The following is a 57,671-nucleotide window of genomic DNA, read 5'->3' as shown; positions in this document are numbered from 1 at the left end:
ATCAGTGAGACCAAATTCCGCAGCCGCGCTTAGAGCGTTGACGGTGTCATTGCCAGCGTTAGCCAGTGCGACAACATTGGCACCAGACGCTTGAGCTTGTAACACATAGGAAGAGAAATCAGTGGTACCTAATGGTGCTCTGACTGTGCCTACAGTTTCTCCACCATTAGCTTCGATGATTTTCATTGAAGCTGCTTCAAGTGCATGACCAAAAGCATAATCCGCAGTAATAAAGAACCACTTATTTTTACCTTCGCTCACCATAGGTTTTACGGTGCCGTTAGCTAATGCCACTACGTTGTAAGTCCAGTGAGCGATGTAAGGAGAGCAGGCACTAGTGGTAAAAGCGTTAGAGCCCGAGCCTGTAATCAGAGTGATGTTTTTACTGCTGTTGGTCACCTGAGTCACAGCGCCTGTTACGGCAGAAGAAACTAAGCCGCCAATAACGTCTACGTCCTCGTTCTCAACCCACTTACGTGCTACTGAAGAAGCAATGTCTGGCTTGAGTTGAGAGTCGGCCGAAACCAGTTCGATGTCCTTTCCAAGTACCTGACCGCCAAAGTCTTCGATGGCCATGCGAGTAGCGACGACACACCCCGGACCACATAAATCTGCATAGGTGCCGCCCATATCAGCTAAAACACCAATTTTCACTTTGCCATCGGTGGTGGCTAATGCTGTGCTTGCGACTGTGGTTGCCATTGTTGCAACAACGACACCTGTAATAAGGGTGGATAGGGTTTTTTTCTGAAATTGCATATTGATACTCCAAGCGTATGATTATTTTTATTGTGCTTTTGGTGTTATCTGGGATTACACCCCAAGATAGGTATTCAGTAGTTCGCTTTTTGCGCTTAATTCGCTGGCTAAGATTTCTTCTACAATGTGACCGTGCTCCATAATGTAGTGGCGGTCAGCGATGGGAGCGGCAAAACGAAAATTTTGCTCAACAAGTAAAATAGTGAGGCCACGGTTTTTTAGTAGCATCAGCACCTCAGCCAGTTTTTGTACAATGACTGGGGCTAACCCTTCTGTTATTTCATCTAACAAAAGAATGTTTGCACCACTGCGTAGAATGCGTGCGAGGGCGAGCATTTGCTGTTCACCGCCAGACAGACGTGTACCTTGGCTGGTTCGACGTTCATAAAGGTTAGGGAATAGCTCGTATATTTCCTCTAGGCTCATGGCGTCAGAGCGAACTTGTGGAGGTAATAAAAGGTTTTCTTCAACACTTAAGCTGGCAAAAATACCGCGTTCTTCAGGACAAAATCCTAACCCTAGATGCGCAATTTTGTGTGCTGGCATGGTCATAGTATTTTCGCCATTCACGACAATCTCACCACTGCGTTTGCCAACCATGTTCATGATGGCTTTTAACGTAGTGGAACGACCAGAGCCATTACGACCCAGTAAAGTCACAAGCTCACCCTGCATGACAGCAATGTCGATACCATGCAGAATGTGTGACTCATCGTAAAAGGCATGCAAATTCGTGATGCGTAATTTTTCACGTGAATTGTGGCTCATGCAGACACCTCCTGATCAACTGTTTCGGTACCCATATAAGCTTCTCGAACTTGCGGGTTGGCGGATACAGTAGCGTAATCACCTTCGGTTAAAATGGCCCCACGCTGTAATACGGTGATTTTGTCGGCTAATTTAGAAACGACATGTAGGTTGTGCTCTACCATTAAAATAGTGCGATTTTGAGACACTTTTTTAATCAAGTTGGCAACCAAATCAATGTCTTCGTGTCCCATGCCTTGTGTGGGTTCGTCGAGTAACATGAGTTCAGGTTCAAGTGCTAACGTTGTCGCAATTTCAAGTGCGCGCTTACGGCCGTACGATAAATCCGTAGTTTTGCTGTAGGCGAAGCTTTCCAAGCCAACAGAAGCCAGTAGTTCAATGGCTTTATCATTGAGTTTGTTGAGTACTTTTTCAGAGGTCCAAAAGTGTAGACTATTTTTTTCTTTGCGCTGAAGCGCGATACGGACGTTTTCCAACACAGATAAATTAGGGAATACAGCAGAAATTTGAAAAGAACGAATCACGCCTAAGCGTGCAATTGCCGCAGGATCCAATGATGTAATGTCTTGATTGTTGAACAAAATCTTGCCAGATGAAGGTGGAAGAAATTTTGTCAGTAAATTGAACACTGTAGTTTTGCCTGCGCCATTTGGACCGATTAAGGCATGTATGTGTCCACGTGTAATATTGAGGTTCACATCATCAACCGCTGTAAAGCCCTTAAAGCCTTTACTTAGGTGTTGTGTTGATAGGATAAAGTCCGCTTCTGTTTTAGACATCGTATTTACTCTATGCAAGGAAGCAGAAAGGTCTGCTTGTATTGTTATTTTCCTTGATACTAGAGCAGAAACATTGCCAAACTATTTTTCAATTCTAACCAAATGTAACAAGCCGATGGTGTTGTGTTAGTTTGTGATAGGATTGGCTTCTAATAAAAATAAGAAGAAAGTCATGTTTCCTATATCGACCATCACCTTTAGGTTGTTCGTTTTATTGTTACTGTTGATCAGTAGTATTTTTAGTGCCATTTACCTTTTCTCTGTTCCACTGATCAAACACAATGTTTTTAAGTTAGAGTTAAACTCTAATCGACAAGTCTTAAACGTTGTTTATGACTTAGCCAGCAGCATTTCTTTTAACTCCGATACCTATATTAATCGCACTCTGAGCCACCACGAGCAGCGTCTAAAATCCATCGTAGAACTCACCGAAAATTTCATAGCAAGCGCTTTAAACAATGGCAGGGCGAAGGGGCGCTCTGAGGAAGCAATTTGGCAGGATATATTTTTTAATCTGCGTCATTTCAAGTTTGGTTTCGAGGGATATGTGTGGATATCTGATTATGATGCAAAAATCTTAGCTCACCCATCACCTCTATTTAATGGGACAGATATGTCTTTGTATATCGATGTCAACGGCGAGCGTGTTATACCAAAATTAGTAGACCTGGCGTTGAAAGAAGGTGAAGGTTTTTATAGCTATAAATGGAACAGACTCAATGAAACACAAGTGATTGATAAATACTCCTTTGTTAAAGATATGCCTCAGTGGGGATTTGTCATTGGTGCGGGTGTGTATATTGACGACATCGAAAAAGAGATCATCACACAAAAAGAAAAAGCGGTTAAAGACATTGCTGAGGTACTAAAAGACATCAATATTGCCAATAACGGCTATTTGTATGTGTTTGATTCTAAAGGAAATATGCTTTTTCACCCTAATACTAATATCAACGGTATTAACTTCAAGACGCAACTCAACTCAGTCACGGGAAACCCAATCTACAAAGATCTTATGTCGATGGCTGACACTGGTGAAGAGTTGTATTACAAATGGGATCGACCAGACGATCCGGGTCATTATAACTATGAAAAGCTCTCATTAACGCGGCACTTGTCTGATTTTGATTGGTACATCAGTTCATCGGTGTATGTGGATGACCTTATGTTCAGTTCGATCCAATTAAGCCAACGTATTGTTGCGATTGGTATCGTGGGGTTACTGGTCGGAGCACTTTTGGCGTTTTTGTTCGCTAAGTGGATAACCTCGCCAATCCGCAGATTGTCGCTTACCGCACAAAAAATCAATAGAGGCGATTTGATGGCCAAAACGGGTATTAAACGCAACGATGAGTTGGGTGTACTAGCGGAGTCCTTTGATTATATGGTGACGTGTCTACGTGACAATATTACCACCTTAAATCTTAGGGTAGCAGAGCGAACACAATGCCTATCAGAAAGTAACGAACAGTTATTAGGAGCGGTACAACGGCTTGAGTTGACGCAGTCTGAATTACGAGCAATCGAAGTAAGGCAACGGCTTATTCTTAATGCTCTGCCCGCGCAAGTGGCATACTTAGACAGTGATTTGAAGTTTGTGTTTGCGAATCGTGAGTACCTCGAAATATTTCATGAAACCAAAGAAAGCATTGTCGGTAAAGACCTTTCACAGGTGGTTGATCAAGACATGTTTACGGTGTTAAGCAAACACTTTGAGCGTGCCTTACAAGGGGAGAGAGTGGTTTACGAGTATCCTCTGGTTGATCAAGGGAAGCCTATTTTAACACGACGAACAGTATTACCTTTTTATGACGAAAAGAAAAAGGTAGTGGGTTTATTAACGTTATCGATCGACATTACTAAAGAGCGAGAAACGGAAAAGCGTTTGGCAGAAGCCAGCAAAATGAAAACCGTTGGGCAGTTGTCGGGAGGACTGGCCCATGATTTTAATAATCTGTTGACCATAATTTTAGGGAATTTATTAGCGTTACAGCATCGAGATAAGGTTTCAGAGACATGGAATCAACATCTAGTACCCGCTATTAGGGCCACGCGTCGTGGCGCTGATTTAACTCGGCGTTTATTGGCTTTTTCTCGCCGTCAGCCATTATCGCCTAGCTATATTGAGCCAAGATCGCTTATTAATGATGTGGTGTCGTTATTGTCAGCACCATTGCCAGATAACATTGTGTTGACAACCCAGATGATTGAAAACTGTCCTGCTATTTATGTGGATTCAGCTTTAATGGAAGACGCTCTGGTGAATTTAATATTGAATTCGGCTGATGCTATGCCAAAAGGCGGGCAGCTATCATTAGAGGTAAATCAAGCTGACGGCACCACATTTATATCGTCATATGTATTTGATGAGCCCGTCTTACCCGGACAGTATGTTGTCTTTTCTATCCGAGACAACGGAACAGGTTTTACGCCTGAGGCCTTAGTAAGAGCATGTGAGCCGTTTTATACAACAAAGTCATCTGGTTCAGGGTCGGGACTTGGATTGAGTATGGTTTTTGGTTTTGTGAAGCAATCAAAAGGGTACATGCGGGTTACGAACAATCCTGATATGGGGGCTTGTATTGAAATCTTATTACCCTCTTACAATGGCGTTAACGAAGTTATCGGGGGAGGGGCGCCTGCAGAAAAAAAATTAACAAAAATGACCCAAAACGCGCTTGTACTATTGATAGAGGACAATGAAGATGTGCGTAGCGTAGTTCGTCAACAGCTAGTCGAGCTTGGCTATTCAGTTATTGAAGCGAGCAGTGCAGACGAAGCATTAGTGTTACTACACGCCGGTTTACCTTCTTTGGAGGGCGTAGTTTCCGATGGTGTGATGCCAGGCATAGCTACTTGTTACGATGTTCACACACTCGTTCAAAAAAAATACACTCACGCCTTTTTTGTCTTAATGACAGGGTACAGTGATCGGTTGGTAAACAGTGAATATGAAGGTGCATTCCTTCAAAAACCTTTTGAAAGCAGTGCGCTTTTAGATGCAATTAATACACACTTTATAGACAACTCAGGACACAATAATGAATAAGAAATGTCTGATTTATGTCGTAGAAGATGAAAACGATCTAGGGGACTTAATTTGTAATACCTTGAGTCAGTTTTATTTTGACACAAAATATTATAGCAATGGCTCAGAAGCGGAGCTGAGCATTGCCTCTAAGTCGCCAGATATTTGCATTATCGATCTTACATTACCCGATATGGATGGGATCGATTTGATTCGACGATTACAGCATAAAAATATTGGCATTATTATTGTGTCTGGAAGAGACGCACTCACGGATCGTGTATTAGGGTTAGAGCTTGGCGCTGACGATTACATTACGAAGCCTTTTGAGCCTCGCGAATTAGTTGCTAGAGTACAAAGCCTGCAACGTCGAATACAGACACGTAGCGAGAAACCAGTCAACACTCAACAATATGCTTACTTTTCTGGGTTAACCTATCACCCTGGTTCGTTGACGCTTAATGCGGATACACCTCAACAAGAAACGTTAAGTCGAGCCGAGTCCGATATGCTTATGGCGCTACTGAAAAATCCTTTTCAGATACTCTCCCGTGACCAGTTGCTAGGAGAAAATACCGTTCCTTATGATCGTAGTATTGATGTTCGAGTATCTCGATTACGGAAAAAAATCCAACCAAAAAATACCACAAGCACGCTGATTAAAACGGTCTATGGCGCAGGTTATATGTTGGTGTCGGAAGTTAAATGGCATGGATAACAAACTCATTAAGTGAGCCAATATTACAGTGATAAAAGAGAACGCCCCGTTTATTTAGAAACGGGGCGTGGCGGGGAACCAAAAATCGTGTCTGATTTTTCTCAAGTGACGCTTAGCTAAGATATTCACTTTGCTAAGGCTGTCACAAGTTACGTACAAAAAAAGAAAGAGTTTCAATGATTATGAAAAACGGTCAAACACGCCTTTTAATGTCGTGATTTTTAACTCTGTGACAAATTACATGATCTCTTTTTCTTCTATTGGGTAGGCGGCATAGGTGTTCATCAGTACATCTAACATGGCGGATGCCGCGATGGATAAATGCGACCTTGGCTGACAAATAACGCCAACACGACGATTAATGCTGGGTGCAATAATGGGTCGACACACTGCCCCTTGCTCCGTTGCTTGTTGTCGACAGATAGAGGGAACAACCGCAACGCCCATGCTTTCACTGACCATTCTGACGACGGTGCTGAGCTGATGCGCATCAAAAGCAACGTTCAACTCAATGCCCGCTTGGTTAACCTGATTTTCAATAAGATCGCGAACACTGGAAGGGCGCTGTAAGGTAATAAAGTCGTACGCCAACAGATCACGCCATGCAATACACTCTTGTTCCGATAATGGATGAGAGCTGGGTAATATGGCCAAAAAATGATCGTCATACAAGGGGTAAAACGACAGTTCTAATAGGTTAATGGGTTCGAATGAAATACCCAGTTCTACCTGATTATTACGCACCATCTCAACAACAATGTCCGACAGCACGTCGTCGATAGCGACTTGAATATTAGGGTAGGAAGTATGGTAATTGCGGATCGCTTTGGGCAGTAACGAGGCGGCAAAAGACGGCATAGAAGCCAAGGATATTTTTCCTAACTGCAAAGCAAAGCGCTGCTTCATTTCATCTTCTGCGTTTTCCCATTGTGCCAATAAGCGTCGTGCAATCGGAACCAGTGCTTCACCTTCTGGCGTGAGTGCGGTATGGCGTGTGGTTCGTGTAAACAGCTTGCCGCCTAAATTGTCTTCGAGCCCCTTGATGGACAAACTCAAGGCGGGTTGTGATAAGTGCAGTTGTGTGGCGGCGCTGGCAAAACTGAGTGATTGTGCAACGGCCAAAAAAGCGCGGACTTGTTTTATATTCACTGCAAAGCGTCCTGTTCGGTTGTTTTTATTGTTTTGAAAAAATTATTAATAAATAGAAAAAACAAATTTAATTTATTGATAAGGCTGAGTCAAACTGAAGGTAAGTAAAAATAATAACGAGGAGAAAAGGTAATGGCAGGTTTTGACAAGGTCGTTGGCTCATATGAAGAAGCCATGGCAGGACTAAAAGATGGCATGACGGTGTTGGCAGGGGGATTTGGCTTATGTGGGATTCCTGAAAACCTGATTGCTGAGATTAAGCGCAAGGGCACGATGGGATTGACCGTGGTATCCAATAATTGTGGCGTTGATGGCTTTGGACTGGGTGTGCTGTTAGAAGATAAACAAATTTGCAAAATGGTGTCTTCTTACGTTGGTGAGAATGCTTTGTTTGAAAAGCAGTTGCTTAATGGTGAACTGGAAGTCGTACTCACCCCACAGGGCACGTTGGCTGAAAAAATGCGTGCTGGTGGCGCGGGCATTCCTGGTTTCTATACCGCAACCGGTGTGGGGACACCCGTGGCAGAAGGCAAAGAAACTAAAATGTTCAATGACCGTGAATATTTACTAGAAGAGTCCATTACCGGTGATTTTGCCATTGTTAAAGGCTGGAAAGCGGATCGTTACGGCAATGTGGTGTATCGCCATACGGCACAAAACTTCAATCCACTCGCAGCAACGGCGGGGAAGATTACCGTTGTGGAAGTGGAAGAGATTGTTGAGGTTGGCGAGTTAGACCCTGCTCATATCCACACGCCTGGCATTTATGTTGATCGAGTAATTGTTGGCCAGTTTGAAAAGCGCATTGAGAAAAGAACGGTAAAGGAGGCTTAATCATGGCATTAACAAGAGAACAAATGGCACAGCGTGTTGCTCAAGAGTTACAAGATGGTTTTTATGTGAATCTCGGCATTGGTATTCCTACTTTGGTTGCTAACTATGTGCCTGCGGATATGGACGTGATGCTACAGTCTGAAAACGGTTTACTGGGTATGGGAGCGTTTCCAACGGAAGAGACCATTGATGCAGACATGATTAATGCCGGTAAACAAACAGTAACAACGGTAAAGGGGGCGTCAATTTTTTCTTCTGCTGAGTCCTTTGCCATGATTCGTGGAGGACATGTAGATTTAACGGTACTCGGGGCTTTTGAAGTAGATGTTAACGGCAATATTGCGTCTTGGATGATTCCGAATAAGTTGATTAAAGGCATGGGTGGCGCCATGGATCTCGTGGCGGGCGCCGATAATATTATTGTGACCATGACGCATGCTTCTAAACACGGTGAATCTAAATTGCTCACAGAATGTGCTTTGCCATTGACTGGTAAAGGCTGTATTAAAAAAGTGCTCACCGACTTGGCATGGCTTGAAATTGAAAATGGCGCTTTTGTCTTAAAAGAAAGAGCACCGGGCGTGTCGGTTGAAGAGATTATAGAAAAAACCCAAGGCAAACTCATTGTGCCTGAGATCGTACCAGAAATGGTCTTTGCTTAGTGATCCATCACAACAATAATAAGAGGAAATTTCAGTATGAAAGCTGTCATCGTTGCTGCGGCAAGAACCCCCATAGGGGCTTTTAACGGCGCTTTATCTTCGTTAAGTGCGGTGCAAATAGGCACGCAATTACTGTCGGGGATGTTGGCCAAACAACCGGCGTTACAAGATCATATTGATGAGGTGATTTTAGGCCAAGTATTAGCCGCAGGCTGTGGCCAGAATCCTGCTCGTCAAACCGCTGTTCATTCTGGTTTGGCGAATCATGTGTCGGCTATGACGATCAACAAAGTGTGTGGCTCTGGCCTAAAAGCGGTTCAATTGGCTGCACAATCGGTTTTAAATGGTGACGCCACCATGGTGGTTGCAGGTGGTCAAGAAAGCATGAGTCAGGCGGCACATGTGTTGCCTAACAGCCGCTCAGGTAAAAAAATGGGCAACTGGACCATGATAGATTCTATGGTAACGGATGGCCTTTGGGACGTATTTAATGATTACCATATGGGGCAAACGGCGGAGAATATTGCCGATCGTTGGAGTATTAGTCGTGAAGAACAAGATCATTTTGCGATTCAGTCACAACATAAAGCCACACAAGCGCAATCGGATGGGCGTTTTGTTGAAGAAATCATTCCTGTGGCGATTCCTCAACGTCGAGGTGACCCCATTATCGTCGATGCTGATGAACAAATTCGTCCTAACACCACCATAGAGACACTGACTCGTCTACGTCCTGCTTTTACAAAAGCGGGCACGGTAACAGCGGGGAATGCCTCTACATTAAACGACGGTGCGGCGATGGTGGTTGTGACGACGGATGAACAGGCTAAGCGTTTAGGGTTGCCTGTTATTGCCGTCATTGAAGCAGGCAGTGCGGCAGGGGTTGATCCTGACATTATGGGAACAGGCCCTATTGCCGCGACTAAAAAAGTCCTTGCTAAAGCAGATTGGCACATAAAAGACCTCGATCTGATTGAAGCGAATGAGGCGTTTGCTGTGCAGGCACTTTGCGTGAACAAAGAACTGGCGTTGGACACAAGCAAAGTCAACGTCAACGGCGGCGCTGTTGCGCTGGGTCATCCCATCGGGGCATCAGGTTGTCGTATTTTGGTGACTTTATTGCACGAAATGCAGCGTCAAGATGCCCGTAAAGGCCTAGCGACGCTTTGTATTGGCGGCGGTATGGGCGTGGCGATGCTGGTGTCTCGCTAAATAACTCTCCTTTAAATTATGTGTTTTGAATAAGGCGTTGTTTACCAATGACGCTTTGTTCACTGGTTTTTGTTCATTGCCAAACCACTTTCTTTGATCAAGAAAGTATTTAAATAAATATAATAAAAATAGGATAAACCTAATGAATACAGTCACACAAAATCAAACTGTGTTACAAAAAGTCAGTCAATTCTTTGTTACTTTACTGCAGCGTTATCTCCCTGACCCTTTTATTTTTGCAATTATCCTCACTTTTGCTGTGTTTGTGTTAGTCATGCCAGCAACGGGTCAAGGCCCAATGCAAGTTGTGAATGCCTGGGCTGGAGGCTTTTGGAACCTGCTAAGCTTCTCTATGCAAATGGCAATGGTTGTTGTCACAGGGCATGCGATGGCCAGCGCACCTGCATTTAAAAGTAAACTCGCCATGCTTGCAGGTGTAGCAAAAACACCGGGGCAAGCGATTATTCTAGTGACTGCCATCAGTGCAATGGCATGTTGGGTGAACTGGGGGTTTGGATTAGTCGTTGGGGCAATTTTTGCCCGTGAGATTGCTAATCGTGTCAAAGGTGTTGATTATCGACTGTTAATTGCATCCGCATACAGTGGATTTTTATTTTGGCACGGTGGTTTATCTGGTTCGATTCCTTTGTCGATAGCAGGCAGTGGAAACTTATCTAAAGTAACAAATGGTGCGGTAACGGCTCCTATTCCAACATCAGATACTATTTTTTCAACAATGAATTTATTCATTCTGGGTTCTATGTTTATCGTTATTCCGTTATTGAATCGTCTAATGCATCCTGCACCACAAGATATAGTGACTATTTCGCCAGATTTACTAGAAGAAACTGCCGTGAAAGTGGATAAAAATATTACTGATATGTCACCTGCAGAATGTTTAGAAAATAGTCGTATGCTATCTTTGTTATTAGGTGTGATGGGGTTTGCGTACGTTATTTATTACTTTGTTAATAATGGCTTTGCATTGAATTTAAATATTGTGAACTTCACCTTTTTGTTTGCCGCTGTACTCTTACATGGCACACCTAAAAGTTTATTGAACTCGATTTCTCAAGGCGCTCGCAACTGTTCAGGCATTCTCCTTCAGTTTCCATTTTACGCTGGTATTATGGGAATGATGACGGCAGTAGGGGATTCTGGTACGTCGTTAGCTGGGTTGATTTCACAGGGATTTGTATCTATCTCAAATGAAACAACGTTTCCTTTGTTTACTTTTTTAAGCGCGGGTATTGTAAACTTTTTTGTACCCTCTGGCGGTGGTCAGTGGGCTGTACAAGCGCCTATTATGATGCCAGCAGGAGCAGAGTTAGGGGTCGATGCTGCGAAAACAGCGATGGCCATTGCTTGGGGAGATGCTTGGACAAATATGATTCAACCATTTTGGGCTTTACCTGCTTTAGCGATAGCCGGGTTGGGTGCTAAAGATGTAATGGGTTATTGTTTAATGGCATTAATAGGTTCTGGTGTTATTATCTCATTAGGATTCTTGATATTCTAATTTGCTTGTGATCTAGACTCAGCAACCATGGCTCAATAGACATTGAGTCATGGTTGTTGTTTTGAGCGATTTTGCCTCTTTCTTTCCTTAAAGTTTCAGTCTTTAAAGTGCTTTTGCTTTCTTTCTTCACTCTATAATGATTTGCTTGTTACACGATAATAGCGGTTAGCTCATTAAGGGTGCTTGTGATAAAACGTTCGATTTTACTTTCCTCTTTGCTATGGAGTACTGTTGCGAGTGCCGATACTAATTGGCTGTCAGCGACACTAGACAATGATTTTTTTGTCAATGAAGACAACGGTTATACCAATGGTATTTTTGTGTCTCTGTATGACTTAAACAGCGAGGATGAAACGACTCATCAGCCGTCTTTTTGGGTCTCCCCATTGACATGGAGTTTGCCGGACAGACCTGTAAGTAATGCTTTTAACGCCTACAGCTTTGGTCAGACGTTAATGACGCCTTTCAATATTGAAGAGAAGGTACCTGGTCCCGACACGTTTCCTTATTCGGCTCTACTGAGCTTCACCAATACCTATATTGCCATCGGATCAGACCATGCGGATCGACTCAGCACAACCTTGGGTGTCGTCGGTCCCATTGCGATGGGGAAGGAGTCGCAAAAAGCGGTTCATCGAGTCGTTGATGCAAAGATGCCACAAGGCTGGGATACGCAATTAGAAAATGAACTGGTATTTGAGTTTTCTCGTGGTCGTACTTGGCGAAGCTGGGTCTCTGAAAATGAAAATGCCGACCTATTAACTGGTGCAAACATTAGTCTTGGTACTTTGCGTAGCAGTGTGAGCACGGGTTTTGTTGTGCGTTATGGTCGAGGTTTGGCGTCATCCTTTGCGACCGTGCTTTTATCTCAATCCCGTACGTCTAACCCGATTGCGGTAGACCAAGGTTGGTTTGTGTACGCTGGAGTGGAAATGACCATGATAGGAAATCAAATATTTACCGATGGCAACACCTTTCGTGACAGTCGATCGATTGATTACGATCATAACTACAACGTGTTTACCTCAGGCATTACCTATGCATGGGAAGACATGTCACTGGCCTTCGCCATCAACGCTCCGTTTAGCTTGACCGAAGAGAGTCAAAATAACGACTTGGATAAATTTACCCGCTATGGAACATTGACCCTTGCCTGGCAGATATAACGTTTGTGTGTCAGGTCCTTAAACGATAAAACGCATCACCTGAAGGAAAATGCTCCTAAAAAGTGATGCGTTTTTCTTTTAACAGTTTTCTGTTAATAACTTTTTTTAACAATTTTTTTAATAGTAATGGAAGTCAACCAGTGACGTGGTTACATCACAGGAAAAACGTTGCCGTTTAGATTGCCTTGACCTTTTTCTAGGCTAAATTCGCTGGAGTATTGTTCGCCCTGTTGTTTGATGAGTCCTTGCTCAATCAATTGGCTTATCATGCGCTCAGCGTCTCTTTTTACTCTTAAAGAATTCGCTGATGAGCGCATTTTACTGGCAAGAAACTGCTCAGCAGCGACGTGTGCCAAAGAAGCATCCATTTCTACTTTTGCTGATGCAATGGTGTTATACAGCCAAAAGCCAGGTTGAGTCATTTCATCAAGCGTTGGCGCTTCGGTATTGGCGAGTTTGCTGGAGAGGTTGGCATTGAAATTTCCGCCAGCAAGGACACCACTGAAGCTGCTGATATTGAACTCAGGTTGTGATGCTAGCAGACTCCCTACGTTATTTTGTAAGAAGACGGCCAAGTTATCATAGACGTCATTTGACGCGTTATTTGTCCCCGTTTTCTTAATGGCTTGGTTGTAGTTCAAAAAGAAATCGTTATTCAAGTTATTGAGTTGGGATACAAACACGAGATCAGACGCAGTGAAGTCTTTAAACAAAAGATCATCCAGTAAGTAGCCTAATTCTAGATAACCGAGATTGGTTTCTGAGTCTAAAGCGGTCTTCATATTGATGCTTAAACCTGAAAGATCAAGTATGCCGGCAGCAGTCAAAGAGTCCAGTTGCGTTGATGCAACGCCATCATAAAAACCGCCTTGCATAATATCGTTGAGGCTTGCAGCGAGGTCGATGGAGAAAGTGAAGCCTTTAGCGACCAGTGATTCTCCTCGATCCGTGATGGTGAGTTGTTCTGCTCCGGCGTAATAAGTGAAGGTATCGTCGCCAATTACCCCTTCCCCTGCATAGCCGCTAAAGCTCAAAGCATTGTCCAATGTACTGAAAGGGGGAATTTGGTCGTTAAGCTGAGTCTTGCCAGAAAGACCGGTTAAAACAGACAGTTGATATAAAGGCTGTGTCGCGTCCCACTCTAAATAACTACGCTGCTCTTGGCCATCAAAACGTACCTGGGTTTCATACAATCCTATCAACCCTTGCTCTGAAAATAAGAGCGGACCGTATTGAGTATCAAGGTTTAAGGTGGCTGTGATGGTTTTGCCTCGAGCAGAGTGGTCGATGTCACCCAAGTCAAATGCAATATCAACAGTATTAAAAGAGCCAAACCAAGCACTTTGAGTGGATACGAGCGTCGCTTTATACCCTGGTGTGCTATCAAGTTTATCAATCATCTTGGTAATAGCGTCTTGGTGTTTGGACGCGATGACTTTTGGTAAAATAAGACAGGCAGAGATCAGTGCTGCAATGAGGGCGATGATAAGCTTTTTCATGGAAAATTCCTTTTACGAATTTGATTTTAGTCAATTATTGCATTTGAATCTTGATCTTACCCCGAAGAGCCCGCAAACATAAGGGCAAAAGGTGTTTCATACCGTTTTGCCTTTGTAAAAATAGGAGGCTCAACTCAGGTTAGTTTGCTTTTTGATTGATGCTCAATGCCATGGCTTCTGCGATTTTAATGCCATCGATAGCAGCAGACATGATTCCTCCTGCGTAGCCTGCCCCTTCACCTGCCGGATAAAGCCCTTTTGTGTTGATGCTTTCGTAGCTGTCTCGGTCGCGGGTGATATTAATCGGTGCAGAGGTGCGAGTTTCTACGCCTGTCAGCAGGGCATCATCGAAGGCAAAGCCTTTGATTTTACGGTTAAACGCAGGAATGGCTTCACGAATGGCTTCGATACAGAAGTCCGGTAGAGCGTCGGCGAGGTTGGTGAGTTTGATGCCTGGCTTAAAAGACGGTTCGACTTTACCTAATTGCTCAGGCGTTTCATTGCGTAAAAAAGCGCCGACAGTTTGTGCAGGTGCATCGTAGTTACTGCCTCCCATAAGGTAGGCGCGACTTTCCAATTCACGTTGAAACTCAATGCCAGCCAAAGGGCCACCTGGGTAATCAGAGGGATCGATACCGACCACAATGGCGCTGTTGGCGTTGCGTTCGTTACGAGAATATTGGCTCATACCATTGGTCACCACGCGATGTTCTTCTGACGTTGCGGCGACCACGGTACCACCTGGGCACATGCAGAAACTGTAAACCGAACGACCATTTTTGCAATGGTGCACCAGTTTGTAATCGGCAGCGCCTAAAATCTCGTTGCCCGCATTTGGGCCAAAGCGAGCTTTGTCGATGGCAGATTGTTCATGTTCAATACGAAAACCGACCGAAAACGGCTTGGCTTCAATGTGTATGCCTTTGTTATGAATCATCTCAAAGGTATCACGGGCACTGTGCCCAATGGCGATGGCAATGTGCTTTGAATGCAGCTGTTCGCCATCAGCAAGCGTGACGCCAGTCACTTGTCCTTCTTCGATATGTAGGTCATCAACACGGCAACCAAAGCGAATTTCTCCACCTAACGCGATGATTTCTGCGCGCATTTTTTCGACCATGGCCACCAATTTAAAGGTGCCGATATGGGGCTTACTCACATAAAGAATTTCATCTGGTGCGCCTGCCGTGACAAATTCGTTAAGCACTTTACGGCTGTATTGTTTTGGGTCTTTGACTTGGCTGTAAAGTTTACCGTCTGAAAAAGTCCCCGCGCCACCTTCACCAAATTGTACGTTGGATTCGGTATTGAGTACTTTTTTGCGCCAAAAGCCGAAAGTATCCTTAGTGCGTTCACGCACTTCTTTACCCCGTTCTAAGACAATCGGTTTGTAGCCCATTTGTGCTAATACCAAGGCGGCTAATAAACCACAGGGTCCAAAGCCAATCACGATAGGACGTTCGGTTAATGTCTCGGGGGCTTGAGCAACCGGGTGGTAGTCCAGATCCGGTGAGGCTTTCACTTGAGGGTGCTCTGAAAATTGAGCCAACAAAGAGGCATTGTCTGTTGTTTCTATGTCCAAGGTGTAAATGAGCACAATGTTGGTTTTTTTACGGGCATCGTATCCACGGCGAAACACGTTGAAGTGAACCAGTTGCTCAGCTGAAATAGCGAGCAAAGAAAGAATAGCCTGTTCAATGGCGTTGGCATCATGATCAAGCGGAAGCTGTATATTGGAAAGTCGTATCATAGGAATCAATGGGTGGCACGTTGGATTAAAGAAGATGGTCGTGGATAATACGATATCTTTGTGAAAAAAGCTGTTTCCAAAGAGAAGCTTGTCAGTTTTATTGAAGGTTACCTGTTGAGAGGGAAGTTTATGCACATCAATTTATGGCGTAGTTGGGCGGTATCCAGTGTTTTATTCGCGGGAATGTCGGGTGTTTTACCGGCGCAAGCAGCATCAGAAACGGAATATTCCACCCAAGCGCTCAATGAGCAATTGGTTATGGCGACGGTCTGGATGCAAGCATCGGCTGAATATAAGGCGTTGTCTTATCAGGCGTTTAATCTCGCTAAAATGCAGTTTGATCAGGTGGATCGTGAATATAAGGGGAATAAACCGTTAGCTGTTGTGGTGGACGCTGATGAAACCGTGATTGATAACAGCGCTTATCAGGCTTGGTTAATTGGTCAGGATCAAGGTTACTCAAGTAAAACGTGGGGAGAGTGGATGGCCGCCGCCGAAGCGAAAGCCATGCCAGGCGCGAGCGAGTTTTTGGCGTACGTTGCCAAACAAGGCGGTGAAGTTTTTTATATCACTAATCGTAATGTGTCGGGCTTAGAAGGTACTCGAAAAAACCTACAAGACTTGGGCTTTCCCAATGTCGATGACGCACACATATTAATGAAAACCACCACGAGCAATAAAGCACCGCGTCGTCAACAAGTGGCTGAAAACTATGAAATTGCCCTGTTGATAGGGGATAACTTAAACGATTTCTCGAACGATTTTCGTACCAAAGGGATGGCAGCAAGCGATGCGGCCGTAGAGAAGAACAAGGCGTTATTTGGAACAAAATTCATCATGTTACCAAACCCAGGCTATGGTGATTGGGAAGGCAAGCTGTATAACGGCAATTGGGGGGCATCAGCGGCAGAGAAAAATCAGATGCGCAAAGACGTGTTAGAAGTATGGAAGCCATAGAGTATGGCTTCCATAAAACACGTTCGTTAGACGGCGTTATGCCAGGTTAACGGCAATGTCTTCAGCAAAGCCCAACATGATGTTGAGGTTTTGCACCGCGGCACCAGACGCTCCTTTACCAAGGTTGTCGAGTTTGGCGACCAGAACACCTGATTGGCCGTTTGGTTCACTTAACACGGAAAGCTCAATTTGGTTGGTGTTTTCCAGGTCATGGGGCGTTAAGAATGGCGCCGCGTTGTCAATAATGAGGTTCAAATCATTGACGGTCACAAAGGTATCTTTTGCATACACTTCAGCCAGTTTGGCGTGTAACTGTGCCATTGTTGTTTCACCTTTTAGATGAATCGGCAAGAAGGTCAACATACCTTGACGGAAATTGCCCACACTTGGAACAAAAATAGGCGTTTTATGCAATCCCGCCCATACTTTCATTTCCGGTAAATGTTTGTGGTTAAAAGAGAGGCCATACGCACCGTAAACAGGAGTTTGATCGTTACCTTCATAACGATCAATGAGTGCGTTACCACCGCCACTGTAGCCAGACACGGCATTGATTGAGTAGTCGCCGTCCGCGGGCAGTAAGCCTGCTTCAATCAGTGGTTTTAGCAGTAATACAGCCCCTGTTGGGTAACAGCCTGGGTTTGAGACAAACTGGGCAGTATGGATTTTGTTTCTTTGGGAAGCGTCCAGTTCAGGTAAGCCATAGACCCAGCCATCCGCAATACGGTGAACGGAGCTGGCGTCTAAAATTCGGCAGTTCTCTTCTTTGGCCAGTGCGACACTGTCTTTGGCGGCCTCGTCTGGTAAACACAACACGGTCACATCGGCTTCTTTCATTAGGCGGCGTTTTTCTTCAACGTCGCGCTTTTTAGCTGGGTCAATACTAATGACGCTGATGTCTGGGTGATGAATAAGACGCTCTCTGACTTGAAGTCCTGTGGTGCCTGTTTCGCCATCAATAAATACTTTTTTCACAGAGGGATTCCTTAGATCTTGCCATTACAGTGTGTTGGCGTGAGTGATTAATAGAGTGGTGTAACGTGTTAATACAAGTGGTAAACAGTGTAATGCATCGGGTCTGTGCTTAATAGTTCAGTGCTTAGTTAAGCGCGTAAAAAGTCGTTTTATACGGGAAAAAAGCGTCTTATTTTCATCAATATCTCTCCTTAATGTTTAAGCATTCCTCCAACTTTCCTTCGTTAATTTTGTAAAGATTTGTCGCTATCATGTTGAGTATTCATTGACACGCTTGTCAAACGTTTAACTTAATCATCCGCTTTAGCAAAGAGAGGAAGTCTTTGAAATTATTCACCTATTTATCTCATCGTGGTACGCGCCTGATAAAGCGAGGGGGGGCATGTTTCACCTTGTTGTGTGTGATCATGGCAAGTGTGGTTCAAGCCCAAGAGCCAAGTAACAAAACCGTAAAAGAAGCATCAAGTGGCTATGTTTTTTCCCACCAGACAGTCATTGACTTAGCAAAAACCAAAGCACAATCACCTATGGAGCCGGTGGGCAAGGCACCTCAAGCCTTGGTTGATATGGACTATTCGACTTACCGAAAAATTAATTTTCAGCAAAACCAAGCCGTCTGGGGTAACGCGCCTACACAGTTCTCCATGCAGTTGTTTGCACCAGGGTTCCTATTTAAAGATTTGGTGTCCATCGATATTGTCGAGAATGGTCGCGCGGTACCGCTGAGTGTCTCGCCAGATTCATTTAATACACCGACACCAGAAATCAGTGACTTGATCGCCAAAGTGGGCAAGTACGCAGGGCTACGTCTGCACTACCCGATCAACACTGACGAGGTGCAAGATGAATTTGTGGTGTTTCAAGGCGCCAGTTATTTTCGTGCGGTGTCCAAAGGGCAAAGCTATGGACTGTCAGCTCGTGGTTTAGCGGTCGATGTTGCTCAACCAAAAGGCGAAGAGTTTCCCATGTTTACGCAGTTTTGGATTGAACGTCCTGCATCGAGTCAGGATGCTATTGTGGTCCATGCCCTTTTAGACAGTAAAAGTGTCACAGGGGCTTACCGGTTTGGAATTTACCCAGGCAAACCGACTCGTATGGAGGTAAAGGCAACCTTGTTCCCTCGCGTTGATTTGCAGCACGTAGGGGTAGCACCTTTAACATCCATGTTTATGCATAACAGTACAACCGATGTGTCGGATGTGCCGGATTATCGTCCTGCAGTACACGATTCTGACGGACTGCAAATGCTGACTGGCAAAGGAGAAATGCTGTGGCGTCCATTAAATAACCCTGAAAACCTTGAAATCAGTGCGTTCAGTGATGACTCTCCAAAAGGGTTTGGACTGATACAGCGTCATCGTCGCTTTGGTGATTATCAAGATTTGGAAGCGAATTATCATACGCGTCCATCTGCGTGGATTAAGCCTTTAAACGATTGGGGGGAGGGGAATGTGGAGTTGGTAGAAATCCCATCGACGTCTGAAGCCAACGACAATATTGTGGCGTATTGGCAACCTAAAGGCGGTTTCAAAAAGGGAGAATCTTACACTTATCAATACCTTATGACGTGGTCAAACGATACGCCCGTGTCTCTGGATTATCCTCGTATTGTACGCAGTGCGCTTGGTCATAAGCTGTTTACAACAACGCCAGAAGTTGTTATTGACGTCAATAAATTGCCGTATGCAAAAATCGAAGCGTTAACCGTTGAGGCGAGCATGAGCAATGGACAAATCTTAGAGGCTTGGGTTGATAAAAACCCTCATACCAATGGGGTGCGAGTGTACGTCACCTTTGACCCTGAAGAAGCGGACGCATCTGAATTGCGTGTGCAATTAAAACAAGACGAGAAAGCGATTGCCCCTACTTGGTTATATCGTTGGATTAGGGAGTAATGATGTTTAAGGATAAGAAAGCAGCAAAGAAAATGGCGTTAGCCTTGCCTCCTTTATCCACTTTGGCTATGCCAAGACATAAGGTGAGTGAGTCGTCCCAAGCCCGTAAGCCAAGAGGGCAGAGCTTTGCCTTAACGACCTTTTTGTCGCGTGTGTTTGTTCTTATTTGTACTCTAGGCTTATCTTGGTATGGTGCAACAGAAATGTACGATGTGCTAAATACCAACGCTATTGCAGGGTTGCAGTGGGCATTTTTGGTCTTGTTTTGTATTAACTTTACGTGGATTGCCTTCGCTTTTTCTCAAGCGACGCTGGGGTTACTCTTTCAACTGTCGCCTTTTAAACGACGCCGCAAAGAGCAAGAAGTAGAGGGCGTGACGGCCATCCTATTACCTGTGTATAACGAAGACCCTTTGCGTATTCGAGCCAATATCCAAGCCATGCATGACGCCTTAGTGCAAGAAGCGCCTGGAAAGTTTGCTTTTTTTATACTCAGTGATACCAATCGTGCTGATGCTTGGATTGCGGAAGAACAAGCGTTCCGTCCTGTTTTAAATGATGATGCCAGCGCATGTCCGGTTTATTATCGCCGTCGACACGATAACGCAGAGCGTAAGGCCGGTAACATTGCAGACTGGGTGACGCGTTTTGGTGGTGAATACGAATGTATGATTGTGCTCGATGCCGACAGCTTAATGGGCGCTGAATGTTTGGTGTCGCTAACACGAAGAATGGCGGCTGAGCCAGGTTTAGGCTTGATTCAAACCCTACCTACTATTATTCGTGCTAATACCTTATACAGTCGAATTCAACAGTTTGCTAATCATTGTTTCGGACCAATCTATGCGTCTGGTCTAGCAGCATGGCATGGTTACTCATCGAACTTCTGGGGACACAATGCCATTATTCGTACCAAGGCATTTGCGGATGCCTGTGGCTTGCCTGTATTAAAGGGCAAGGCCCCTTTTGGTGGGCACGTGATGAGCCACGACTTTATGGAGGCCGCGTTATTACGTCGAGCCGGTTGGGGAGTGCGTTTTGATACGGATTTAAGCGCTTCGTACGAAGAGGCGCCGCCGTCGCTGGTGGATGTTATCGTGCGAGATCGCCGTTGGTGTCAGGGCAACTTGCAACATAAAGCGTTTGTGTTTGCTGATGGCTTTCATTTCGCAACACGCTTGCATTTGATGTCTGGCATCATGTCTTATTTGAGTGCCGTGTTTTGGTTGCTGCTGATTGTGGTTGGTTTTGCGTTGGCAGTGCAGGCGTATTTTGTTCGCCCGGAGTACTTTGCTAACCCGTCACTGTTTCCGACTTGGCCGGTCTTTGATTTTGAAAAAGCACGCTCTCTGTTTGTTTTGTCGATGATGTTAGTACTCGCGCCCAAGGTGTACGGCTGGTTGGCTGCTTTGCTTAACCTTAAGCGTTGTATGCAGTTTGGTGGCCCGATTTTGTTGACGCTTAGTACGTTGGTTGAAACGCTATTGTCGGCTTTGTATGCGCCTATTTTGATGTTGTCTCAGTTTCAAGTGGTGTATGACGTTCTTAAAGGTCGAGACAGTGGGTGGAAACCACAATCTCGTGATGACGGTGCAACGTCTTGGAGCGTAGCGGCGAGGGCACATTATAGCCATACTTTATTAGGCATAGGGTTAGCAGTTGGGGCGTTATTCTTGAGTAAGGAGCTGTTTTATTGGTCATTACCTATCAGCATGGGATTGGTTTTATCGATTCCTTTGTCTTGGCTTAGTGGTGGGGCAAAACGTGGCAACGTGATTCATCTCCTTGGGCTGATGCGAGCACCGGAAGAGAAACGTCCTCATTCAATTATTCAAAAACAGAGTCATCATGATGCTGAGCTTAAAGCATTAGAGTTTGATGATGCGGTGAGTTCATTGCAGCGTTTGGTATCGGATGCAGAGCTTTTTTATTGGCACCTAGCTCAGATGCCAGAAGACATCCCTAATAAGGCGTTTTGCCGTGCTTGGATTTGCGCTGAATGGCAAATCATTCACAGCGAAGATTTGGAAGGGTTATTGGATCATTTGCGAGAAGAGGAATGCTTGGCCATTCTGCAACACCGGTCTCTTATGTCAGCGATGCAGAAATATTTGCCTTAATACTTTACAGCCCTTCTTGCCGAAGGGCTTTTCATCACATGTCTGCTGCCGCTAAGGCAAATTGCTCAACACTGTCCCAATCTGTAAAGACTTGATCGGTACTTGGGTCTGTGGGTCCCTTGGTCATCCACATAATGAAACGAATCATATTGCGATCCAAGAAGCCGTATTTTTTGTAATTTAAACGACCTGCGAAAACGCCTTTTAAATTGGGCTCCCAGTTCAGTTCGGTCAAAAACTTGATGATGTAAGGGTTGGTGTCTGGCTGACATTTCTCTGGTTTTCTTGCCACTAGATTGACGGTGTAAAAAGCGCTGGGTTTTTCCTCAAGCAGCGCCTTGTGTGTAGTAATGAAATCTGCAACCACTTTTTGATGTTTACCATAGCGGATGCTGGCACCGACAATAATTTTATCATGCTGGGTGAGTGTCTCTGAGGTCACTTCTTCAACAGGAACCAAGGAGACACTGTGGCCTTGCTTTTCAATGCTTTCTTGCATCTTCTGGCTAATTTTAATGGTGTGGCCATCGGTTGTAGAATAGATAAGTAAAAGTGTAGACATAATAGTGTTTGGAAACTGCCTTCGTTGTGATTCATGTAGGTTGATCAATACTGTGACACAGATGTTATAAACACTTGATGCTCGGCTGTAAAGGTCATGGCGAGCAGAAAGTCGATGAGTCAGTCAATTTTATTAGTTTTTTCTAATTTAATGCTATGTTAAAAGATTAGAGACGACAATGTAAGAGGTCAATGCAGGCCGCTTTATTTGTTAAAAAGTGGCTATTGGAAGTGGAAAAGGCGAGCCATAAAGGACATCGCCTGAGTCATCAAGGTTCGAAAGAATGATGTAATCTTATTCGGCAGCACTGTGCTTTCGTGCTCGTATATCCGATTGAGCACTGCGATAGAATTTTGCTTGAGGCTTAGATTTTACAATGTCATCCTCGTCGTCTTCATTGCGCAACAGCAAGAAATCATTCACCCGTTGTTCGTCTAGTTGGTCGGCTTGTATTGCTGCTCGGATGGCGCAGCCAGGTTCGTTATCATGGCGGCAATCACTGAATCGACAACGCTTTTCTAACGCCAGCAGATCAGCGAATTGGTTAATGGTGCTGCTATCGAATTCGGCCAGTTGCAGATCTCGTAGCTCAGGCGTATCTAATAAAATGGCACCAGACGGAAGGATCTTAAGTAAGTCTGCTTGACCCACTGAGCGGGTAGCTTGATTGTCGTTTGAGGCTTGCATTAGCGTAGTAATGAATGCTGATTTCCCTGAGCCGACGGAGCCAAGTAAAGCCACTGTTTTGCTTTTTTTCAAAAAAGGCGAAAGGCAAGTCAGGCTATGAACATCTTTTGTGTTAACTGTCTCAACAATCAGTAGAGGGTCGAGCTTTTCTACTTGTGCCCGTTGTTCTTCCGCATTGTTGCAAATGTCGGCTTTGGTGAGCACCACAACGGGATCCGCTAACGCGTTTCGTGTCAAAGTCAAATAACGCTTGATCAACGCAAGATTAAAATCTTGCCCAAGCGCACAAAGCAGGAAAACGGTATCAACGTTGGCTGCAATGTTGTCAAAGCGGGAACGAGATTCTAGGCATCGAACAAAATTTTGTTGTGTGTCAATAACAACCCAATCTCCAACCAGCATATTTGGCATATTCTCTTGCTGAGTTAGAGTAAAAAAACCGTGTTCGCTCGCCAGTTGGTATTGCTTGGCATTAGGTGTTGTTTGAAATGAACAAATTCGTGCAATGCGGTTAGACTCTAAATCATCCAGTGATAACTGTTGTTGAAAGCAGGCTTGCCAGCCCAAATCCAATAAAGTGAACGTGGAATCCATTGATATTACCCCAAGCGAATGTCGCTATCGTAAAGAAGAAGCACGATGCTTCCATAAAATAGCTTGAACATAAGCGTGCCTATGTTCTGGCCAAAACGTTATAACACCCTGAGTAGGATTACCGATAATGGGTGTTGAATGGCGAGATTAGCACAGTGTTATAAACCAACAAACAGAAATATGTTGGTAATATCAGGGTTATTTTTTTTCCACTATTCGATAGTCTAAACGGCCGGTGATGACGTTTTTATTTTCAGTTGACACACGAAAGTTCGCACTGTTTTTGTCTCTTTTGGGGTTAATAACCGAGAGAATCTGGCCATTCACAATAAGCTGATAGGTCTCTGAGAAGGCTATTTGTAATTCTTCCGATTTTGGGTTTTCAAAAAGAATATTGTCTTTTAAGCGGATGGTGCGACTTTCGCCTCTGACCCATTGTCCAACTAATGGTTGTGTTTTAAACGATTCATTGCCATGTTTTACGGTTGCTTCTGTCACAAAGATACGAATAATATCTCCTTCAAGTGCCGTATCCTGGCGCTCTTTCACTCTTGCATCTAATACAGCAAGGTTTGTATTGGTTTTGCTGATATAGGTGCGAAGTTCTTGCAGGCTGGTTTCAGTGTCTGTCTTGCCAGAAAACGAGAGGGCGATTAGGTCAGGAAATTCAGGGGCGTTCCCCGTGCGTTCTTTTAAAGCAACAAAGTTATCCGTTGCTCGCTGAATATGATCTTCTAATTCTTTTGATAGAAGTGAATCGTCTGTTGAGTTGGCTTCATCTAAAGAAGAAGTTTCATCATCCACCGTTTTTTCAGGTAAGACAGTGTTTTTTTCTGTCCCTGTGTTTTGTGCTTGAATATTATCGATTTCATCCGTGGGCGCGGTCGCTGTTTCTTTCTCTTTTGGGGAAGAAGGTAGGATGATGTTGGTCAAATTGTCGTCATTTTGAGCGGCCGCTTGCTCAGTTTTTGTATTTGGTGCGGTCTGTGAAATAGGCATGGTACAGGCGCCAAGTAAAAGCGAAGCCAGTATAAAACCAGTGCGGAGTGTAGGCATTCAATAATCCTAAGATTAAATCAAAAAATAGCGTTCAAGTATGCGGTATGGCGGGAAATATGTCGAGCCAGAGCCATGGCTCGACACTAAATTAGCTGAGCCTCAAGGGTTAAGCTTGTGCTTGGTTCCATAGAAGACATTCGTCTAAAGTGACACCCTTGCCGCCAAAAATATCCAATGCACTGCCTATGGTTAAGTCTACCTTGCCATTGGATAATTCACTGACGCGTTGTAGGTCAGTGATTGATCGTGCACCACCGGCATAGGTGACTGCCACGGGGCATCCCTGACCAAGGAGAGTGACTAGGTCTTCGTCTATGCCCGCTTGTAAGCCTTCCACATCGGCGGCATGAATAAGAAATTCATCACAATGATTGGCTAATTCGTTTAAATTTTCTTGGTTTACTTGTGTTGAGGTAATGGTTTGCCAGCGGTCAGTAGCAATGTACCAACCCTCTTTTGTACGACGACAGCTAAGATCCAGAACCAATCGGTCAGTGCCTGTTTCGCGTTTTATTTTGTCCAAGCGGTCCCAAGAGAATTCGCCGTCTTCAAATAAATAAGAAGTCACAATAACGTGAGACGCTCCTGCGGATAAATAGCGGGCTGCGTTGCGATTGGTAACGCCTCCTCCAAATTGCAATCCGTTAGGGTAGGCGCGTAGTGCACTCAAAGCTTCATCTTGATTGCCTTTACCGAGGGCGATCACATGCCCACCGGTGAGTTGCAATTCTTTGTACATGCGTGCGTAGTGCTCCGCATTGTATTCGCTGATGAAATTTTCTGTGGCACCTTTGTCGTTAAGACTACCTCCTACGATTTGCTTTACTTTGCCTTGGTGTAGGTCGATACAAGGGCGAAATTGGGTCACAAAAAACTCCTAATCAGTCAAAAATGGGATTGTAACCGATAATTTACCCAGAAACGATGTGGCAAGGCAATCACTTAATAAGGCTGTTACACTCTCTATTTAATTCTGTTAAAAGAAGACCGTTTAAACCATGTTGCAAATTACACCGGCTGTGGCCATCCCCGATCATGAAATAGAGTTGACTGCGATTCGAGCGCAAGGTGCGGGTGGTCAAAACGTCAATAAAGTTTCTTCCGCCATTCACTTGCGCTTTAATATTGCGGCGTCTTCCTTGCCTGAGTTTTACAAGGAGCGTTTACTGGCGCTGAACGATTCTCGTCTGACAAAAGAGGGGGACATCGTTTTAAAAGCACAACAACATCGGACACAAGAATTAAACCGGGAAGATGCGTTGGCACGACTCAAGGCGTTGATTCTCGACGCTCGGCAGGTTCAAAAAGCACGTCGTCCAACGAAGCCAACACGCTCTTCCCAAAAGAAGCGGGTTGATCAAAAAAAGCAAAAGGGTCAGATCAAGAATTTACGGCGTAAAAACTGGGATTAATTTTTAGCCGACAAACGTGAATCTTTCTTGTTTTTCGCAGCAAGGGTTTGTTTGTAAAATGGCACTACTGTCTCGTCATGAATGACGAATATTTCACGTGATACATTAATAACTCAAAAATAACTCAAAAATAACTCAAAATAGGTTTAAGGATTATGAAACTAGAGTCGATTGCACTGCACCATGGTTATACTTCAGAACCCACAACAAAATCGGCCGCGGTGCCTATTTATCAGACCACCTCTTACACGTTTGATGATACCCAACACGGTGCTGATTTATTTGATCTAAAGGTTCCGGGCAATATTTATACGCGCATTATGAATCCGACTAACGATGTTTTAGAACAACGTGTTGCAGCGATGGAAGGGGGGATTGCTGCTTTGGCCGTTTCTTCTGGTATGTCTGCTGTTACCTATGCAATTGAATGTATCTGTGAGGTAGGCACCAACATTGTTAGTACCAGTCAGCTCTATGGTGGCAGTTATAACTTATTTGCCCATGGTTTTCCTCGCAGAGGCATTGAAGTACGTATGATTTCTTCCGATGATATTGCAGGGTTTGAAGCTGCCATTGATGACAATACTCGTGCCATTTTCTGTGAGTCGATTGGTAATCCAGCCGGTAATATCGTGGATATTGAGGCGTTAGCCGTGATTGCGAACAAACATGGTGTGCCATTAATTGTCGATAATACGGTGGCAACCCCGTTTTTGTGTCGTCCGTTCGAGTTAGGTGCGCACATTGTGGTGCATTCACTGACTAAGTACATTGGCGGTCATGGTACGACAGTGGGCGGTGCCATTGTTGACTCCGGTAAGTTTGATTGGGTTGCGAATAAGGCACGGTTCCCTATGCTGAATGAACCTGATCCGTCTTATCACGATGTGGTCTACACAGAAGCGCTAGGAGCGGCGGCTTACATTGGTCGTTGTCGTGTTGTGCCATTGCGTAACACGGGTTCAGCATTAGCACCGCACAGCGCGTTTTTAATCATGCAAGGGTTGGAAACATTAGGTTTACGTATGGAGCGTCATTGCTCCAATACAGAGGCGTTAGCTGAATTCTTAAACAGTCATGAGAAAGTGAACTGGGTGAATTATGCCGCATTGCCAGATAATAAATACCATGCGCTATGTCAGCGAATTACCAATGGTAAAGCATCAGGGGTACTGAGCTTTGGTATCAAAGGCGGCTTGGAAGCCGGTACACAGTTTATCGATGCCCTGCAGATGGTGTTGCGCCTAGTAAATATTGGGGATGCTAAATCGTTGGCTTGTCACCCAGCATCGACGACACATCGTCAGCTAAATGATGAGGAGCTTGCCAAAGCGGGTGTTAGTCGAGATTTGGTCAGGATTTCAGTCGGTATTGAAAATATAGAAGACATTATTGCGGACATCAGTCAAGCGCTCGATAAGGTGTCTGTATAGGTTTTTGTCACTCATGTGAGTCGCTACTGCTTAGAAGTAGATAATTTAGAAGCAGATAAAGCCATAATAAGAGGCCACTCAAGAGAGTGGCCTTTTTTGCGTTATGACCCGTTGAAAGGCGAGGTCAAGCGAATTCTGAAGCGTTTTAACATTATATAAGCATTTTTTTATATGCTTATTTCTTTCACTCTCTTTATCTTGATCTAAAACAATGTTTTTAGAACCCAGTGAAACGATAATACATACTTATAGTAAGCCTCAAAATTCATTGGGGCTACGGTGGACGTTAGATAATAAGAACACCCTTGTAAGAAAGTGTCTGCAAACGTCTTTTTTCTCAGCTAAATGAATGGGTTGAAATCATATGATTAACGAAGCTGTAGTGGAATTATCACGCTTTCAGTTTGCCTTCACTGCTCTGTACCATTATTTGTTTGTCCCTTTGACATTGGGGATGTCTTTTATGCTTGCGATCATGGAGTCCGTCTATGTGATCACAGGTAAACAAGTCTACAAAGACATGGTTAAGTTTTGGGGTAAATTGTTCGGTATTAACTTTGCCCTAGGGGTGACAACTGGTTTGACAATGGAGTTCCAGTTCGGAACAAACTGGTCTTACTATTCTCACTACGTGGGTGACATTTTCGGTGCGCCTTTGGCGATCGAAGGTCTGATGGCTTTCTTCCTAGAATCGACTCTAGTAGGTTTGTTCTTCTTTGGCTGGGATCGTCTAAGTAAGGTAAAACACTTGTTGGTGACTTGGGGTGTTGCGATTGGTTCAAACCTTTCCGCTCTTTGGATCTTGATCGCCAACGGTTGGATGCAAAACCCAGTAGGGTCTGAATTCAACTACGAAACAATGAGAATGGAACTGATCGACTTTGGTGCTTTGGTTTTCAACCCAGTCGCACAGGTTAAATTTGTTCACACTGTTTCTGCTGGTTACACCACAGGCGCCATGTTCGTCCTTGTTATCTCAAGCTACTACCTTCTAAAAGGTCGTGACCTTGCTTTTGCTCGTCGTTCTTTCGCTATCGCTTCTGCGTTCGGTTTAGCGTCTGTAATGAGTGTTATCCTTTTGGGTGATGAGTCTGGTTACGAGCTTGGTGAAGTACAGCGCGTAAAATTGGCGGCTATTGAAGCGGAATGGGAAACACAGGAAGCGCCTGCTGATTTCACTTTGATCGCTTTTCCAAACCAAGAGCTTGAAGAGAACGAATACGCAATCAAAATTCCAGGGTTGATGGGGTTAATTGCAACACGCTCTCTTGATACAGAAGTTCCTGGTATTCAAGAGCTGAAAGAGCATAACCGTCAACGTATTATCAACGGTATTTATGCAAATCAGTTGCTTGAAAAACTTCGTGAGGGTTCAACAGATCCCCTTGTGAAAGCGAACTTCGAAAAAGTAAAAGACGATTTAGGTTATGGCCTATTAGTGACTGCCTTTAATGAAGACATTAACAAGGTAACGTCAGAAGAGATCGACCAAGCGGTTGAATATTCAATTCCTAAGGTCGCACCTCTGTTCTTCGCCTTCCGTATCATGGTGGGTTGTGGTTTCTTGATGCTTGCTGTCTTTGCTATCGCCTTCTACCAAAATGCGCGTCGTCGTATCGGTAGAAACCCAATGTTCCTTAAATTCATCGTGTTGTGTCTACCACTTCCATGGATTGCGAACGAAGCGGGTTGGTTCGTTGCAGAGTTTGGTCGTCAGCCATGGGCGATAGGTGAAATTCTTCCGGTTCATGTTGCTGTCTCTAGTTTGACTGAAACTGAAATCTGGATCAGTCTTGCGGGCTTTACTGCCTTGTACACTGCTTTCCTTATTGCAGAAATGTACTTGATGATTCGCTTTGCGAAGCAAGGACCTTCTAGTCTACACACCGGCCGCTATGCGCTTGAAAAAGAAACTGCTCAGTTGAAGCAGGAGGTATAAGATGGATTACGAACTATTAAAAATCATTTGGTGGGGCCTAATGGGCGTTCTACTGATTGGTTTCGCGGTAACCGATGGTTTTGATATGGGTGTGGGCAGTTTGCTCAGAGTGATTGGTGGTACAGATAATGAACGCCGTATCATGATTAACTCTATCGCACCGCATTGGGACGGTAACCAAGTATGGTTTATCACAGCAGGTGGTGCTTTGTTCGCCGCTTGGCCTGTGGTATACGCCACTGCTTTTTCAGGCTTTTATTTCGCGATGTTGTTGGTGTTGGCGGCGTTGTTTTTCCGTCCAATCGGCTTCGACTACCGTTCTAAGTTAGAAGGTACAAAATGGCGTAATAACTGGGACTGGGCAATTACTTTTGGTTCTGCCGTTCCACCTATTATTTTCGGTGTGGCTTTCGGTAACCTATTACAAGGTGTGCCATTTGAGTTTGACCAGTTCTTGCGTGCAACTTACACAGGTTCGTTCTTTGCACTGTTGAACCCTTTCGCCATCCTTTGTGGTCTTGTTAGTCTGCTAATGCTAATGACTCAAGGTGGAGCATGGTTGCAGATGAAGACAGATGAAAACCTATTGGCTAAAGCCAGCCGCATTACAACCATTACGGGTACGTTAGCTGCTGTTCTTTTCATCCTTGCAGGTGTTTGGTTAGCCTACGGTATCGACGGTTACGTAGTAACCAGTGCCATTGATGGTAACGCTGTTACAACGCCTTTGATGAAAACAGCAGAAGTACAAGCGGGTGCATGGTTAGCGAACTACGATAAGTATCCTCTTCTGATTCTAGCGCCTGTCATTGGTATTGCGGGTATGTTAGTTGCTGCATTGGCAGCGGTTATGAGAAAAGGCGGCTTGTCTTTCTTGAGTTCTTCTTTGGGTATTGCTGGTATTATTGTTACAGCGGGTGGTTCTATGTTCCCGTTCTTGATGCCTTCTTCAAGTTACCCAGGCATGAGCTTGACTATGTGGGATGCGACATCAAGCTATAACACATTGATGATCATGTTTGTTGTGGTTTGTATTTTTGTCCCATTAGTGTTGACTTACACATTATGGAACTACTTCGTAATGTATGGCCGCTTAACTAATAAACATATCGAAGAAAATAAACACTCTTTGTACTAAGCCTTGTGCGAGTATGTATTGGTTGTTTTATTTTGAATAATGATAGTAGATAGGGCTTTGAATAGCCCTATCTCGGAGGAAAGAATTATGTGGTATTTTGCTTGGAGTTTAGGTGTATTGTTAGCCTGCTCATTTGGTATCGTGAATGCTTTATGGTTAGAATTTAGTGGTTATGAAGGTGAAGAGGAGCAACAGTAAACTCAATGTTGAAAAACAAGGAAGCAAAGAGATCCGCTAAACCGCGGCGTGCGAAAACACCAGAAGCCAGTTTTTTAGGAGCGTTGTATCAACAACAATCTTTTAAATATCGTTTAGCGCAAGGGTTCGGTGTTTTGTTCGTAGTGTCCCTCGTGCTCCAAGCGTGGGCTTTTGCAAATGTCTTTTCGGACATGGCACTGCACCAATCGTTTTCTTTGTCACTTTTGTTTATTGGTTTATTTGCTCTATTACTGCGCGCATTGGCTAATTTTGCTCGTGAGCGTATTTGCACCAGCGCAAGCCGTGACATTCGTTACGGCTTGCGCAGTAAGTTGGTGTCGCATCTGACCGAATTGGGCCCAGCTCGATTACGAATTGAAGAAGATGCGGCATTGTCTACACGCGTTTACGAACAAGTTGATGCGTTAGATGATTTTTTCAGTCGCTATAAACCACAAGTGTTTATGGTGCTTTTGATTCCCTGCGTTATTCTCCTTTCCGTTGTTTCTATTTCTTGGATTGCTTTTTTTGTTTTCATGTTAACTGCGCCTTTGGTGATCGTTTTTATGATTTTTGTCGGCTATAAAGCCGCGCAAGCCAACCGCCGCCAGTTCAGTGTTTTGGCCATGCTGTCCAATCAATTTATGGATCTTAGCCAAGGTTTGGCTGAGTTGAAACGCCTAGGTAGAACAGATGAAGCCAGAGACCGATTGTCCTACAGTGCTGAGTCCTACCAAAAAACCACCATGGGTGTCTTGGTGTTAGCGTTTTTATCCACCGCTACCCTAGAACTGTTTGCGTCTTTATCCATTGCGATGATTGCTTTGTACTTAGGGTTGGGGTTACTTGAATCTTTGCCTTGGCAAGAGGGGAGTTCACCAGTCAATCTGACACAGGCCATGTTTTTGTTGTTATTGGCGCCTGAGTTTTATCTGCCGTTACGTCAGCTTGGTAATGATTACCATGCGAAACAAAAAGCTGAGGCAGCAGCTACCGATTTGTTGGAAATTTTAAATACAGGACAGTCTGATAAAGCAGAGCCTGTTTCTAGTTTGAGTGTGACAATCAGTGACATTAACAAAGAAGCGTTTTTGAGCCTTCGAAAAGTAAGTTGGCTAGAAGCAGGTCGACATCGATTGGCACCCATTTCCGCCGACGTATTAAAAGGCCAACGAGTCTGGCTGAGCGGTGAATCCGGCGTGGGCAAGTCAAGTTTATTGCATTTGTTGTTAGGCTTTGAAGAAAGCTATCAAGGGGACTTTTATATCAAAGGTCGTCCGTTTTCAGAAATACATTTATCTGAGTGGCGAACCCAGTTAGCTTGGTTACCTCAAACCCCTGAGTGGGTAAGCGGAAGCATAAAGCGTAACCTGTTATTGGGAATAGAGCCTCCTAGTGATGAAGTATTGAGAGAAGCGCTACAAAAAAGTCAGTGTGATGAGTTTATTGAGGCGTTACCAAATGGTCTTGAAACGTCTTTAACGGAGTTGGGTTCTGGTTTGTCTGGTGGACAAATGCAACGTTTATCTATCGCTCGAGCCTTGTTATCAGAAGCAGATGTCTGGTTACTGGATGAGCCTTGTTCTGGTTTAGACACAGAAACCGCTGAGGCTGTTTTATCAACGTTAGATAAGGTCTCACAAGGAAAAACCTTATTAATTGTCAGTCATGATACTCACCCTATTATGTGGGCAGACAAGCATTGGGCGATGACAAAGGAAGGCTTATATGAAAAAGACCTCTAAATTAACACTTAAACGTCTTTTACTGGCTAACCCTTGGGGACTGGCGTTGCCCGTTTTGGTGGGTACCATTGCAAGTCTGTCCGGCATTGCTTTGCTGGGTGTGTCAGGTTGGTTTATTACAGGAGCGGGGTTGGCGACAGCAATAGGCGCAAATTTGGTGTTCAATTATTTAACACCAGGTGCCATTGTGCGTGGCTTGTCTATTTTTAGAACCGCAGGGCGTTATGGTGAGCAAGTTTCGTCCCATAATCACTTGTTAGGATTGCTTAAAACCTTACGTCTTTGGGTTTGGGATCAGCGTGTGGCAAAAGATGCTGCAAATCTGTACGAACAAACTCGAGGTGATTTGTTACAACGTTTGGTGAGTGATTTAGACCAGGTTATGCGCTGGCCTCTGGTGGTATTTTTACCTTGGATTTATGCTTTTTTTAGTTACTTTGCAGTTGGTATTTTTGCTTACTTCTTGTCCCCTGACTTGATGTTGCCTATGGCGATTGCGGCGTTGTTGCATATTATTGTCGTGCCTTATGTATGTGGTCAATTTTCAAGCCATCAGGTTCACATAGGTCAAATTTTAGGTGTGCATCGACGTAGTCGATTTGTCAGTTTGTTTTCCGCCTTGATAACGTTAACGATTCGTGGGCACTGGAAGGATTATGCTAAACGTTTAGGTCAGTTAGATGAGCGCCAGCGTCTGACTGAAATTCGCATACAAAACACAGTCAGTACCGGCCGCTTTTTTGTTTATATGGTCACCATTTTATTGATTGCGATCAGCATGTATTTAATGAGCGATATGGACCCTAGCACAGGTCGCTTGGTGCTATTAGAGGGGATTCAAGGCACCTGGGTTGTCGGTTTTGTACTCTGCTTGTTAGCTTTAAATGAATTGATGCTCCCTTTAGTGCAGTCTTTTGTTGCACAGGGCCAGTCTCAAGTAGGCTTGCGTCGTCTTAACCAGTTACACCATGTATCAGGCGCCCATTCTGATACTTTGTTTCATTCAGACACAACAATGCAGGCAGGCGTAACAACAATGACGTTTGAGCATTGGCGTGGTTATCACGCATCAAGCGGTATGGGAAATACGCCGTTAGATTTGTCTATTAAATCTGGAGACACACTTTGGATTCGCGGTTCAAGCGGGTCAGGAAAGTCCACATTATTGGCTTCTATTGCCGGTGATTGTTTATCGACAGGGCGCGCGATGATTAATGGTGATGCTTGCGAACCATACGATAATGCACTTTATCAGAAGCAGTTGAGTTATCTGCCACAGCATCCCTATATCTTCCAACAGAGTATTGCGGCGAATTTACGCATGGGCTGCCCAGAAGCGAATGAAGCAGAGCTCTGGTCTGTATTAGAAGCGGTGTCGTTGGCTGATTGGGTTGAAAGTTTACCGGGTAAGCTAGAAACTCTGCTCAGTTCGCAAGGTCGAAATCTATCTGGTGGTCAACGTAAGCGTCTTGCTTTAGCGCGCTTATTACTGCGTAAGGCACCAGTTTTACTGCTTGACGAACCGTTCGATGGTCTTGATAAAGCGACCATAGAGGTGCTTTGTCAGTCTCTTCAAAATGACTATAAACCAGAGATACTGGTTCTGGTCAGTCATATCGAAAGTCGCATTGGCGACAGTGCACGCGTAGTGATGTTATAAAGGCAAATCACAAGGGACAAGGTAGGCAGTGTTAGCGCTTTCTTGTTCCTAATTTGCAAGACTGAGTCTACTTCTTAGTGCGTTAACCTTGAGTAGAGTGCTTATTGGTATCTGATTGCCTATTTGTACACCTTCCAAACCTTTTCACTCCGCATCATCTCAAGATGTTATTGCTGTTGTCCCTCTCAATATCTTACAAGAGATGTTTTGAAGGCGAACGAATGATAAGATAGCAAAGAATTTCCATTCATTGACAAATAACACCTTTATGTCGAGTAATCTTAAGGCTGGCTTGCGATGGCTGTCATTGTTTTCTTGGCCATTTCAGTTAAGGCTACCTGCCTTTAATTGTTAATATATTGGATCGTGCATAATTATTAAGGACGAATATGAAAGACAAAGCACTCCGCTCAACCCTCCTTCTTCCCGTTTTTTTACCCGCGGTGTTCATTACACTTCTTTTAGTTTTGGGGACAATCAGTAACCCAGAATTAGCAGGTAAGGCTTTTAGTGCGACGCTTTCTTGGATAACCAACACATTTGGTTGGTTTTACATGCTATCTGTTGCTATTTTTTTAGTCTTTATAACCGGCGTTGCGGCTTCCCGTTGGGGAAACATCAAGCTAGGACCAGACCATTCTGAACCTCAGTATAGCTTTCTCGAATGGTTTGCCATGCTATTTTCGGCGGGTTATGGGGTTGCGTTACTTTACTTTGGTGTTGCAGAACCGGTATTACACTACGCTTCTCCTCCTGCTGGCTCTCCTGAAACCATAAGTTCAGCGAAACAAGCAATGCAAATTGCTTTTTTCCATTGGGGTTTTCATATTTGGGCGATTTACGGTGTGGTGGGCTTATCGCTAGCGTATTTTGCATTTCGTCATGGTTTACCTTTGTCCATTCGTTCTGCGTTGTATCCATTAATTGGTGATAAAATTTATGGGCCCATTGGTCACACTGTGGATGTGTTTGCTATTTTGGGTACGCTATTTGGTATCGCCACCACATTAGGTTTATCGGTAACGCAAATTAATGCTGGGCTTCATTATCTGTGGCCTTCTATCCCTATTAATACAACGGTTCAAATAATTGCCATTGCTATTATTACCGGTTTGGCAACGCTGTCTGTTGTTGCTGGGATGGATAAAGGGGTAAAGCGCCTATCTATATTAAACATGGTATTGGCGGTTTCATTACTAACCTTTGTGTTTTTTGTTGGCTCCACGATTCATATTCTTGAGTCATTTCTGCAAAACACAGGCAGCTACTTAAACAATATTGTTGAGCGTACTTTTAATTTACAAGCTTATACACGCAGTGATTGGATAGGCAATTGGACCTTATTTATTTTTGGTTGGACGATTGCCTGGGCACCTTTTGTGGGTATGTTTATCGCAAAAATTAGTCGCGGGCGCACTATTCGTCAGTTTGTTTCTGGCGTCATGTTGGTGCCCACGATTTTCACTTTTTTATGGTTCTCTGTTTTCGGTGATACGGCGTTGAATTTAATCATGAATGAAGGCTTAAATTCTCTTATTGTGGACGTTCAAGAAAATCACGCTGTTGCCATATTTAAGCTGTTTGAAGAGTTACCTTGGTCATTCTTTATTTCTTTATTGACCGTTACTCTGATCATTACTTTCTTCGTAACTTCTTCTGACTCCGGCTCGTTAGTCATCGATTCGTTAGCATCTGGTGGTAATTTAGAGACACCAGTATGGCAACGTGTATTTTGGGCTGTATTAGAAGGTTCGGTGGCTGCCGTATTGTTGTTAGCGGGCGGTTTAAGTGCTTTGCAAACCATGACGATTGCAACAGCGCTGCCATTTGCCGTCATCATTCTTTTATCCATTGTCGGTATGTGGCGAGCACTGGTTATTGAGGGACATCGTGAAACGAGTCTGCAAGCAAATACTAATCCCAATAGAAATGTGAAGTCGTCACAATGGAAACATCGTTTAGCGGCTATGGTGGACTTTCCAAGTAAAGACAAGGTCCAGCCATTTATCGAAAATGTTGTGACTAAAGCCATGGGAGATGTGCAAAAAGAGCTGGGGGCTCGTGATTGGAATGCTGTCGTTGAGTACGACTCAGACCTATGCCGCGCACATTTAAAAGTAGAACGACACAAGCATGTCGAGTTTGTCTATGATATTCGATTGACTGAAAATACTGTGCCTGATTTTGTTTACGCTGAGTTGAAAAAAGACATCAGCAATCCAGAGTTCTATTATAAAGCTGAGGTATTTTTACTTCGTGGTGGCCGATCTTATGATATTTTTGGCTATTCCGAAGATGATATTGTTAAAGATATTCTAGATCAATTTGAAAGCTATCTAACCTTCTTAGACAACAGTCCGGGTCAGCTTCCTTGGGACATGGCTGAACATGATGAGATGTTGAACAATGAAAGCACTCAATCATGAGTAAACGAATTTCAATGTAATGACAAAAGCGCGAGTTAAGCAGAGCTCGCGCTTTTTTTATTTGTGTCTGAGGGCGTGAGGTTTTCCTAAGGCCCATAAATAAGGTGTGAGAACAGGTATAAAAGATGTCTGAGTATAAAAATCTCTATGAATTTAACAGCGAGTGGAAGGCAACAAGAGTTGTTATGGATCGAAACTTGAACGATGCCTCCGTATCTTTTTGCGTCACCTTCTCCAATGGTGTGGAAGAGAAGACACTTGAATTTATTCGAGCTGATGACCCAGAAAATATTATTGAATTCATGGATTTTGAATGCGTAACCGTATTAGAAGAGCTAAATGCAGAAAGAGACTTTTGTAAAATAAAAGTGGAATTGATTTCTGACTGTTACTCTGAATTGTGGTGTGATGCTGTTTTATTAAGAAGCGCAGATTAGACGGTTAAAAAGAAGGTTTTTGTGATCTTGATGAGTCTGAACAACACTCTATGATATTGCAAGAAACTGTCTAGATTGCTTGATGTAAACAAGTAAAAATATTGGATATAGAGGTTAATATGTTACTGCCACGCTTTTCTTTTGCAATGAAAAAAACTTTGATAGGGCTTTTAATGAGTTTTTTCCTATTGTTGCAGGGCTGCTCTGTGCTGCAAGAAACACTTGATGTGAGAAAGCCTGAAGCATCAGTAGTAGGGGTCTCAATTGACAGCGTGTCTTTAGATGAAATTACCTTGTTGGTTGATGTAGAGGTGGTCAATGGAAATAGTTTCCCTCTTACTGCAGCGGGTTTTGATTTAGATTTAATCGTAAACGAAAGCAAGCTTGCTTCAATTGTTCAGGCGAATACTCGCCTTTCTATTCCTGCAAAAGGTCGTAATAGTGTTCAATTTCCAGTGACTTTAGCGTTTAACGAGGTGTTGGCAAGTGTAAAAGGCCTGAATGCCAAAAGTGAAGTGGGTTATGGTATTGAAGGGGATATATCAATAAATTTGCCAGTTATTGGTGACATTAAAATGCCTGTTGATTATACCGGCATTCTACCTATACCGAAAAAACCAGAAATTAACGTTAAAGATTTTAATGTTGACTCAGTGGGCTTGAGTGGCATGAAACTGAGCGCCGATGTCACTATCGTTAATCCCAATGCCTTTGATTTGAGTTTGAAGGAAGTGAGTTATCAAATTAAGGCTCAGGGTGTGGCCATTGGGCAAGGGGAAATAGCCGAAATGGTTTTTCCTAAAAACGAAGAGCGTCGTTTAACGATTCCTTTGTCGATTGGTTTAAGTGATATAGGCAGCAGTCTTTATAAAATGTTAATGAGTTCCGATCCGATTGCCCTAGATATGAGCATGGCGGCAGAGTTAGAAACGGGGATACAGGGTTGGAAAACTACTCCCTTAGAGTTTGAGACACAACAAGTGATTAATAGATAGTAATAAAAACAACAAAAAAGCCAGGCACATATTGATGTGTCTGGCTTTTCTTGTTTGCTCGGTGTGGATGTAGAAACACACACAGTAACTAGGAGCATACAACACCGAGGCTAAACGCTTTATCATGGTAGCCACTAACTTATGTTAGCGACTGCATGATGGAGTATTTACGCTGGCAATTTAACCATACGTAGGTAAGGCAATACGGTGTTTACTTCACCGAATTTTTCTTTCGCTTGCTCATCATTCAAAGACAACGCCGCGATAACGTCTTGGCCTGCTTGCCAGTTTGCTGGCATAGCAACAGGCACACCGTAGCTTGCTTGTAGCGCATCAAGAGCACGCAATACTTCAGCAAAGTTACGACCTACTGACATTGGGTACGTCATAGACAATTGCAGTTTCTTGTCTGGGCTGATGATGAAAACAACACGTACACTGGCTGAATCTGCTGCTGTGCTGCCATCAGGTAGGTAAGCGTCCGCTGGCAACATGTCTAGCGCTTTAGAGACTTCTAGAGAATCATCAGCGATGATTGGGAAGCCGGCTTTTGCGCCAGAATAAGATTCGATGTCTGATTTCCACTCTTTGTGTTCTTCAACGCCATCAACAGATAGGCCAATTACTTTTGTGCCGCGTTTTTCCCACTCTGCAGACAACTGTGCAACAGCACCAAATTCTGTTGTACATACGGGTGTAAAATCTTTTGGGTGGCTGAACAAAATCGCCCAGCTGTCGCCGATCCAGTCGTGTAGTTTAAAAGTGCCTAGGTCTGTCTCAAGTTCTAGGTTTGGAACGACATCATTAATACGTAAAGACATTACTGTACTCCTTGGTAATAAAAAAGACATCAAGCAACGCTTGCTCAATGCAGTCATATTAGTCTTGACTAATGTGATGTGCAACGTATTCATTCCTATTAAGCCGATTGGTAAAAATTATCGCTTTGCTTTTATTCGATAGTTTTTTTGGTAGGGGAGCGATTGCTAAGAAAAAACGATGGTTGTGACATATGACAGGCACGCCTATGTTGAGTGTTACGCTGTGTTAGAGTTCGTTTACAAAAACCTTCTTTTTAACCCGTCCATTTCATGGAGTATTAGTAATCCTGCATGATATTATGATGTTTTAATGCAATTATTTATTTAGGCGAACACTGTAATGAAACGACTTCTACCAATCTTAGCCGCCATTCCCTTTTTAATATCCTACAACAGTCAGGAAGAAGAAAAAGTGGTGCCTGAACTGTTGGTGTATTGTGGCATTACTATGGCTCACCCGATCAAAGACATTGCAGCCATTATTGAAAAAGAAAAAAATGTCAAAATACTGATCAGCCAAGGTGGCTCAGAGGATCTTTTCAAGAGCTTATCGACGAGCTTAAAAGGTGACTTGTATCTGCCTGGTTCTGCCTCCTATCGCGATAAACACCTACATGAAGGTTTTTTTGGTGATTACGCTCTGGTGGGCTATAACCAAGCAGCATTAATTGTTCGAAAGGGTAACCCTAAAAATGTTACTTCTGATATCAAACAGTTGTTGAGAAAAGACTTAGCAGCGGTTGTGAGCAATGCCAATACGGGCAGTATTGGTCGTGAGACGAAACAAATTCTTGATCAACATGATCTTTATCGCAGTGTATTAGAAAACTCTGTGTTTGTAACAACGGATTCTAGAAATTTAAATCGAGCTTTAAGGGAAGGCGAAGCAGACGTCATTATGAATTGGCGGGCGACGGCTTTTTTTGAAGAAAATAGGGATTATATGGATATTGTAGACCTTTCTATCAAAGACGCGGAACCTAAAAAACTCATCTTAAACACACTTACTTTTTCTAAGCAGCCAGAGATAAGTCGTTACTTCATTGAAGTAGCAACGTCAGAAAGAGGACAAAAAATCTTTCGTGACTACGGCTTCCTAGGAGCGGCAGACATCAAACAGTAGTTCGTTCTATTGAGCTCTACTCTTTTTTTATTAATGATACTGGTTGATGTCCATGAAAAACGTTCTTTTGTCTAAAAAACTTCACAATGAAATTGCCTCTACGAAAGGCGTCAAACCTTTCTGGATTTATATTCAAGCCGTGATCTACCTCGTTGGGTTTATAGCGGTTTTCTTGATGAATATGGTATTTGATAATATCAATGAAGAGTTGAACAAAGATATTGTCAATCAGAAAACTCGGCTCAGTATTGGTGAGTTGATTGTTTTTGACCTGAAAAAAATAGAATCCTCATTTTACCAAATTGCCACAACATCAAACGTAAGAGGACAAGCTTACGTACGTAAACAACTTCAATACAGTCTTGATGATTTAAACGATATTCTTAAGGTTCTTGAAAATGGTGGCACAATACGACGAGATACACGTCTTAATATTGAGAGCCAAGAAACGATGCGTCGTACTTTTACTTATCACCGTGAGGTTAACGATGATAAATATATTTTAGAAGTTATTGATTTAAAGCCAAAATTGCTTGAAATCGAAAAAGAAAGTAATCGTCTTATTGCCTTGTTAGCAGAACGAGAGTCATTAAGAGCATCTGATGATATTGCAGCGTATTCAGAATCGATTGATAAAGTAAAAGTGTACCTCATTACCTTGCCTCAACTCTTTGTGCGAGCCATGGAAAATGCCAATATTTTATTTTATCAAAGTCAAAAAGAAGTAGACATATTAGAGCGCAGCATTGAAGAGAAGCGTGAAAACTATAAAACCATTCAAATTTGGTTGTCTATTGTTATTGTGGTGATTGTTTTACTGATCAGCTTCCGAATTTTACGCCAGTTACAAACATCACAATATCGACTGCAAGAACTGGCTAAAAATTTAGAGTTTCAGAAGTTTGCACTCGATCAGCATGCCATTGTGTCATCCACCGATATCGACGGTAATATTGTTTACGCTAATGATAAGTTCTGTGAAATAACGGGGTATGATCGCAGTGAATTATTAGGTAAAAACCACTCTATTTTTAAGTCGGGAGAACACCCGCAGTCCTATTATAAGGAATTATGGGACACCATTGCCTCTAGCAAAGTCTGGCGTGGTGAGCTGAAAAATCGCAATAAAGATGGCAGTTTCAGCTGGTTGTCTGCCACAATCGTTCCTTTGTTAGATCACGCGGGTAAACCGTTTCAGTATTTCGCCATAAGAACGGATGTGACCTCTAGAAAAGAGATGGAAGGCACCATTAAAGAAAGCAACCGTTTCTTACAGAACCTGACAAATACCATGGGTGAGGGGGTGTATGCCGTTAACAAAGAAGGAAACTGCGTTTATATCAACCCCAAAGCATTAGAGCTGGTTCGCTATCAGGAAGAAGAGGTTTTTGGTCGAAACATGCATGATCTGATTCATCAGCATAACCGTGATGGCGACCTAGTTGCCTCCCATCAATGCCCTATCTTACAAAGCATGTATGAACACCAACAATTTGAATCAGAAGATGAATGGTTTCATACTAAGTCTGGCCATGGCTTCCCCGTCTCTGTTACCGCGGTGCCTATTCTCAATGAAGGCGAATTTGATGGCTATGTAGCTGTGTTCCAAGATATTTCATTGAGAAAAGAAACGGAAGAAAGTCTTCAAATAGCAAAAATACAAGCAGAAGAAGCCAATCGATCTAAAAGTCATTTCTTGGCAAATATGAGCCATGAAATTCGCACCCCGATGAATGCCATAATCGGTATGTCTTATTTGGCACTTCAGTCTGATTTAAATGATAAACAACGCAATTATGTTGATAAAATCAATCGCTCAGCAGGTTCCCTGTTGACCATTATTAACGATATCCTTGACTTATCAAAAGTGGAAGCCGGTAAGTTAGAGCTAGAGAATTCAGAGTTCTTTATTTATGAAGTATTTACGGACCTTGCAAGTATCACCAGTATTAAAGCAGAGGAAAAAGGCTTAGAGCTTCTATTTGATATTGATAATAAGATACCTAATTGGTTAATAGGTGATTCAACACGGTTAAGCCAAGTTCTAATGAACCTATGTAACAATGCGATTAAGTTTACCGAAAAAGGTGAAATTATTGTTTCTGTTAAAGTCGCCTCTATTACAAACGGTAAAGTAGAGCTCAGCTTCTCGATAAAAGACACAGGCATTGGTGTATCAAAAGAGCAGATGAAGCGACTCTTTATGCCGTTCCAGCAAGCCGATGTATCGACCACCCGTAAATTTGGTGGTACAGGGTTGGGCCTTTCTATTAGTAAAAAACTTGTGTCACTTATGAATGGTGAGATTTGGATGGAGAGTGAACTTGGTCAAGGCAGTACCTTCTTCTTCACGGCAAATTTTGACATCTGCAAAGAAAAGCCTGTTGACTCCTGTAACTTTGAAGGTCTAAAAGACTTAAATGGTGCGAAGGTCTTAGTGATTGATGACAATGACAACGCCCGAGAAATTTTTACGTCGATGTTATCCAATTACAACATGTTGCCTGATTCACTGGAAAGTGCCGGTGAGTTGCTTGATCTTATTAACAATAGTAACAAGATAAATGACTATGACGTGATCCTGCTTGATTGGCAGTTGCCTGATAAGAATGGGGTTGAGTTACTAGAATGTATCGATGAAAGTAAACGGTCATTTTTACCGCCGATTGTTATGATGACAGCGTATGGCAACGGTGAGTTGGACAGAGCGCTAAGAGACGCTGATCAGAATGTATCTCAGATATTAACGAAGCCTATAACACCTTGTGCCTTGTTGATTAGTATGCGTTTAGCCCTTGGGTTAACGGTAGAGGGACTATCGGGTGCTCAACGGGAAATCAAAGAAGAGAGCAATGATTTGCCTCAACAGCTGGCAGGCAAGAAGATTTTGTTGGTTGAAGATAATCTCTTTAATCAAGAGGTGGCTTTTGAACTCTTATCAAGTTACGACATTGACGTAACGATTGCAGAAAACGGTTTAGAGGCCTTGAATAAAATTCAAACCAAAGCCTTTGATTGTGTCCTAATGGACTGTCAGATGCCGATCATGGACGGTTACACAGCAACACAGAAAATTCGTGAGCAGTCTTGTTATGCTGACTTGCCGATTATTGCTATGACAGCCAATGCGATGCATGAGGAAGTGGCTTATATGATGGAGTGCGGGATGAATGATCATATCCCGAAACCCATTGACGTGCAGCAAATGCTATCAACCTTAAAAAAATGGATGATAGAAAAAAATCCGTTGGCCTCTGCTGGTGTAGTAGAAACTGGAAGCACTGAGTTGGCGGTTTTAGACGCAACAAAAGCCATGGCTCGGATGGGAATCGGTGAAGAAAGCTACTATAAGTTACTGGTGAAGTTCTTAGAACACGAGCACACTTTCCAAGCAGATTTACAGTCCGCTTTAAGCGAAAACAGCAACGAAACGGCCGTACGTTTATTTCATACACTAAAAGGCATCGCTGCGACCATCGGTGCTGAAGCGCTGTCGGACGTTGCGAAAATGTGTGAAGTGAGTATGGTGTCTGAATCGTTTGGAACGACGCTTCAGGATAAACTCTTTCATCAGTCAAATTTGGTGGTGACAGAAATCCGTCAACGTTTAGCAGCACGACAAACCACAGAAGACGATGACCAAGCGACGCTTTCAAAAGAAGAGATACAAGAAAAATTTGTGGTACTACGAGAGTTATTAGAAGAGTTTGACAGTGATGCAGAAAGTATATTGGACGACATTTTAGCCGCGTCTACGGATATCTCTCACAAAACTAAACTAGAGAGCCTTGCTAAAGCCATTCGACAATATGATTTTGAAACAGCGCTGACTTTATTAGAGGCCGTTGAGCATGGATAAAAACATACAGCCATCGATTGATAAACAGAGTGTACTGATTGTCGATGATACGCCAGAAAACATCGATGTCTTAAAAGGGATTCTGGGCAAAGAGTATCAAATTCGAGCGGCGACGAACGGTCTCACAGCGCTTAAAATCGCTGAGAGTAAGCAGCCTGATATTATCCTACTTGATATTATGATGCCTGAAATGGATGGCTATGAAGTATGTCGCCGTCTGAAGGCAAACCCAAATACAGTGAAGATCCCTGTTATTTTTGTTACCGCCATGGCAGAAGCGGAAGACGAAGAGTTTGGCTTAAACCTGGGGGTTGTGGATTACATTACAAAACCGATTAACGCGTCAATCACGCGCGCCAGAGTAAAAAACCATTTAGCCATGCAAGATCAGCGTTTGGCGTGTGAAAAAGAGGTAAGAAGTCGGACTCAGGAATTAGAAGAATCTAATCGGGCGGCAATCTTTATGTTGGGTGACGCAGGGCATTATAACGACACTGACACGGGTGCTCATATTTGGCGTATGGCTGCTTATTCTGGCGCTTTGGCGAGAAAGTTAAACTGGCATGTTGATGATGTCAAAATGCTGGAACTGGCCGCTCCGATGCATGATACCGGCAAAATTGGCATCGCTGATTCTATTTTAAAAGCCCCTCGTAAGCTCACGTCGGAAGAGTGGGAGGTAATGAAAACACACAGTATGATTGGGTATCAAATACTGAGTCAGAGTCACTCACCTGTTTTTCAGTTAGCTGCTGAGATTGCCCTTAGCCATCATGAGAGATGGGATGGTACAGGCTACCCAAATGGAGCCCTTGCAGAGGCCATACCTGAGTCGGCGCGTATTGTGGCCATTGCGGATGTGTTTGATGCGTTAACCATGAAGCGACCTTACAAAGAAGAGTGGTCTGTCGACAGAGCACTAGAGACTATTGCAAAAGATGCAGGATCGCATTTTGATCCTAGATTAGTAGAAGCATTTTTATCCATAAAAGAAGAGATCATAGACATTAAAAAGAATTGGGATACTGACAGTCAAGATCATGCCGTTGATCTTTAATACTATTTAGCTCTAATGCCAATGTCGTATACAAGTAACCTGTACTCAAACAGAGACACCGCTTCGGGCGATGTATGGGTAAAATTCACTACCGTCAATCGAATGGGGAATCAAGCGTCATTAACAGGTGTGTCATAACCACACAGGGTGAAATTATCGTAATGTAACCTTATGTTTCTATGCGCTTTCTCTTAATTACAAAGCTACCCTGCTATTTACTCGCATTATCTACTAACATTAAGGCATCATATAAAAAAGTGGTGCTTTTTCTGCTTTTTATTTCTCTATTTAATCAATGATGTTGCCGGATAGCAGCCGAAATTGATCCCGAATAAAAGGGCTGCTATTGCATATGAATAATAAACAACTCGAACGCTCAAGTGTGTTTTTATGGCTGATTCCCTTGGTTTTTGGCACAGCCATGACGATATCAATCGCTATACTGGCGCATTATCAAAATGAAAATCAATTTAATACCGACATTAATGCTCAAATGGATAAGACAGAGTCATTAATTGAAACGCGTTTTAAATTGTATGAGCACGGCTTAAGAGCCGTGCGCGGTGCCATTATTACTGCCGGCGTCAATGACATTACTCACGAGCAGTTTGAAAAATACAGCAAAAGCAGAGACATTCGATTTGAGTTTCCAGGGGCCCTTGGATTCGGTTTTATTCGACGGGTTTCCATGCAAGACGAAGCCGATTTTGTCGCCCGTATTCGAGCCGATGGCGTACCAAATTTTGCGGTTCGTTCGTTAGACGAGCACGACGAAGATCGTTTTATTATCGAATATGTGTACCCTGTTGAGAAAAACAGTCAAGCATTAGGGCTTGATGTTGGCTCAGAAGCCAACAGACGGTTAGCAGCTTTGTCTGCCGCCAGAGACGATCGTTCTTATTTAACTGCCCCAATCACCCTAGTTCAAGTTGATAAACGTCCAAGAAAAGGGGCGCTTATTTTATACCCTGTTTACGCAGAAGGTGTTCCTTTAAGTACGAGCCAACAAAGAGAGGAAGCGGTAGAGGGTTGGGCTTATGCGCCTTTAGTGATTGATGACGTATTGGTCAACATGGGTGTGGTATCTGATCAAGCGTATTTTAGTTTAACCAACGTCAAAGAAGACACACCTTTTTATCGCTCGGGTGATGCGGACTCTTTGTCTCTTTTACGCGACAAAAAAGTCACACGCACCATTTTTGTTTTAGGGCAACAATGGACGCTCGATATCATACCTAAGGCTGAATCAGTAGAAGAGCGAAAACTATGGGATGTTAGTTGGATACTTATTATTGGCTTTGGTCTTACTTTGCTGGGTTTGCTGGCCGTTAACGTATTGCGCAACAATCATGCTAGCGAAAGCAGTGACGTTGAGGTCAGTCAGGTAAGTTTTAAAAGTATTTTCCAGTTTTTTGGCAGTCGTCGATTTAAGCATTCTTGGTTGTATACACTGTTTATTTTACTCATCATTTTTTTCGTATCTTGTTGGTTGATGTTACAAAACAATGTGAAAAACATTGCTGAAGATTTAGCCTCCATTAAAGACAATGCTTTGGCCAATTTTCACCAAGAGGCGTCACAATATCGCCAAGACACGTTATTTTTAGCAAACACATCGCCTTTTCTCATTCTAAAAGACGCCTTGTCCAACAAGGGGCTTAATAAGGAGGCGAACGATGCTGCATCATCGTCGTTGGAGGAGTGGAATGAGCGAGTGGCCGATATTTTTAAAGCCTATATGTTTTCGGCGCCTCAGGTACATCAAGTGCGTTTTATTGAAGCGAAGAACGATTGGCAAGAACGTGTCAAGGTACAGCGTCATGATGGTGAGTTGGAAGTCTTTCAAACGGAATTTCTGCAATCAAAAGAAAACGAACCTTATATTCAGTCAACACTGGAAGTCGGCGATGGGAATGTATTTGGTTCAGACATTAACCTTAACAGAGAGTTTGGCAAAATAGAGCAACCTGATCGTCCAGTTTGGCGTTTCTCTACCCCTATTGTTAATGATGATGGGCAACCATTAGGGATCATTATTGTTAACATCAGTGCCGATAGTTTGTTAAATGTATCATTAGAAAATACCAGTAAAGACAACAGCTTATATATTACTAATAAGCAAGGGGATTTCTTACATCATCCTAACCCTTTAAGAGCGTTTACGTTTGAGTATGGTCATCGAAACCGTTGGCAAGATGAGTTTGTTGAAGAATCCGTTTTTTTGGGGTCGACTCAGGAAGGGTTGCAATCTTTCAACAGTTCACATGGGTATACGCTCGTTGAGCAAGGTCACTTTCTATTAGATGACGCCCCTGATGGTCGAGCCTTAGTTTTTTACAGCACCAAACCATTATCGGTACTGGTTAATACCATGTTGTTTCAAGCGCTAGGCCTGTTTTTTGCGCTTTCTTTGTTTGGTTGCATCATCATCTCTATTCAATATTGGATGTGGTTAACCGAGAGGATTCGTCAAAGAGATGAATGGAACCATCAGGCTGAGATCCAGAGAAACAAAGAGACAGAGCGTTTCAAAGCGTTATTAGAGTCTGCGCCTGATGCGACGTTCGTTGTGGATGGAGCAGGCATCATTCAGCTTATCAATGCACAAGCAGAACAGATGTTCGGTTATGACCGATTACGATTAGAAAAAAAGCCAATAGAAAAATTGGTACCTGATTATTTTCATCATATCGATGCACTGCCTGAAAGAGCCAATAAACAAAAAACACAAGCGGTATTAATTGGGGTTCAAGGTGGCATTGTTGCGCGGCATGCTCACGGTGGTGAATTTCCTGTGGAAATTAACTTTAATACCGTTAATTTAGATGACCAGGCCATGACCTCTGTTTCTGTACGGGATATTAGCCAGCGCCTCGCTATTGAAGAAAAGCTGCGAACGGCGCTTAGGGATGCCGAGTTAGCAACAGAAGCTAAGAGTGCTTTTCTTGCGAACACCAGTCATGAAATACGAACCCCGCTCAACGCGATTATTGGCTTAAGTTATTTGTTGGCGGAAGAAAATTTGACCAAAGCGCAGTTGCAATTAATCAGTAAGATTCAGATTTCAGGCAAATCCCTATTAGGTATTGTCAATAATGTGTTGGATTTATCGAAAATAGAAGCCAATGAGATGGAGCTTGAAGAACAAGCGGTTGAGTTACGCGAACTTTTTGAAGAAGTCTCAAGTATTTTCTCGATTCAAGCTGAGGGGAAAAACTTAGAGTTTGACCTAGAGCTGGCCCCTAATTTGCCAAATTGGGTGGTGACAGACAGTGTGCGCTTACGTCAAATACTTACCAATTTACTCAGTAATTCTTTGAAGTTCACCAGCATTGGTAAAATTGAGGTAAACGTCAAAGTGAGTGAGCAGTCTCTCTCAATAGACCGTGCTGAGAATAATGTAACGATTCGTCTGATGGTGTCTGACACGGGGATTGGTTTGTCTCAAGAAGCACAAGCTCGTTTGTTCAAACCTTTTACCCAGGCTGATTCTAGCACCACGCGTCGTTACGGTGGCACAGGGTTAGGGCTGTCAATCGTGCATCAGCTTGTGAGCCTGATGGGAGGACGTATTTCCGTCGAAAGTACAGAAAGCGTAGGCACGAAATTCTGGGTTGATATTCCACTTCGAGTGCAGACATTAGAAGAAACGGTTCAGTATGAAAATCAGAATCAAATGTTGTTTGTTCTCATCGCAGAAGACAATCCGGCTGATGCTAAGTTGCTGCAAAAAATGACACGAGCACTAGGGTGGCGTTCAGATGTGGTGAGTAACGGGGCTGAGCTGGTGAAAACCTACTTGGCGAGACGAGACAATAACCTGCGTTCTCCTGATGCCATTATTGTTGACTGGCAAATGCCGGTGATGGATGGCATGAAAGCGATACATTCTCTTGAAAGTCAAGTGGGGCTTGAAAATCTCCCTGCAGTATTGATGCTATCGTCTCACGATAAAAAGAGCATCACTTGTGGTCAGGAAGAGAAGTGCGTTAACAGTTTCTTAATGAAGCCGATTAACGCCTCAGCGTTATTTAACGCGGTGAATGACGTGGTGACACAAAGCACTGGGAACGCCAATCGAGTATTGCAATCTACGAATGCCGAAGCAGTCGGTGCAAAGTGGTTACCTGGCGTAAAAGTCCTAGTGGTCGATGACAGCCCGAATAATCTTATCGTTGTGAGTCATATTCTGGAACACAATGGCGCCATAGTTCAGACAGCCAATAGCGGCGAAGCGGCGTTAACGCTTTTAAAAGTGTCACCCGATGCTTACGATGCGGTACTGATGGATGTGCAGATGCCAGGCATTGATGGTCTTGAAACCACACGCCGCATCCGTCATGTTTTAGGATTAACGTCTTTACCTGTGATTGCATTAACGGCAGGGGCCTTATTGGAAGAGAAGAACCGTGCTTTAGAGGCGGGCATGGATGACTTTTTAACCAAACCGATTGACCTTTCTCGTCTGATCAACATGTTACGTCGTGTTGTGGAAGGCTTTCGTGGTATTGATATTCCGATTGAACCCGCTGATGCGCCGGCGGTTGAACAGGAGGAGTGGCCCTCCATCATGGGATTGAATGCTAAGAAATCAAAAGGCATATTGTTAGGCGATAGAATACTCTTTTTAAATACGCTGCAAGGGTTGTTTATTGAACACGCTCACTTATTAATGCCGCCAAAAGACGATATCGATTTGCCGGAATCAAGGTCTTTGCGTCTCGACGTCGCCGCGCAGGTGCACAAACTAAGAAGTGTGTCTGGCATGGTAGGCGCCGAAGAAATACAGCAGTTGGCTTCTGAAGCGGAGCGTATTTTACGAACAGACAATGAATCCGCTCGCGATGTCTTGATTGGACTATCATTGGCGTTACAAGAGTTGCATCAAGCCAGTGTAGAGGTACTAGAAAAGTGGCAGGACGAGAAACGCTACAATATTGAAACAATGCAAAGTGACACCGTTGCACAACTTGATCGTGCGATTGTGGAGCGCATTTTATTGCTGCTAAATGAACAAGACCTAGACGCATTAGACGTTGTAGAAGAGCAAGCGGCTGGATTAAGTCAAGCACTTGGCGAGGATGCCTTTCAAGCATTACAAGACAATCTTATGAAGCTTGATTACAAAGCCGCCATAGACTTACTTGACCCTTTAACCAATACCCTCGGGAATGAATAGTGGTATGACAATGAATAACAATGAACTGGCTGACATTTTAATTATTGATGATGACACTGCAGTGGTCATGGCGCTCAATAAAGCGCTGAAGAAAATTGGTCGTATTCGTTTTGCCACAGAGGCTAAACAAGCTTTCTTGATGATCGAAGAAAACTACCCAGACTTGATTTTATTGGATGTAGAACTGCCTGATATTCGAGGGCTTGAAGTTTGTTCTATGCTTAAAAATAACCCTGAAACCGAACATATCCCCGTGTTGTTCATTACCAGTCATACGGAAATGGGCTTTGAAGAGAAAGTATTTGACGTCGGGGCTGCGGATTATATTGGCAAACCATTACAGCCAAGGGTAGTGGCGGCTAGGGTGCAAACCCATTTGGATTATCATCACGCTATTTCATTGTTGGAAAAATTGGCGCAGACGGACAGCATGACCAATTTGTTTAATCGTCGCACCTTTGACGAACAGCTCGTGACGGAGTTAAAACGTGCTCGCCGAGAGCAAGAGCCGCTTACTGTGGTGCTGGTGGATATTGATCAATTTAAAAAATACAACGATCACTTTGGTCATATCGAAGGCGATGATTGTATTAAGCGCATTGCCGGTGTACTAAACGATTGTGCGAAGCGACCACTTGATCTTGCTGCCCGTTACGGCGGTGAAGAGTTTGCGTTATTGTTGCCGAATACGGATGTAGATGGCGCGAAAGCAGTCTTAGACGAATTACGCCATACCGTGGAGGCCTTGGCCATTCAGCATGCCCCCGACGCCACCTATGATGTTGTGACTATCTCGGTGGGTTACAGCATATTAAACTTGGACGAGGTAAACCCTGACGATTGGGCGATTGTAAAAGAGGCAGATGATGCCTTGTATCAATCGAAGCAACAAGGACGTAACCGCATTACTCGTTATGAAGCACCATCAGGTGATTGAAATATAAATACGATCTTATGATGTCTACATTAATACGCTCCGATACCTGATGAATCCGGTGTCGAAGCGTATTGACAGAGGTCTACGCCAGTGGGCCACCCAAAATAGTGCTTCTTAATCCTGCAATGATGTTTTCACCTGTTTCGCGTTTTAACTCGTCATACCAAGCCTGAGTTTCCTGTTGATCTTTTCCATGGGTAACGTCACAGCGTTTTCTGGCTTTTAATACTAGGTCCTTCACCCGAAAACGACGTGCGTCTTCGTACTGTTTAAATGCCGTCAGAATGCCTGCGGTGGTTTTATCTTTGCCCACAAAATACTCTCCTAATACGACGGCGTCTTCCAGTGCAGAACAGCCACCTTGCCCAATATCCGGTGTGGTACTGTGAGCAGCATCACCTAATAGCGCAATATTGCCTTTGACAAGGGTATCAAAAGGCTCAATATCATGTATTTCAATGCGGTTAGTGGTGTCTGGGTCAATGGCATTAATCAAGGTTTGAACTGGGGCAGCCCAACCCGAAAAGTACTGTGTTAAGTCTGACACTAGAGTGCTTCTGTCTTCACTGAGGCCTTTTGGCAGTGGCACATCAAAAAAGAAGTAAAATCGACCGTCAGCGATGGGCATAATGGAAACACGCTTGCCGTCTGCAACAAAGGTTGTCCATTGGTCACCAGGCGCAATGCTCTCGTCTATGTCAACCAAACCATTCCAGTTGACATAACCCGCATAACGACGCTCAAGCTGTTGACCTAACACATGAGCGCGAACGGCTGAGTGTGTACCATCTGCAGCCACCATCATGTCTCCTGTGGCCTCTGTGCCATCGGTAAAGTAAGCTGTCACTTCTGTGTCGGTTTGCTCGACACGCTCTATGCGTTTACCAAACTGTATTTTGTCGTGTCCCCACCAATCAATCATTTGGCTTTGTAAGTCGGCACGTGAAACCGGGCAGGGGCGTTCACCAACAGACTCAACAAGGGGAGCCAGACTGAATTGCGTCATAACGCCGCCACTAATACCATCATGGTAAGCCATGTTGTGCATAGGGCCACCTAATGCATCCATAATGTGTCCCATGCCTAAGTGATTCATGCATTTGACGCCATTCGACCAAATCGATAGAGCCGCACCGACCGGTTTTATTTCTTTTACCGCTTCGAAAATCTCACATTCGATGCCTTGTTGTTTCAGCGCTGCTGCTGTTGACATACCACCAATGCCTGCACCAATAATTAATGCCTTCATAGACTTTTTCCTTTTACGAGAACCTTAAAGATAGGAAAGGTATTCGCAATATGCGTGCCATGAAACAAACGAATCTCTAAAACAATTTGTGAAACCTTTGTTTTAGCGTGGTGTGGCGTTTCAATTGACGACCCCAAATCGGCATGACTGACAGTGAACACAGGGTGAGAGTGTGGCTTCTTGTTCTTTGATGGTGCAAAAGCAAGAGGATTAGTGCTTCTCAGTACTATTTTGGTGCTTCAGGGTCTTATCTGTATTGATAAAATCGAGGCGTTAGCTGCCTCGATAAGTACTGTAAGCAAAGGGGGAAACCAACAGTGGGATATGATAGTGAGCCTGTTCGTCATTGATACCGAAACGAATAACAACCGTGTTCAGAAAGGTTGGTAGCGTGCCATCTTGGCTAAGACTTTCATGAGGTTCATTGGTCGTTGACTGAGCAAAGTAGTCATCAATGGCGAATTCCAGTTCGTAAATCCCACAACTGAATTGATCCACGTCGAGTAAAGGCGCATCACAGCGACCATCATGATTAGAAATCGTACTGTGCAAATGTATGCGTCGACCTTCGTCAGTATGCTTGTATAAGTGAATGTGTACACCGGCTGCAGCAACTCCTTGGGTCGTGTCTAAAATGTGTGTGGTTAAATAACCCATTATGTCTCCTTAAAGGTTTTGAAAAATTCGTTTCATGTGTTTCAATATTTGTGCCATATGTTTCTTGTATGGTGTTTGATCTTATTAATGCCTAAGATGACAGAGGGCACGGTTACAATGCCTTCGCTTTTATTAGTGATTTTACGACAGCCTCTCAATATGGAGCCCGATTATGCACGACCCTTTAGTGACGTTTGAACAACTCAATGAAGCGGATTTTATCTCATTATTTAGCCGTATTTACGAGCATTCAACTTGGGTAGCAGAAGCTTTATGGCAACAAGTTTCTCAGCACCCCAATGGCTACTTTGATCAGATGAGTAAAATTGAGTCGGCTATGAAGCATATTGTGGAGCAAAGTGCAGATGAACAAAAATTAATTTTATTACGAGCACACCCAGACCTAGCAGGCAAAGCCGCACTAGCGGGAGAGCTGACTCAAGCTTCTACGTCAGAGCAAGCGGGCGCTGGACTAGACCAGTGCTCTGAAGCCGAATTAAGGCACTTTTTACACCTTAACGATACTTACCGAGAAAAATTCGGTTTTCCTTTTATCATGGCCGTTAAAGGCGCGACGAAAGAGCAGGTTCTAGCAGGATTTGAAGAGCGTACACCGAATGACTGGCAAACAGAGTTTGACCGTGCCATGAGCGAAGTGCATAAAATTGCGGCTTTTCGTCTAGCGGATCTCTAAGAAAATCGTCCGTTATCCTGTTAAGTCACGTGGCTGACACGAGTGGTAAGGCTGCTCTGCCTGGTTGAGAATTTAAAAAGCTATGAATTACCTATTAATCAAGTATGATAATCATTCCCATTAATGTGATTTGGAGTGTCTATGGAGCTTGATGTGTATTTAATTTGTGGCCGAGGCGAAAAAGGCGATAAGTTTCAGTTAGGCAGAGTGATCAATAAAGACGGTTATTATTTTAAAGGCGAGTACGAACCCACGACTCATTACAGCAGTATGGATGAGTTAAAAGAAGTGTTGGCTAAAATGGTCAATGTTGATGCGTCATCTCTGACACTGAATCAGATTAACCTCTGATATTTCTCTCTTTCAGACTTATTTTCCCTTTCTTTATCAAATGTAACCCCATCTTGAATATCCCAAGATGGGGTTACATTTATTAAAGGCTAATCAAATAAGACTTATTTCTTTTTCGGTAAACTCCAAGGGAAGAGCCACATTTGAATCCATTGAATGGATTTAAACATTAATAGGCTGATGATGGAGAGAAAAATTAAGCCAGCGAACGCCTGTGGGATTTTAAAGAACGACGTTGAGAATTGAATAAAATACCCAAGACCTTCTTCTGCTGCGACAAACTCTGCCACCACGGCACCGATAATCGCCAGCGTAATGGAGACGCGTAAGCCGCTGAAAATATGTGGGATAGCATAAGGGATACGAATCTGCCAAGTTTCACGATAACGCGGTGCCCGCAAAGATTGACTTAGCTCAATCATCTCCGGTGGTGTTTCCAGCATACCGGTTGTGGTGGAGACCACCAATGGAAAAAAAGTAATTAAACAAGTGATTAATACCCGTGATGGGTCGTCTGTGCCGAGTAATACGATGATCAAAGGCGCCACAGCCACCACAGGAGTAGACTGAATCACGATCAACGCAGGGTACAAGACACGATTCATCAATTCTGAACGCATCATACCGATCGACAAGGGGATGGCGATGGCAATGGAGAGCGCAAAGCCCATCAAGGCCACACGCAATGTTGCCCAAAGGTGCGTCAACCAACGGGACATTTCCACATCGAAAAATGCGCTGAAGATAGCGGAAGGGGAAGGTAAGATATAATTGGGTACCTCACCCACAGAACAAACGAGCTCCCATAACAGCACCAAACCAATAAAAAACAACGCCGGTGCAAAACGATTTACTTGCTGTGCAAGCCAAGATTTAGGCAGGTACGTGGGGTTCATAAATATAGCCTCTGATTGTATCGGTGAGCTCGGCAAAGCGTGTTGATTTAATGGTTTCGGAAGAGCGGGGACGAGGCAAGTCGACATCGATTAAATCCAATACCGAACCTGGGCGTTTGCTCATCACCAAAATACGATCAGACAGTAAGACCGCTTCCGTGATGGAGTGAGTAATAAACAGCACCGTTTTAGGGTGCTCCTTCCAAATGTCCAAAAGGTCAAAACCGATCTGTTCACGGGTCAATGCGTCAAGTGCTGAAAACGGCTCATCCATTAATAAAATATCAGGATTGAGAAGAAGTGCGCGCACAATACCGACGCGTTGTTGCATACCACCAGACAGTTCATCAGGCATCTTATCAGCAAACTGAGTGAGCCCCGCCATGTCTAATAATTCGTTGGCGCGTTTTTCGTCGTTGGCTGAATAGCGACCGTATTTGTGTTTCAGCGGAAACAGCACATTCTTACGTACGGTTAACCAAGGCAATAGGTTAGCTTTTTGGAACACAATGCCCACATCGTCTCTGGGCTCTGTAACAGGCCGGTTAAACACCGACACTTGGCCATTAGAGGGAATCAATAATCCCGCAACCATACGCAAAAGTGTCGATTTACCGCAACCAGATGGGCCAACAACCGCGACAAACTCGTGGCGATGAATGTCCAAATCAATATTTTCAACCACCATGGGCGCGTCGGGGCGTGGATCAAACTTGTGTCCCACGCCTTTCATGCTGACGTAAGCCGCATGGTTTTGCTCCGCGTTATCGTTGTCAATGTGATTGTTTTTCATGGCTTACTCCGGCTGAAAAGTGGTGTTAATGGCCGTCGCTGGGTCAATGGCTTCTTCGGATAGACCGTTTGCCTCTGCCACATATTTCCATGTTGTCTGAATACGGTCAGGTGAAAACTGACCAAAACCATCCGCTTCAGTAATCTCGTTATACACTAGGTTGTAGATACTCTTAATTTGCGCGGATACTATGTTGGCATCCACTTCCGGCACCATTTTATGAAGGTCGGCACCTGCTTGATCTGGGTTGGCATACGTAAACTCAACGGCCTTGGCAAACGCTTTAATGAAACGCTTTGCGACCTCTGGGCGTTCTTCTAGAAACCTTTCGGACGCCAAAAGGGAAGAGCTGTAAAGTGACAATCCCGATTCAGACCATGGCATTTCAATTAAGGTTTTGCCTGCACCACCGGCCTGTGCTTCATACAAAGCGGTATTGGTGACCCAGGCGATAATGGCGTCTGTATTACCGGTAATCATCATAGGAGCAAGTGCACCCGGATCGGATTTAACCAGCTTAATATCGTCTTCACTTAAACCATTTTGCTTCAGCACTAAGGGGAGAAAGGCGTTGGAAGAAGTAAAAGGGGATGTCGCTACTTTTTTGCCTTTAAGGTCTTTGATGGATGTGATGCCACTGCTTTCAAGGGTAAAAAAAGCATGCGGTGCTTGAGTAAAATAAGAAAACACTGCCGTTACCGGTACATCAGATTGCGCTTTCGCCGCCATTAACGCGCCAACATCGGATGTTCCTATGTCTGATTGTCCGGTTGCCATCTTGGTTAAGGCGTCGGTAGAGCCACGACCGCTGGCAATTTTCACTTCCAAATCTTCTTCAGCAAAAAAGCCCTGTTGAACGCCCACATAAACGGGAGCCTTATCACCGCCTGGTAACCAATCTAATTGAAAAGTGACCTTGTCTGCCGCCATGGCTGAGGTACTGGAAATAAGACCCGCTAATAAAGATAAACGAAGGGAGGATTTGATGATGGCTTTCATGGGGCTGCTCCAGATAATTAAAGAGAATGGAATCTTTTGTTTCATGTGGTTAAGTATTAGCAACAAGCGTTCCATGTCTTTGTCTAAGTCTTATATTTTTTTAACTGTCTGAAATATATGGAAATTTCTAAATATTTTAGCGATTTCTAATGTTAAGCCGCAAAACAGACAAAAAATTAAGCGCACCAATAGTAAGCGATATGGTGTACTTTTTTGGTGCAAAAAGTGAAGGTTGGGTGATGGAATGGCCTATTGCTCTAGGCTGTTTATTGGTTTCTAATAAAGTTTGACCGATTGGCCAAGTTTTTGCATTTCAACAGACAGTGAAATATTTGAGGAAGCGTACTGTGAAATTTTTATTAAACGATCAATGCATCGAAGACAATTCGCTCCCTAGCGATTTTACCGCCTTACGTTACCTGCGTGAAAAGCGCGGTTTAATGGGCACAAAAGAAGGCTGCGCTTCGGGCGACTGTGGGGCTTGTACCTTGCTGGTGGGGGAGCTTAATGAGGGCGAATTACGCTATTCAACTTTTAATTCATGCATTACCCCCGTTCAGTCTTTGGCTGGTAAGCATGTGGTGTCTGTTGAATATTTGTCGCAAGCAGAAAAGCTGCACCCCGCTCAACAAGCGCTGGTTGAACACCATGGCTCGCAATGTGGGTTTTGTACGCCTGGTTTTGTGCTGTCGCTGGCCAGTCTTTATGAAGAAAAGCAAACCTGTCAGCAACCGATTGACCGTGCGTCTGTCTGCGATGCTATTTCGGGAAATTTATGCCGCTGTACGGGTTATCGTCCTATTATTGATGCGGGTTTGTCGATGACGGAAATCGAGACGGGCTATGTCGAGCGGCTGAGTAAAAACGACAAAGTAAAGCAGACGCTTGATGAGTTACAGTGTTCAGCTTCTGTCGATGATTATTTGTCTAAGCCGAAAAACTACCTTCTGCCACAGGATCTTGACCAGCTGATTGCGGTGA

General features: G+C 43.7%; 45 protein-coding genes (2 of these 45 cut by a window edge). 28 read left to right on the top strand and 17 right to left on the bottom strand.

Annotated elements, in window-relative coordinates:
- The 3 genes in view from LG368_RS02295 to LG368_RS02285 are tightly spaced (at most 54 nt apart) and all read right to left on the bottom strand, a layout consistent with a single transcriptional unit that may run on beyond the window.
- A protein-coding gene (locus LG368_RS02295) for an ABC transporter substrate-binding protein (RefSeq protein ID WP_226753112.1) crosses the window boundary here: on the bottom strand, nt 1-759 show its 5' portion. The gene continues 456 nt to the left of window position 1, outside the view; the window shows 759 of its 1,215 coding nt (coding positions 1-759); the start codon lies at nt 757-759; the stop codon falls past the left edge of the window.
- 54 nt (nt 760-813) lie between these two features.
- Nucleotides 814-1,527, bottom strand: coding sequence for an ABC transporter ATP-binding protein (locus LG368_RS02290; protein WP_226753111.1), 714 nt, complete (start codon nt 1,525-1,527; stop codon nt 814-816).
- A complete protein-coding gene (locus LG368_RS02285; RefSeq protein WP_226753110.1) occupies nt 1,524-2,306 on the bottom strand; it encodes an ABC transporter ATP-binding protein in 783 nt (260 codons plus the stop codon). Before LG368_RS02285 ends, LG368_RS02290 begins: the two co-directional genes overlap by 4 nt.
- A gap of 172 nt (nt 2,307-2,478) precedes the next feature.
- Between LG368_RS02285 and LG368_RS02280 the strand changes: the two genes are divergently transcribed.
- Together LG368_RS02280 and LG368_RS02275 are read left to right on the top strand one after the other, a co-directional pair.
- Nucleotides 2,479-5,355, top strand: a complete 2,877-nt coding sequence (locus tag LG368_RS02280; RefSeq protein ID WP_226753109.1) for a cache domain-containing protein — start codon at nt 2,479-2,481, stop codon at nt 5,353-5,355.
- On the top strand, nt 5,348-6,052 hold the full coding sequence (locus tag LG368_RS02275) for a response regulator transcription factor (protein WP_226753108.1): 705 nt from the start codon (nt 5,348-5,350) through the stop codon (nt 6,050-6,052). The genes LG368_RS02280 and LG368_RS02275 overlap by 8 nt, the downstream gene beginning before the upstream one ends.
- Before the next feature lie 237 nt (nt 6,053-6,289).
- Here LG368_RS02275 and LG368_RS02270 read toward each other — a convergent pair whose 3' ends face one another.
- Nucleotides 6,290-7,201: a LysR family transcriptional regulator gene (locus tag LG368_RS02270; protein ID WP_226753107.1), complete on the bottom strand. Its 912-nt coding sequence runs from the start codon at nt 7,199-7,201 to the stop codon at nt 6,290-6,292.
- Between the two features lie 132 nt (nt 7,202-7,333).
- Here LG368_RS02270 and LG368_RS02265 point away from each other — a divergent pair, with 132 nt between their 5' ends.
- From LG368_RS02265 to LG368_RS02245, 5 genes are all read left to right on the top strand, one after another.
- Nucleotides 7,334-8,035 carry a CoA transferase subunit A gene (locus LG368_RS02265; RefSeq protein WP_226753106.1) on the top strand — a complete coding sequence of 234 codons (702 nt, stop codon included), beginning with the start codon at nt 7,334-7,336 and terminating at the stop codon, nt 8,033-8,035.
- Between the two features lie 2 nt (nt 8,036-8,037).
- Complete coding sequence (locus LG368_RS02260) at nt 8,038-8,697, top strand: 3-oxoacid CoA-transferase subunit B (RefSeq protein WP_226753105.1); 660 nt, start codon at nt 8,038-8,040, stop codon at nt 8,695-8,697.
- A 36-nt stretch (nt 8,698-8,733) separates the two neighbouring features.
- Nucleotides 8,734-9,909: an acetyl-CoA C-acetyltransferase gene (locus tag LG368_RS02255; RefSeq protein ID WP_226753104.1), complete on the top strand. Its 1,176-nt coding sequence runs from the start codon at nt 8,734-8,736 to the stop codon at nt 9,907-9,909.
- Between the two features lie 142 nt (nt 9,910-10,051).
- Entirely contained in the window at nt 10,052-11,428 is a 1,377-nt protein-coding gene (locus tag LG368_RS02250) for a short-chain fatty acid transporter (protein ID WP_226753103.1), read from the top strand.
- Between the two features lie 185 nt (nt 11,429-11,613).
- Nucleotides 11,614-12,594 carry a lipid A deacylase LpxR family protein gene (locus LG368_RS02245; protein WP_226753102.1) on the top strand — a complete coding sequence of 327 codons (981 nt, stop codon included), beginning with the start codon at nt 11,614-11,616 and terminating at the stop codon, nt 12,592-12,594.
- Nucleotides 12,595-12,743: 149 nt separating this feature from the next.
- On the opposite strand, the gene LG368_RS02240 is transcribed toward LG368_RS02245, so the two are convergent.
- Nucleotides 12,744-14,093 carry a DUF945 family protein gene (locus tag LG368_RS02240; protein WP_226753101.1) on the bottom strand — a complete coding sequence of 450 codons (1,350 nt, stop codon included), beginning with the start codon at nt 14,091-14,093 and terminating at the stop codon, nt 12,744-12,746.
- 139 nt (nt 14,094-14,232) lie between these two features.
- Nucleotides 14,233-15,843 (bottom strand): NAD(P)/FAD-dependent oxidoreductase, encoded by a 1,611-nt coding sequence (locus LG368_RS02235; protein WP_226753249.1) that lies wholly within the window; start codon nt 15,841-15,843, stop codon nt 14,233-14,235.
- A 129-nt stretch (nt 15,844-15,972) separates the two neighbouring features.
- On the opposite strand from LG368_RS02235, the gene LG368_RS02230 reads away from it, so the two are divergent.
- Complete coding sequence (locus LG368_RS02230; RefSeq protein ID WP_226753100.1) at nt 15,973-16,800, top strand: 5'-nucleotidase, lipoprotein e(P4) family; 828 nt, start codon at nt 15,973-15,975, stop codon at nt 16,798-16,800.
- 36 nt (nt 16,801-16,836) lie between these two features.
- On the opposite strand, the gene argC is transcribed toward LG368_RS02230, so the two are convergent.
- Nucleotides 16,837-17,775, bottom strand: coding sequence for an N-acetyl-gamma-glutamyl-phosphate reductase (argC, locus tag LG368_RS02225; protein ID WP_226753099.1), 939 nt, complete (start codon nt 17,773-17,775; stop codon nt 16,837-16,839).
- Between the two features lie 323 nt (nt 17,776-18,098).
- Between argC and LG368_RS02220 the strand changes: the two genes are divergently transcribed.
- Nucleotides 18,099-19,670, top strand: a complete 1,572-nt coding sequence (locus LG368_RS02220) for a glucan biosynthesis protein G (RefSeq protein ID WP_226753098.1) — start codon at nt 18,099-18,101, stop codon at nt 19,668-19,670.
- On the top strand, nt 19,670-21,790 hold the full coding sequence (gene mdoH, locus LG368_RS02215) for a glucans biosynthesis glucosyltransferase MdoH (RefSeq protein ID WP_226753097.1): 2,121 nt from the start codon (nt 19,670-19,672) through the stop codon (nt 21,788-21,790). Before LG368_RS02220 ends, mdoH begins: the two co-directional genes overlap by 1 nt.
- Nucleotides 21,791-21,824: 34 nt before the next feature.
- On the opposite strand, the gene hemG is transcribed toward mdoH, so the two are convergent.
- The 4 genes from hemG to hisA all read right to left on the bottom strand — a co-directional run bounded on the left by hemG (nt 21,825) and on the right by hisA (nt 25,560).
- On the bottom strand, nt 21,825-22,352 hold the full coding sequence (gene hemG / locus LG368_RS02210) for a menaquinone-dependent protoporphyrinogen IX dehydrogenase (protein ID WP_226753096.1): 528 nt from the start codon (nt 22,350-22,352) through the stop codon (nt 21,825-21,827).
- Nucleotides 22,353-22,646: 294 nt separating this feature from the next.
- On the bottom strand, nt 22,647-23,633 hold the full coding sequence (rsgA, locus tag LG368_RS02205; protein WP_226753095.1) for a GTPase RsgA: 987 nt from the start codon (nt 23,631-23,633) through the stop codon (nt 22,647-22,649).
- Nucleotides 23,634-23,831: 198 nt separating this feature from the next.
- Nucleotides 23,832-24,689, bottom strand: coding sequence for a hypothetical protein (locus LG368_RS02200; RefSeq protein ID WP_226753094.1), 858 nt, complete (start codon nt 24,687-24,689; stop codon nt 23,832-23,834).
- Nucleotides 24,690-24,798: 109 nt separating this feature from the next.
- Complete coding sequence (hisA, locus tag LG368_RS02195) at nt 24,799-25,560, bottom strand: phosphoribosylformimino-5-aminoimidazole carboxamide ribotide isomerase (protein ID WP_226753093.1); 762 nt, start codon at nt 25,558-25,560, stop codon at nt 24,799-24,801.
- A 130-nt stretch (nt 25,561-25,690) separates the two neighbouring features.
- On the opposite strand from hisA, the gene arfB reads away from it, so the two are divergent.
- The 10 genes from arfB to LG368_RS02145 all read left to right on the top strand — a co-directional run bounded on the left by arfB (nt 25,691) and on the right by LG368_RS02145 (nt 38,075).
- The gene (gene arfB / locus LG368_RS02190) at nt 25,691-26,104 is read left to right on the top strand and encodes an alternative ribosome rescue aminoacyl-tRNA hydrolase ArfB (protein ID WP_226753092.1); all 414 of its coding nucleotides are present in this window, start codon (nt 25,691-25,693) and stop codon (nt 26,102-26,104) included.
- A gap of 155 nt (nt 26,105-26,259) precedes the next feature.
- Complete coding sequence (locus LG368_RS02185) at nt 26,260-27,537, top strand: O-acetylhomoserine aminocarboxypropyltransferase/cysteine synthase family protein (RefSeq protein WP_226753091.1); 1,278 nt, start codon at nt 26,260-26,262, stop codon at nt 27,535-27,537.
- Nucleotides 27,538-27,901: 364 nt separating this feature from the next.
- Nucleotides 27,902-29,476, top strand: a complete 1,575-nt coding sequence (locus LG368_RS02180; protein WP_226753090.1) for a cytochrome ubiquinol oxidase subunit I — start codon at nt 27,902-27,904, stop codon at nt 29,474-29,476.
- Between the two features lies 1 nt (nt 29,477).
- Nucleotides 29,478-30,614 carry a cytochrome d ubiquinol oxidase subunit II gene (cydB, locus tag LG368_RS02175; RefSeq protein WP_226753089.1) on the top strand — a complete coding sequence of 379 codons (1,137 nt, stop codon included), beginning with the start codon at nt 29,478-29,480 and terminating at the stop codon, nt 30,612-30,614.
- 87 nt (nt 30,615-30,701) lie between these two features.
- A complete protein-coding gene (cydX, locus tag LG368_RS02170; RefSeq protein WP_226753088.1) occupies nt 30,702-30,812 on the top strand; it encodes a cytochrome bd-I oxidase subunit CydX in 111 nt (36 codons plus the stop codon).
- A 5-nt stretch (nt 30,813-30,817) separates the two neighbouring features.
- Entirely contained in the window at nt 30,818-32,557 is a 1,740-nt protein-coding gene (gene cydD, locus LG368_RS02165) for a thiol reductant ABC exporter subunit CydD (RefSeq protein WP_226753087.1), read from the top strand.
- Nucleotides 32,541-34,217 (top strand): amino acid ABC transporter ATP-binding/permease protein, encoded by a 1,677-nt coding sequence (locus LG368_RS02160; protein WP_226753086.1) that lies wholly within the window; start codon nt 32,541-32,543, stop codon nt 34,215-34,217. The genes cydD and LG368_RS02160 overlap by 17 nt, the downstream gene beginning before the upstream one ends.
- A gap of 389 nt (nt 34,218-34,606) precedes the next feature.
- Nucleotides 34,607-36,643 (top strand): BCCT family transporter, encoded by a 2,037-nt coding sequence (locus LG368_RS02155; protein ID WP_226753085.1) that lies wholly within the window; start codon nt 34,607-34,609, stop codon nt 36,641-36,643.
- Nucleotides 36,644-36,768: 125 nt separating this feature from the next.
- Nucleotides 36,769-37,080, top strand: a complete 312-nt coding sequence (locus LG368_RS02150; protein ID WP_226753084.1) for a hypothetical protein — start codon at nt 36,769-36,771, stop codon at nt 37,078-37,080.
- 101 nt (nt 37,081-37,181) lie between these two features.
- The gene (locus LG368_RS02145; protein ID WP_226753083.1) at nt 37,182-38,075 is read left to right on the top strand and encodes an LEA/WHy family protein; all 894 of its coding nucleotides are present in this window, start codon (nt 37,182-37,184) and stop codon (nt 38,073-38,075) included.
- Nucleotides 38,076-38,242: 167 nt separating this feature from the next.
- Here the strand turns inward: LG368_RS02145 and LG368_RS02140 are convergent, their stop codons facing one another.
- A complete protein-coding gene (locus tag LG368_RS02140; RefSeq protein ID WP_226753082.1) occupies nt 38,243-38,896 on the bottom strand; it encodes a peroxiredoxin in 654 nt (217 codons plus the stop codon).
- A gap of 340 nt (nt 38,897-39,236) precedes the next feature.
- Here LG368_RS02140 and LG368_RS02135 point away from each other — a divergent pair, with 340 nt between their 5' ends.
- From LG368_RS02135 to LG368_RS02115, 5 genes are all read left to right on the top strand, one after another.
- Nucleotides 39,237-40,019, top strand: a complete 783-nt coding sequence (locus LG368_RS02135; RefSeq protein ID WP_226753081.1) for a substrate-binding domain-containing protein — start codon at nt 39,237-39,239, stop codon at nt 40,017-40,019.
- Nucleotides 40,020-40,071: 52 nt separating this feature from the next.
- Entirely contained in the window at nt 40,072-43,878 is a 3,807-nt protein-coding gene (locus LG368_RS02130; RefSeq protein ID WP_226753080.1) for a response regulator, read from the top strand.
- A complete protein-coding gene (locus LG368_RS02125; protein WP_226753079.1) occupies nt 43,871-44,935 on the top strand; it encodes an HD domain-containing phosphohydrolase in 1,065 nt (354 codons plus the stop codon). The genes LG368_RS02130 and LG368_RS02125 overlap by 8 nt, the downstream gene beginning before the upstream one ends.
- 352 nt (nt 44,936-45,287) lie before the next feature.
- Entirely contained in the window at nt 45,288-50,114 is a 4,827-nt protein-coding gene (locus LG368_RS02120) for a CHASE domain-containing protein (protein WP_226753078.1), read from the top strand.
- A 10-nt stretch (nt 50,115-50,124) separates the two neighbouring features.
- Nucleotides 50,125-51,051 (top strand): diguanylate cyclase, encoded by a 927-nt coding sequence (locus tag LG368_RS02115; RefSeq protein ID WP_226753077.1) that lies wholly within the window; start codon nt 50,125-50,127, stop codon nt 51,049-51,051.
- Between the two features lie 82 nt (nt 51,052-51,133).
- Here the strand turns inward: LG368_RS02115 and hpxO are convergent, their stop codons facing one another.
- Nucleotides 51,134-52,300 carry an FAD-dependent urate hydroxylase HpxO gene (gene hpxO / locus LG368_RS02110; protein WP_226753076.1) on the bottom strand — a complete coding sequence of 389 codons (1,167 nt, stop codon included), beginning with the start codon at nt 52,298-52,300 and terminating at the stop codon, nt 51,134-51,136.
- 273 nt (nt 52,301-52,573) lie between these two features.
- On the bottom strand, nt 52,574-52,957 hold the full coding sequence (gene uraH / locus LG368_RS02105) for a hydroxyisourate hydrolase (protein WP_226753075.1): 384 nt from the start codon (nt 52,955-52,957) through the stop codon (nt 52,574-52,576).
- A gap of 172 nt (nt 52,958-53,129) precedes the next feature.
- Between uraH and uraD the strand changes: the two genes are divergently transcribed.
- Complete coding sequence (uraD, locus tag LG368_RS02100) at nt 53,130-53,651, top strand: 2-oxo-4-hydroxy-4-carboxy-5-ureidoimidazoline decarboxylase (RefSeq protein WP_226753074.1); 522 nt, start codon at nt 53,130-53,132, stop codon at nt 53,649-53,651.
- 141 nt (nt 53,652-53,792) lie between these two features.
- On the top strand, nt 53,793-54,002 hold the full coding sequence (locus LG368_RS02095; protein ID WP_226753073.1) for a hypothetical protein: 210 nt from the start codon (nt 53,793-53,795) through the stop codon (nt 54,000-54,002).
- Between the two features lie 104 nt (nt 54,003-54,106).
- Here LG368_RS02095 and LG368_RS02090 read toward each other — a convergent pair whose 3' ends face one another.
- Genes LG368_RS02090 through LG368_RS02080 form a run of 3 tightly spaced genes read right to left on the bottom strand, consistent with a single transcriptional unit; the run spans nt 54,107 to nt 56,690 of the window.
- Nucleotides 54,107-54,898, bottom strand: a complete 792-nt coding sequence (locus LG368_RS02090; protein ID WP_226753072.1) for an ABC transporter permease — start codon at nt 54,896-54,898, stop codon at nt 54,107-54,109.
- The gene (locus LG368_RS02085) at nt 54,876-55,691 is read right to left on the bottom strand and encodes an ABC transporter ATP-binding protein (protein WP_226753071.1); all 816 of its coding nucleotides are present in this window, start codon (nt 55,689-55,691) and stop codon (nt 54,876-54,878) included. The genes LG368_RS02090 and LG368_RS02085 overlap by 23 nt, the downstream gene beginning before the upstream one ends.
- A 3-nt stretch (nt 55,692-55,694) precedes the next feature.
- Nucleotides 55,695-56,690, bottom strand: a complete 996-nt coding sequence (locus LG368_RS02080) for an ABC transporter substrate-binding protein (RefSeq protein ID WP_226753070.1) — start codon at nt 56,688-56,690, stop codon at nt 55,695-55,697.
- 347 nt (nt 56,691-57,037) lie between these two features.
- Here LG368_RS02080 and xdhA point away from each other — a divergent pair, with 347 nt between their 5' ends.
- Nucleotides 57,038-57,671, top strand: the 5' end (the start) of a protein-coding gene (xdhA, locus tag LG368_RS02075) for a xanthine dehydrogenase small subunit (protein WP_226753069.1). The gene runs 872 nt beyond the window's last position; the window shows 634 of its 1,506 coding nt (coding positions 1-634); it begins with the start codon at nt 57,038-57,040; the stop codon falls past the right edge of the window.

It is taken from the genome of Marinomonas algarum (assembly GCF_020532605.1).
Classification (GTDB): domain Bacteria; phylum Pseudomonadota; class Gammaproteobacteria; order Pseudomonadales; family Marinomonadaceae; genus Marinomonas; species Marinomonas algarum.
The sequence above is the reverse complement of the archived record's forward strand: the minus strand, read 5'-3'. Positions and strand labels throughout refer to the sequence as shown.

Bases quoted from the DNA above. Each gene is read 5' to 3' on its own strand.
- LG368_RS02290 (WP_226753111.1), bottom strand. From the start codon at position 1,527: ATGAGCCACAATTCACGTGAAAAATTACGCATCACGAATTTGCATGCC.
- LG368_RS02285 (WP_226753110.1), bottom strand. From the start codon at position 2,306: ATGTCTAAAACAGAAGCGGACTTTATCCTATCAACACAACACCTAAGT.
- LG368_RS02280 (WP_226753109.1), top strand. From the start codon at position 2,479: ATGTTTCCTATATCGACCATCACCTTTAGGTTGTTCGTTTTATTGTTA.
- LG368_RS02275 (WP_226753108.1), top strand. From the start codon at position 5,348: ATGAATAAGAAATGTCTGATTTATGTCGTAGAAGATGAAAACGATCTA.
- LG368_RS02265 (WP_226753106.1), top strand. From the start codon at position 7,334: ATGGCAGGTTTTGACAAGGTCGTTGGCTCATATGAAGAAGCCATGGCA.
- LG368_RS02260 (WP_226753105.1), top strand. From the start codon at position 8,038: ATGGCATTAACAAGAGAACAAATGGCACAGCGTGTTGCTCAAGAGTTA.
- LG368_RS02255 (WP_226753104.1), top strand. From the start codon at position 8,734: ATGAAAGCTGTCATCGTTGCTGCGGCAAGAACCCCCATAGGGGCTTTT.
- LG368_RS02250 (WP_226753103.1), top strand. From the start codon at position 10,052: ATGAATACAGTCACACAAAATCAAACTGTGTTACAAAAAGTCAGTCAA.
- LG368_RS02240 (WP_226753101.1), bottom strand. From the start codon at position 14,093: ATGAAAAAGCTTATCATCGCCCTCATTGCAGCACTGATCTCTGCCTGT.
- LG368_RS02235 (WP_226753249.1), bottom strand. From the start codon at position 15,843: ATGATACGACTTTCCAATATACAGCTTCCGCTTGATCATGATGCCAAC.
- LG368_RS02230 (WP_226753100.1), top strand. From the start codon at position 15,973: ATGCACATCAATTTATGGCGTAGTTGGGCGGTATCCAGTGTTTTATTC.
- mdoH (WP_226753097.1), top strand. From the start codon at position 19,670: ATGATGTTTAAGGATAAGAAAGCAGCAAAGAAAATGGCGTTAGCCTTG.
- hemG (WP_226753096.1), bottom strand. From the start codon at position 22,352: ATGTCTACACTTTTACTTATCTATTCTACAACCGATGGCCACACCATT.
- rsgA (WP_226753095.1), bottom strand. From the start codon at position 23,633: ATGGATTCCACGTTCACTTTATTGGATTTGGGCTGGCAAGCCTGCTTT.
- LG368_RS02200 (WP_226753094.1), bottom strand. From the start codon at position 24,689: ATGCCTACACTCCGCACTGGTTTTATACTGGCTTCGCTTTTACTTGGC.
- arfB (WP_226753092.1), top strand. From the start codon at position 25,691: ATGTTGCAAATTACACCGGCTGTGGCCATCCCCGATCATGAAATAGAG.
- LG368_RS02185 (WP_226753091.1), top strand. From the start codon at position 26,260: ATGAAACTAGAGTCGATTGCACTGCACCATGGTTATACTTCAGAACCC.
- LG368_RS02180 (WP_226753090.1), top strand. From the start codon at position 27,902: ATGATTAACGAAGCTGTAGTGGAATTATCACGCTTTCAGTTTGCCTTC.
- cydB (WP_226753089.1), top strand. From the start codon at position 29,478: ATGGATTACGAACTATTAAAAATCATTTGGTGGGGCCTAATGGGCGTT.
- cydX (WP_226753088.1), top strand. From the start codon at position 30,702: ATGTGGTATTTTGCTTGGAGTTTAGGTGTATTGTTAGCCTGCTCATTT.
- cydD (WP_226753087.1), top strand. From the start codon at position 30,818: ATGTTGAAAAACAAGGAAGCAAAGAGATCCGCTAAACCGCGGCGTGCG.
- LG368_RS02160 (WP_226753086.1), top strand. From the start codon at position 32,541: ATGAAAAAGACCTCTAAATTAACACTTAAACGTCTTTTACTGGCTAAC.
- LG368_RS02155 (WP_226753085.1), top strand. From the start codon at position 34,607: ATGAAAGACAAAGCACTCCGCTCAACCCTCCTTCTTCCCGTTTTTTTA.
- LG368_RS02150 (WP_226753084.1), top strand. From the start codon at position 36,769: ATGTCTGAGTATAAAAATCTCTATGAATTTAACAGCGAGTGGAAGGCA.
- LG368_RS02140 (WP_226753082.1), bottom strand. From the start codon at position 38,896: ATGTCTTTACGTATTAATGATGTCGTTCCAAACCTAGAACTTGAGACA.
- LG368_RS02135 (WP_226753081.1), top strand. From the start codon at position 39,237: ATGAAACGACTTCTACCAATCTTAGCCGCCATTCCCTTTTTAATATCC.
- LG368_RS02130 (WP_226753080.1), top strand. From the start codon at position 40,072: ATGAAAAACGTTCTTTTGTCTAAAAAACTTCACAATGAAATTGCCTCT.
- LG368_RS02125 (WP_226753079.1), top strand. From the start codon at position 43,871: ATGGATAAAAACATACAGCCATCGATTGATAAACAGAGTGTACTGATT.
- LG368_RS02120 (WP_226753078.1), top strand. From the start codon at position 45,288: ATGAATAATAAACAACTCGAACGCTCAAGTGTGTTTTTATGGCTGATT.
- LG368_RS02115 (WP_226753077.1), top strand. From the start codon at position 50,125: ATGAATAACAATGAACTGGCTGACATTTTAATTATTGATGATGACACT.
- hpxO (WP_226753076.1), bottom strand. From the start codon at position 52,300: ATGAAGGCATTAATTATTGGTGCAGGCATTGGTGGTATGTCAACAGCA.
- uraH (WP_226753075.1), bottom strand. From the start codon at position 52,957: ATGGGTTATTTAACCACACACATTTTAGACACGACCCAAGGAGTTGCT.
- uraD (WP_226753074.1), top strand. From the start codon at position 53,130: ATGCACGACCCTTTAGTGACGTTTGAACAACTCAATGAAGCGGATTTT.
- LG368_RS02095 (WP_226753073.1), top strand. From the start codon at position 53,793: ATGGAGCTTGATGTGTATTTAATTTGTGGCCGAGGCGAAAAAGGCGAT.
- LG368_RS02090 (WP_226753072.1), bottom strand. From the start codon at position 54,898: ATGAACCCCACGTACCTGCCTAAATCTTGGCTTGCACAGCAAGTAAAT.
- LG368_RS02085 (WP_226753071.1), bottom strand. From the start codon at position 55,691: ATGAAAAACAATCACATTGACAACGATAACGCGGAGCAAAACCATGCG.
- LG368_RS02080 (WP_226753070.1), bottom strand. From the start codon at position 56,690: ATGAAAGCCATCATCAAATCCTCCCTTCGTTTATCTTTATTAGCGGGT.